The 57,671-nt window shown below is 40.3% G+C and carries 45 protein-coding genes, 3 tRNA genes and 5 pseudogenes (1 of these 53 only partly in view); 37 read left to right on the plus strand and 16 right to left on the minus strand.

The window, feature by feature from the left end:
- The 11 genes from ACG9ZB_RS07845 to ACG9ZB_RS07895 all read left to right on the plus strand — a co-directional run.
- Window positions 1-884: the 3' portion of an O-antigen translocase gene (locus tag ACG9ZB_RS07845; protein WP_419325252.1), read on the plus strand. It extends 385 nt beyond the left edge of the window; 884 of the gene's 1,269 nt are visible here — the last part of the coding sequence; its start codon lies beyond the left edge, outside the window; it ends in the stop codon at window positions 882-884.
- Complete coding sequence (locus ACG9ZB_RS07850) at window positions 874-1,773, plus strand: glycosyltransferase (RefSeq protein WP_419325253.1); 900 nt, start codon at window positions 874-876, stop codon at window positions 1,771-1,773. Before ACG9ZB_RS07845 ends, ACG9ZB_RS07850 begins: the two co-directional genes overlap by 11 nt.
- Entirely contained in the window at window positions 1,770-2,852 is a 1,083-nt protein-coding gene (locus ACG9ZB_RS07855; protein ID WP_419325254.1) for a glycosyltransferase, read from the plus strand. The genes ACG9ZB_RS07850 and ACG9ZB_RS07855 overlap by 4 nt, the downstream gene beginning before the upstream one ends.
- Window positions 2,842-4,074, plus strand: a complete 1,233-nt coding sequence (locus ACG9ZB_RS07860) for an O-antigen polymerase (protein WP_419325255.1) — start codon at window positions 2,842-2,844, stop codon at window positions 4,072-4,074. Before ACG9ZB_RS07855 ends, ACG9ZB_RS07860 begins: the two co-directional genes overlap by 11 nt.
- Complete coding sequence (locus ACG9ZB_RS07865; protein ID WP_419325256.1) at window positions 4,071-4,901, plus strand: glycosyltransferase; 831 nt, start codon at window positions 4,071-4,073, stop codon at window positions 4,899-4,901. The genes ACG9ZB_RS07860 and ACG9ZB_RS07865 overlap by 4 nt, the downstream gene beginning before the upstream one ends.
- 17 nt (window positions 4,902-4,918) lie before the next feature.
- A complete protein-coding gene (locus tag ACG9ZB_RS07870) occupies window positions 4,919-5,539 on the plus strand; it encodes a sugar transferase (protein WP_419325257.1) in 621 nt (206 codons plus the stop codon).
- A 24-nt stretch (window positions 5,540-5,563) separates the two neighbouring features.
- Window positions 5,564-6,439, plus strand: coding sequence for a UTP--glucose-1-phosphate uridylyltransferase GalU (gene galU, locus ACG9ZB_RS07875; RefSeq protein WP_419325258.1), 876 nt, complete (start codon window positions 5,564-5,566; stop codon window positions 6,437-6,439).
- Window positions 6,440-6,451: 12 nt separating this feature from the next.
- On the plus strand, window positions 6,452-7,705 hold the full coding sequence (locus ACG9ZB_RS07880) for a nucleotide sugar dehydrogenase (RefSeq protein ID WP_419325259.1): 1,254 nt from the start codon (window positions 6,452-6,454) through the stop codon (window positions 7,703-7,705).
- Window positions 7,705-9,378 carry a glucose-6-phosphate isomerase gene (gene pgi, locus ACG9ZB_RS07885; RefSeq protein ID WP_419325260.1) on the plus strand — a complete coding sequence of 558 codons (1,674 nt, stop codon included), beginning with the start codon at window positions 7,705-7,707 and terminating at the stop codon, window positions 9,376-9,378. Before ACG9ZB_RS07880 ends, pgi begins: the two co-directional genes overlap by 1 nt.
- Entirely contained in the window at window positions 9,371-10,393 is a 1,023-nt protein-coding gene (gene galE / locus ACG9ZB_RS07890) for a UDP-glucose 4-epimerase GalE (protein ID WP_419325261.1), read from the plus strand. Before pgi ends, galE begins: the two co-directional genes overlap by 8 nt.
- A gap of 182 nt (window positions 10,394-10,575) precedes the next feature.
- Window positions 10,576-12,018 carry a capsule assembly Wzi family protein gene (locus ACG9ZB_RS07895; RefSeq protein WP_419325262.1) on the plus strand — a complete coding sequence of 481 codons (1,443 nt, stop codon included), beginning with the start codon at window positions 10,576-10,578 and terminating at the stop codon, window positions 12,016-12,018.
- A 104-nt stretch (window positions 12,019-12,122) separates the two neighbouring features.
- Here the strand turns inward: ACG9ZB_RS07895 and ACG9ZB_RS07900 are convergent, their stop codons facing one another.
- The 8 genes from ACG9ZB_RS07900 to ribBA are packed head-to-tail and all read right to left on the minus strand — an operon-like array spanning window position 12,123 to window position 20,282.
- Complete coding sequence (locus ACG9ZB_RS07900; RefSeq protein WP_419325263.1) at window positions 12,123-13,493, minus strand: phosphomannomutase CpsG; 1,371 nt, start codon at window positions 13,491-13,493, stop codon at window positions 12,123-12,125.
- A 59-nt stretch (window positions 13,494-13,552) separates the two neighbouring features.
- Window positions 13,553-15,391 carry a glutamine--fructose-6-phosphate transaminase (isomerizing) gene (gene glmS, locus ACG9ZB_RS07905; protein WP_419325264.1) on the minus strand — a complete coding sequence of 613 codons (1,839 nt, stop codon included), beginning with the start codon at window positions 15,389-15,391 and terminating at the stop codon, window positions 13,553-13,555.
- Window positions 15,392-15,403: 12 nt separating this feature from the next.
- The gene (gene glmU, locus ACG9ZB_RS07910; protein WP_419325265.1) at window positions 15,404-16,768 is read right to left on the minus strand and encodes a bifunctional UDP-N-acetylglucosamine diphosphorylase/glucosamine-1-phosphate N-acetyltransferase GlmU; all 1,365 of its coding nucleotides are present in this window, start codon (window positions 16,766-16,768) and stop codon (window positions 15,404-15,406) included.
- A 20-nt stretch (window positions 16,769-16,788) separates the two neighbouring features.
- Window positions 16,789-17,310 (minus strand): phosphatidylglycerophosphatase A, encoded by a 522-nt coding sequence (locus tag ACG9ZB_RS07915; RefSeq protein ID WP_419325305.1) that lies wholly within the window; start codon window positions 17,308-17,310, stop codon window positions 16,789-16,791.
- Window positions 17,288-18,205, minus strand: a complete 918-nt coding sequence (gene thiL, locus ACG9ZB_RS07920; RefSeq protein WP_419325266.1) for a thiamine-phosphate kinase — start codon at window positions 18,203-18,205, stop codon at window positions 17,288-17,290. Before thiL ends, ACG9ZB_RS07915 begins: the two co-directional genes overlap by 23 nt.
- 12 nt (window positions 18,206-18,217) lie before the next feature.
- Window positions 18,218-18,673 (minus strand): transcription antitermination factor NusB, encoded by a 456-nt coding sequence (nusB, locus tag ACG9ZB_RS07925; RefSeq protein ID WP_058952409.1) that lies wholly within the window; start codon window positions 18,671-18,673, stop codon window positions 18,218-18,220.
- A gap of 4 nt (window positions 18,674-18,677) precedes the next feature.
- A complete protein-coding gene (gene ribE / locus ACG9ZB_RS07930; RefSeq protein ID WP_419325267.1) occupies window positions 18,678-19,148 on the minus strand; it encodes a 6,7-dimethyl-8-ribityllumazine synthase in 471 nt (156 codons plus the stop codon).
- Window positions 19,149-19,166: 18 nt separating this feature from the next.
- Window positions 19,167-20,282 carry a bifunctional 3,4-dihydroxy-2-butanone-4-phosphate synthase/GTP cyclohydrolase II gene (gene ribBA / locus ACG9ZB_RS07935; protein WP_419325268.1) on the minus strand — a complete coding sequence of 372 codons (1,116 nt, stop codon included), beginning with the start codon at window positions 20,280-20,282 and terminating at the stop codon, window positions 19,167-19,169.
- 522 nt (window positions 20,283-20,804) lie between these two features.
- Here ribBA and ACG9ZB_RS07940 point away from each other — a divergent pair.
- Entirely contained in the window at window positions 20,805-22,199 is a 1,395-nt protein-coding gene (locus ACG9ZB_RS07940; protein WP_419325269.1) for a methylenetetrahydrofolate reductase C-terminal domain-containing protein, read from the plus strand.
- Window positions 22,200-22,201: 2 nt separating this feature from the next.
- On the opposite strand, the gene ACG9ZB_RS07945 is transcribed toward ACG9ZB_RS07940, so the two are convergent.
- Complete coding sequence (locus tag ACG9ZB_RS07945) at window positions 22,202-22,867, minus strand: epoxyqueuosine reductase QueH (protein ID WP_419325270.1); 666 nt, start codon at window positions 22,865-22,867, stop codon at window positions 22,202-22,204.
- A gap of 376 nt (window positions 22,868-23,243) precedes the next feature.
- On the opposite strand from ACG9ZB_RS07945, the gene ACG9ZB_RS07950 reads away from it, so the two are divergent.
- The 7 genes and pseudogenes from ACG9ZB_RS07950 (at window position 23,244) to ACG9ZB_RS07980 (ending at window position 34,356) form a co-directional block, all read left to right on the plus strand.
- Window positions 23,244-23,366 carry a hypothetical protein gene (locus tag ACG9ZB_RS07950; protein WP_004684300.1) on the plus strand — a complete coding sequence of 41 codons (123 nt, stop codon included), beginning with the start codon at window positions 23,244-23,246 and terminating at the stop codon, window positions 23,364-23,366.
- A gap of 690 nt (window positions 23,367-24,056) precedes the next feature.
- Window positions 24,057-24,974 (plus strand): LysR family transcriptional regulator, encoded by a 918-nt coding sequence (locus tag ACG9ZB_RS07955; RefSeq protein ID WP_058952405.1) that lies wholly within the window; start codon window positions 24,057-24,059, stop codon window positions 24,972-24,974.
- Between the two features lie 270 nt (window positions 24,975-25,244).
- A pseudogene (locus tag ACG9ZB_RS07960) lies at window positions 25,245-25,571 on the plus strand (PTS sugar transporter subunit IIA); the annotation flags it as partial.
- Window positions 25,572-25,832: 261 nt separating this feature from the next.
- Window positions 25,833-28,079 (plus strand): annotated as a pseudogene (gene ptsP / locus ACG9ZB_RS07965) (phosphoenolpyruvate--protein phosphotransferase); the annotation flags it as partial.
- Window positions 28,080-28,085: 6 nt separating this feature from the next.
- Complete coding sequence (pfkB, locus tag ACG9ZB_RS07970) at window positions 28,086-29,018, plus strand: 1-phosphofructokinase (protein ID WP_004780569.1); 933 nt, start codon at window positions 28,086-28,088, stop codon at window positions 29,016-29,018.
- A gap of 4 nt (window positions 29,019-29,022) precedes the next feature.
- Window positions 29,023-30,705, plus strand: a complete 1,683-nt coding sequence (locus ACG9ZB_RS07975; RefSeq protein ID WP_419325271.1) for a fructose-specific PTS transporter subunit EIIC — start codon at window positions 29,023-29,025, stop codon at window positions 30,703-30,705.
- 303 nt (window positions 30,706-31,008) lie between these two features.
- Window positions 31,009-34,356, plus strand: coding sequence for an SNF2-related protein (locus tag ACG9ZB_RS07980; protein ID WP_419325272.1), 3,348 nt, complete (start codon window positions 31,009-31,011; stop codon window positions 34,354-34,356).
- Between the two features lie 257 nt (window positions 34,357-34,613).
- On the opposite strand, the gene ACG9ZB_RS07985 is transcribed toward ACG9ZB_RS07980, so the two are convergent.
- From ACG9ZB_RS07985 to ACG9ZB_RS07995, 3 genes are all read right to left on the minus strand, one after another.
- A tRNA-Gly gene (locus ACG9ZB_RS07985) sits at window positions 34,614-34,689 on the minus strand.
- A gap of 37 nt (window positions 34,690-34,726) precedes the next feature.
- Window positions 34,727-34,802 (minus strand) — tRNA-Gly (locus ACG9ZB_RS07990).
- Between the two features lie 41 nt (window positions 34,803-34,843).
- Window positions 34,844-34,919: transfer RNA gene (locus ACG9ZB_RS07995), tRNA-Gly, on the minus strand.
- A 220-nt stretch (window positions 34,920-35,139) separates the two neighbouring features.
- Between ACG9ZB_RS07995 and ACG9ZB_RS08000 the strand changes: the two genes are divergently transcribed.
- The 5 genes from ACG9ZB_RS08000 (at window position 35,140) to ACG9ZB_RS08020 (ending at window position 37,989) form a co-directional block, all read left to right on the plus strand.
- Complete coding sequence (locus ACG9ZB_RS08000; RefSeq protein WP_125274333.1) at window positions 35,140-35,448, plus strand: BolA family protein; 309 nt, start codon at window positions 35,140-35,142, stop codon at window positions 35,446-35,448.
- A gap of 14 nt (window positions 35,449-35,462) precedes the next feature.
- Window positions 35,463-35,855 (plus strand): SirB2 family protein, encoded by a 393-nt coding sequence (locus ACG9ZB_RS08005; RefSeq protein WP_125280589.1) that lies wholly within the window; start codon window positions 35,463-35,465, stop codon window positions 35,853-35,855.
- An 85-nt stretch (window positions 35,856-35,940) separates the two neighbouring features.
- Entirely contained in the window at window positions 35,941-36,795 is an 855-nt protein-coding gene (locus tag ACG9ZB_RS08010) for a ParA family protein (RefSeq protein WP_419325273.1), read from the plus strand.
- On the plus strand, window positions 36,792-37,181 hold the full coding sequence (locus ACG9ZB_RS08015) for a hypothetical protein (protein ID WP_201953173.1): 390 nt from the start codon (window positions 36,792-36,794) through the stop codon (window positions 37,179-37,181). The genes ACG9ZB_RS08010 and ACG9ZB_RS08015 overlap by 4 nt, the downstream gene beginning before the upstream one ends.
- Window positions 37,182-37,395: 214 nt before the next feature.
- Window positions 37,396-37,989: a LysE family translocator gene (locus tag ACG9ZB_RS08020; RefSeq protein ID WP_419325274.1), complete on the plus strand. Its 594-nt coding sequence runs from the start codon at window positions 37,396-37,398 to the stop codon at window positions 37,987-37,989.
- Here the strand turns inward: ACG9ZB_RS08020 and ACG9ZB_RS08025 are convergent.
- On the minus strand, window positions 37,986-38,630 hold the full coding sequence (locus tag ACG9ZB_RS08025; RefSeq protein WP_058952395.1) for a DedA family protein: 645 nt from the start codon (window positions 38,628-38,630) through the stop codon (window positions 37,986-37,988). The genes ACG9ZB_RS08020 and ACG9ZB_RS08025 overlap by 4 nt on opposite strands.
- A gap of 194 nt (window positions 38,631-38,824) precedes the next feature.
- Between ACG9ZB_RS08025 and ACG9ZB_RS08030 the strand changes: the two are divergent.
- The 7 genes and pseudogenes from ACG9ZB_RS08030 to ACG9ZB_RS08060 all read left to right on the plus strand — a co-directional run bounded on the left by ACG9ZB_RS08030 (window position 38,825) and on the right by ACG9ZB_RS08060 (window position 44,793).
- Window positions 38,825-39,239, plus strand: a pseudogene (locus ACG9ZB_RS08030) (DoxX family protein).
- 90 nt (window positions 39,240-39,329) lie between these two features.
- On the plus strand, window positions 39,330-39,677 hold the full coding sequence (locus ACG9ZB_RS08035) for a NirD/YgiW/YdeI family stress tolerance protein (protein ID WP_419325306.1): 348 nt from the start codon (window positions 39,330-39,332) through the stop codon (window positions 39,675-39,677).
- Window positions 39,678-39,824: 147 nt separating this feature from the next.
- Window positions 39,825-41,393: a glutamine-hydrolyzing GMP synthase gene (gene guaA, locus ACG9ZB_RS08040; RefSeq protein ID WP_419325275.1), complete on the plus strand. Its 1,569-nt coding sequence runs from the start codon at window positions 39,825-39,827 to the stop codon at window positions 41,391-41,393.
- A gap of 565 nt (window positions 41,394-41,958) precedes the next feature.
- Complete coding sequence (locus ACG9ZB_RS08045; protein WP_419325276.1) at window positions 41,959-42,906, plus strand: pirin family protein; 948 nt, start codon at window positions 41,959-41,961, stop codon at window positions 42,904-42,906.
- Between the two features lie 102 nt (window positions 42,907-43,008).
- On the plus strand, window positions 43,009-43,407 hold the full coding sequence (locus ACG9ZB_RS08050; RefSeq protein ID WP_126038794.1) for an OsmC family protein: 399 nt from the start codon (window positions 43,009-43,011) through the stop codon (window positions 43,405-43,407).
- A 129-nt stretch (window positions 43,408-43,536) separates the two neighbouring features.
- Window positions 43,537-44,178: a glutathione S-transferase family protein gene (locus ACG9ZB_RS08055; RefSeq protein ID WP_419325277.1), complete on the plus strand. Its 642-nt coding sequence runs from the start codon at window positions 43,537-43,539 to the stop codon at window positions 44,176-44,178.
- Window positions 44,179-44,192: 14 nt separating this feature from the next.
- Window positions 44,193-44,793 (plus strand): annotated as a pseudogene (locus ACG9ZB_RS08060) (alpha/beta fold hydrolase).
- A gap of 30 nt (window positions 44,794-44,823) precedes the next feature.
- Here the strand turns inward: ACG9ZB_RS08060 and ACG9ZB_RS08065 are convergent.
- Window positions 44,824-45,426, minus strand: a complete 603-nt coding sequence (locus tag ACG9ZB_RS08065) for an SPOR domain-containing protein (protein WP_234963205.1) — start codon at window positions 45,424-45,426, stop codon at window positions 44,824-44,826.
- Window positions 45,427-45,771: 345 nt separating this feature from the next.
- Window positions 45,772-47,577, minus strand: a complete 1,806-nt coding sequence (gene argS / locus ACG9ZB_RS08070) for an arginine--tRNA ligase (protein ID WP_419325278.1) — start codon at window positions 47,575-47,577, stop codon at window positions 45,772-45,774.
- Between the two features lie 177 nt (window positions 47,578-47,754).
- Between argS and ACG9ZB_RS08075 the strand changes: the two genes are divergently transcribed.
- On the plus strand, window positions 47,755-48,039 hold the full coding sequence (locus ACG9ZB_RS08075; protein WP_419325279.1) for a DUF2798 domain-containing protein: 285 nt from the start codon (window positions 47,755-47,757) through the stop codon (window positions 48,037-48,039).
- A gap of 8 nt (window positions 48,040-48,047) precedes the next feature.
- Here ACG9ZB_RS08075 and ACG9ZB_RS08080 read toward each other — a convergent pair whose 3' ends face one another.
- Window positions 48,048-48,647, minus strand: coding sequence for a hypothetical protein (locus ACG9ZB_RS08080; protein WP_419325280.1), 600 nt, complete (start codon window positions 48,645-48,647; stop codon window positions 48,048-48,050).
- A gap of 273 nt (window positions 48,648-48,920) precedes the next feature.
- Here ACG9ZB_RS08080 and ACG9ZB_RS08085 point away from each other — a divergent pair, with 273 nt between their 5' ends.
- From ACG9ZB_RS08085 to ACG9ZB_RS08105, 5 genes and pseudogenes are all read left to right on the plus strand, one after another.
- Window positions 48,921-50,621 carry an NAD-dependent malic enzyme gene (locus tag ACG9ZB_RS08085; RefSeq protein ID WP_419325281.1) on the plus strand — a complete coding sequence of 567 codons (1,701 nt, stop codon included), beginning with the start codon at window positions 48,921-48,923 and terminating at the stop codon, window positions 50,619-50,621.
- 151 nt (window positions 50,622-50,772) lie between these two features.
- On the plus strand, window positions 50,773-54,168 hold the full coding sequence (locus ACG9ZB_RS08090) for a type VI secretion system Vgr family protein (protein WP_419325282.1): 3,396 nt from the start codon (window positions 50,773-50,775) through the stop codon (window positions 54,166-54,168).
- 6 nt (window positions 54,169-54,174) lie between these two features.
- Entirely contained in the window at window positions 54,175-54,708 is a 534-nt protein-coding gene (locus ACG9ZB_RS08095; RefSeq protein WP_419325283.1) for a hypothetical protein, read from the plus strand.
- Window positions 54,708-57,127 (plus strand): annotated as a pseudogene (locus ACG9ZB_RS08100) (hypothetical protein). The gene ACG9ZB_RS08095 and the pseudogene ACG9ZB_RS08100 overlap by 1 nt, the downstream one beginning before the upstream one ends.
- On the plus strand, window positions 57,127-57,651 hold the full coding sequence (locus tag ACG9ZB_RS08105; protein ID WP_419325284.1) for a hypothetical protein: 525 nt from the start codon (window positions 57,127-57,129) through the stop codon (window positions 57,649-57,651). Before ACG9ZB_RS08100 ends, ACG9ZB_RS08105 begins: the two are co-directional and overlap by 1 nt.
- The last annotated feature ends 20 nt before the right edge of the window (window positions 57,652-57,671 follow it).

Raw genomic sequence — 57,671 nt, forward strand, 5'->3', positions numbered from 1 at the left:
TTAATTTAAATGCGCTTTTGTTAGCGATCCTGAACGGTAAAAAAGAAATACTCAAGCTGGTTGTTGCCAATATTGCCGGCAGCTTATTTTCTTTGGTGATCACAGGACTGCTTGCAGTAAATTTTGGATTATATGGCGCACTGGTTGCGCTAAGCATCTACCAGTCTCTTAACTTTATTGTAACTTTGTTTTTGAGTTGTAGATCTGAATGGTTTAATTTTTCATACATATGGGGGAGAATTGATCCTGAAATTGCAAAAAAAATTGCTGCATTCGCTGCAATGGCCTTAGTCAGCGCCATTTGTGTACCTTTATCCCAAATTGTCATCCGTGGCTATCTCGTTCACGAATATAATGCTGTGTATGCTGGTTATTGGGAAGCAATGATCCGCTTAAGTGCTGCATATCTGATGCTAGTCACTACAACATTAAGTGTTTACTATTTACCAAGGTTGTCTGAGCTGACAAATATTCAGGAAATAAAGAAAGAAGTTTATTTGGGCTATAAATTTATTTTCCCCTTAGCTGCACTTGGCGGTACTGCAGTATATCTGCTAAAGGATTGGATTATCCCACTGCTTTTTAGTGCTGCATTTTTGCCAATGCGAGAGCTGTTTTTATGGCAGATGATTGGCGATTCACTTAAGATTGGCAGTTGGATTTTAGCTTACCTGATGCTGGGTAAAGCAATGACAAAGTTATTTATAAGCACTGAAATTATTTTTGCAGGCAGTTCTGTTGCTTTAACTTATTTATGCACTCAATATTTTGGTTTTAAAGGGGTTTCCATTGCTCACCTGCTCAATTATGCATTGTACTGGAGTGTAATGGGGTATTTTGTATTTGATGTATTGAAAGACCGAGAGAATCATTTTGGAAAATAATAAGCAGCCTTTAGTTTCTGTTGTTATTGCATGTTATAACCATGAACATTTTGTGCAAGATTGCATACAAAGTGTAATAGATCAGACATATGAAAATATTGAACTGATTATTATAGATGATGGATCAAAAGATGGATCTGTAGAAAAAATACAAGAAATGATTTTTGCTTGTGAAAGAAGATTCAAACGGTTTGAGTTTCGTTATAGGCCTAACAAGGGATTAAGTAGAACTTTAAATGAAGCGTTAGTATGGTGTGAGGGGGAATATTACAGCCCATTTGCTTCAGATGATATAATGTGTGCTAATAAAATAGAAATACAGGCTAATTTTTTAATTCAGAATTCTGATTCTAGCATTGCAGGGGTTTTTGGCGGGTACTATTTAATAGATGAAAGTAATAAAACTATAAAGACTATCGTAAAAAAAGAAAAAAAATATCATTTTGATGAAATATTTTTACATAATTTTTCCTTGCCTGCACCTACAGCTTTATTAATATTGGAAAATGTACGTTCTATTGGAGGATATAAAGAAAACCTAAAAATTGAAGATTGGTATATGTGGTTGAAACTTACAGAAAATCATAAAAGTCTAGTTTATCTTAATACGGTTTTAGTGAAATATCGCAGTCATGATATTAATTTTTCTAAAAATTTTAAAATTATGAATGAAGAGAGGAAAAAGGTTATTGATTGTTTTTCACACTCAAATAAATATAATATGGCTCGATTAAAAGTAGAGTGGTTGAAAGCTACGGATTATTTATATGTAGATAAAACTCAATCTATAGTATATTTGTTGAAATTGTTAAAATGTGATATTAAACAAATAGTTACAATGAGTTTTGTAAAGTACTTTTTTCATGCCTTTAAGAGTTTTATTAAATGATGAAGATTAATTTTGTTGTGCATTCACTAGATAAAAGTAATATAGGTGGAGTTGTAAAAGTTGTAACTGACCTAGCCAATATTTTTGTGGAAAATGGGCTGGATGTAACAATATACAGCATTGGAGAAATTAATAACCTATGCTTTGATATCTCTCATAAAGTGAAAATAGTTTCATTAGAATTTAAAAAACATAGTACAAATCAATATGAAAGCTTTAAAAAAATAAATTGGTTTATTGATAGTTTTAATATTTTTTCAAAAATTTTAAAAGAAAAGAATAATGAGATATGGATGCCAACATCTCCGCCATTGAATTTACTATTTGCTGGTTTAAAAATAAAAAATTCTAAAACAAAAATCATCGGTTGTGACCATACTTCAACAGTATACAGTAAAGGTTATTTTGTTGATAAATTTAAATATATTCTCCTAAAAAAAATTGATTATATGATAGCTCTGACTGTTCAGGATCAAAAGAAATACCAAGATAAAGGGCTGAGTTCTATTTATATTCCTAATTTCATTGATTTATCAACTATAAAATCCGAAGAAAATAGGAAAAAATATATAATTTTTGTTGGTAGGTTTAGTGAAGAAAAGCAACCGCTTGAAGCTTTAAAGATTTATAATTTATCCAAATTATGGGAAAAAGATATAAAATTCAGAATATTTGGTTATGGAAATTTGCATGCTGATATTTTAAATTTTATATCAACTAATAGTTTAGAATCATATGTTGAAGTAATTACAGATGAAATTGATCCTGAAAATATTTACAAAGACGCTTATGCATTATTAATGACCTCAAAGGTTGAAGGTTTTGGTATGGTTTTATTAGAATCAATTTCCCGTAATATCCCCTGTATTGCTTATAATGTGCCATATGGTCCTGAAAATATTATAGTTAATGGTGTGAACGGCTATTTGTTGAGCTTTGGAGATTTGCATGGTGGTGCTGAATTATTAAAAAATCATAGTTTAATAAAAATGCATGACTGTAATATTAAATCCACATTGACTTCGTTTTCTAAGGAAATAATTGTCCAGAAATGGCTTAAGGTGTTGAATGATGTATAATTTGTTTTTAAAAAAACTATTTACTTATCCTATTGCTATTCTTTCTTTGGTTATTTATATATATTTTTTAAAAATTAATTTCTTACCATTTTATTTGATAATTCCTTATTTTCTTCTTGGTAGTGTGGTCTTTTTTTATGAGGTATTAGATAAAAAAATAGTGAAAAAGTATTTTTATTACTTTATTTTTGTTTTATTATCTTTTATTTGGGCTTTATTTTCTTATGTGTATAATTCTTATTCTGATTTATATTACATAAAGGAAACTTTGTTAATAGGCCTTATCTATTTTTTTTCTGCATTTGGGATTAAAAAAATATTTAATTTTTTAGACTTGGATTTTAACTTTGAGGGGGTTCTTAAGTTTTCTATTCTTGCAGTTTTATTTCAGCTACTAATTTCATTGTTTGCAAACTTATTTCCAACTATTTTAAGTTTTTTTATTTCTATTTTTAATATTGATGGATTAAGTTTAGAGGCTATGAATTCATTTATGGAGGCTAGGTTTGTTGGGATTGGTGCTTCTTTTTTTGGTTCAGGTGTTATAACTTCATTTTTTTTAATTTTATTATCTTTTTTTATAAATCAATACTGTAAAGGGCGCCGCTATTTATTATATTTTTTTATATATATGTTTTTTGTGGTTGTTGGTTTGTTGTTTTCCAGAACAACAATTATTGGTGTGCTATTATCATTTATATTTTTTTTAAATTCTAAAAATATTGTTAAATGCGTAATTATTATATTTCCAATGTTGTTTTTATCTTTTTTTGTAATTAAAGGCTTGTTTTCTATAAATGAGAAGTTTTCTTTTGGATTTGATTTTTTATTTAATTTTAAAAATTCTCAAGCCTCATCTTCAGTTGGTGATTTAGCAGAAATGTATAAGGTTACACCTGAAAATATAGAGACTTGGTTCTTTGGTGACTCAAAATATAAAAATTTTTCAAATGGTGACTTTATTGGATATTATAAAGATACTGATATTGGTTATTTTAGGATAATTTTTTCAAATGGTATTGTAGGATTGTTTATTTTTATATTATTGAATATATATTTATTATTTAAATCCTTTCCAAATAAATTTTTATTTTTATTATTATTTTTATGTCTGTTGATATTGAATGTTAAAGGGGTTGCTCATGTATATTTCTTTAGTTTTCTTTTTTTTGTAATCAATAATCCAAACCAATTAAATTTTAGAGAACGGAAGCCTATATGAATTTTTCAGTTTTAATTTCCATTTATTCTAAAGAGCAAGCTGAGCATTTTAATGCTTGTATGGAAAGTATTTGGGATAATCAAACACTAAAACCTTCAGAAATTATTGTGATAGAGGATGGTCCTTTGACACCTGAGCTAAATAAAGTAATAGCGTACTGGAAAGAAAAAATAGAAGATATTTTAAAAGTGACTGAACTTGCTGAAAATGTCGGTACTGGAAAAGCGAAAAATATTGGTTTACAGCAATGTAGTAATGAAATTGTGTGCATTGTAGATACCGATGATATATGTGTACCTGAAAGGTTTAAAAAACAAATTGATTTTTTGCAAGAAAATCTTGATATATCAATTATAGGTGGGCAGATTCTTGAATTTGTAGAAGATATTCATACTCCTAAAGGGATGCGAAAAGTTCCTTTATCAAATGAAGAATTAAAAGAGTATGCGAAGAAGCAAAGTCCTTTTAACAATATGACGATTACATATCGAAAATCACATATTCTTGAAGTAGGAGGATATCAGCACCATTTATGGATGGAGGATTACAATCTCTTTTTAAGAGTAATTGCTAAAGGCTATAAAATTCAAAACTTAGGTGATGTCTTGGTATATGCAAGAATTGATAACGGTATGCATGGTCGCCGTAAAGGTTTAGAATATATTAAAAGTGAAAAACAATTACTAAATTTAAAAAAAGAACTCAAAATTCAGAACCCAATACATGCTAATATTATCTTCCTAATAAGATCTACTTTTAGGCTGATGCCTAGTTCATTGCTAGGTAAAATTTATAATACTTTTCTACGAAAAAAAGTTCATAAATAAGAGTGGTAATTTTAGTTATGAAACGTTTAGTTGATGTTGTTATCTCACTAATAGCACTAATCCTCTTATCACCAATTTTTTGCTTAGTTGCATTTAAGGTTCGTAAAAACTTAGGTTCTCCAATATTTTTTCTGCAAGAACGCCCAGGAAAGGACGGTAAGCTTTTTAAAATGATTAAGTTCCGGTCGATGAAAGATGCAGTGGATAAAGAAGGCAATCCATTACCAGATGAACAGCGTATTACGTCTTTTGGACAAAAATTGCGTTCTACAAGTTTAGATGAAATGCCACAACTCATAAACGTCTTAAAAGGGGATATGAGTATTGTTGGACCACGTCCTATGCTTAAAGACTTTGTAGCATTATATTCACCAGAACAAGCTCGTCGTCTGGAAGTTAAACCCGGTATGACTGGCCTAGCTCAGGTGAGTGGTCGAAATGAACTTGATTATGAAGAACGTTTTAAATGCGACGTATGGTATGTAGATAACCATAATACTTTGGTTGACTTTAAAATCATGTTCAAAACAGTCGGTGTGATGACCAAACGAGAAGGTATTAATGCACCGGGTCATGTTGGCCCTTCTTTATTTCAAGGAAATGATCCTGAAAAAATTAAAGATGAAATCAAGTCATAATTTTTTATTAGTGAACTATTTGTAATGATCAAAAAAGCCATTCTCCCAGTCGCAGGCCTTGGTACACGTTTTTTACCTGCGAGCAAGTCTATTCCCAAAGAAATGGTCACAGTGGTTGACCGTCCAGCCATTGAATATGTTGTAAAAGAAGCAGTTGCTGCTGGCATTGAACAGATTATTCTTGTTACCCATTCTTCAAAAGCTTCGATTGAAAACTACTTTGATCGAAATTTTGAGCTGGAAACCACTCTAGAAAATAAAAAGAAATTTGATTTACTCAAAGAAATCACTGAAATTTTACCGCCACATGTGAGTGTAATCAGCGTGCGTCAACCACAGCCACTTGGTTTAGGTCATGCTGTAATGTGTGCAAAAGCCATAGTAGGTGATGATGATTTTGCTGTGCTATTGCCAGATGTTTTAGTGAAAGATCCATCAGACCAGAACGATTTAAGTTTAATGATTCAACGTTTTGAGCAGGTTCAAGCAGCACAAATTATGGTGGAAGCTGTACCAGATCACATGGTCGATCAATATGGCATTGTCGATGTTGCTTCTATACCTGCCGAGGGGCATAGTATTCAAATGCAAGGTATCGTGGAAAAACCTACTGTCGACGCTGCACCATCAAATTTATCGGTAGTGGGTCGCTATATTTTACCTGCCAAAATTATGCAATTACTTGAGAACACGCCTAGAGGGGCAGGGAATGAGATTCAGTTGACCGATGCAATTGCAGCTTTGCAAGCGACCGATACGGTGGAAGCTTATCGGATGAAAGGTCAAACTTTTGATTGCGGTAGTAAATTGGGCTATCTCAAAGCGGTTTTACATTATGGCGTAGACCATCCAAAATTAGGTGAAGAATTTAAAGCACTGATCAAAGAACTAAAACTATAAAAAGAGATTGATATGAAGGTTGCAGTATTTGGACAAACACTCTTTTCAGGTGTATTTGCTGCTTTGCTAGCAGAATGCGGTCATCACGTTTTTTGGTATGAACCACTGAAAACGTATGAAAGCGAACATGTGTATATGCAAGATGAAGCTGTAAAAAATCTACTCAACAAACAACAAAGTAGTTTCTTAAAATACTGCGATTTGAATGATATTCCAATAGATGCAGATGCCTATTTCTTCAGTTTTAACCCAACTGAAGAAACTCAAGCGATTGAGATATTAAAAAAATTAAAGTCTCGTCCCATTATTCACCCTAAACTGATGATCAATGCTTCTACTTTAGGACTGCATGGGACAGAAAAATTTGTAAAAATTTTGCATGAAGATGAGTGGGTCTACTTACCCGACATGATTCAGGAAGGAAACGCTTTACAAAGCTTTGCCCAAGCCAAACAGCTGATTGTTGGGTCTGCATCAGATGCTGCTCAAATTAAAATTAAGGAACTCTTACGTCCTTTATTTCCACGTCAGCAGCAATATTTATTTATGCCCATTGTAGATGCCGAATTTACCAAGTTGAGTATCTCCGGCATGTTGGCGACACGAATTAGTTATATCAATGACTTGGCAGTGGTTGCTGAGAAATTAGGCATTGATATTGAGTCAGTTCGTCAGGGGATGGCTGCGGATAATCGTATTGGGGGATCTTATCTCTATCCGGGGGCAGGCTTTGGTGGAGAAAACTTTTCACATGATATTCAGACCCTAACGCAGACGGTGTCAGGTGTGGGTGCAAATAGTCAACTCCTTGCTCAAGTTTGGGACATTAATGAGCAGCAAAAAGAAGTTTTATTCCGTAAATTATGGAATTATTATCATGGTGATTTAAAAGGGAAAACTGTTGCGATATGGGGCGCTGCATTTAAAGAAAAAACCTCCAGTACGCGACAATCTCCTATTCATGCCATGTTGGCAGCACTATGGGCTCAAGGTGTAAAAGTTAAATTACACGACCCTCAAGCCCTGGATGAAATTAAAAAAATATATGGTGAGCGACCTGATCTTATATATTGCATAGAGCAATATGAGGCAGTGCAAGATGCACATGCTTTGTGTTTATTGACCGCATGGAAACAATATTGGAGTCCAGATTATACAGAATTGCTTAAAACCATGCAGCATCCGCTTATTTTGGATGGGCGCAATATTTATGATCCAGCGTATGTGAAATCTCAAGGTTTTGCATATATGGGGGTAGGACGCTAATGTCTATGAAAACTCAACCCTATACGGTAGAACATGTAGATTCAGTTGTAGGCGGACTTCATGGTTTAAAAGCTGAATTTGAAAATAGGCATTTAACAGAACTCTTTGCTGAAGATCCTCAGCGATTCGAAAAATTCTCTGTGACTTTAGAGCCGGTGGTTTTTGATTTTAGTAAACATAGAGTCAATCAGCCCGTTGTCAAAAATCTAGTCCAGTGGGCACAGACACAAGATTTAACGTCGTGGATAAAGCGTTTATTTTCTACTGAAGAAATTAACTATACCGAACAGCGTGCAGCCATGCATTGGGCGCTACGGTTACCTAAAGATGATCAGTCTCATCCTGAATTAGCAAAACAAGTGCATACACAACTTGAGCGTATGTATGCTTTGGTAGAAAAAATTCATGCGGGTCAGTGCCGCGGCGCAACGGGTGAAGTCATTCAAGATGTGGTGAATATTGGTGTCGGAGGGTCAGATTTAGGACCACTGATGGTGAGTCATGCCTTATCTGATTTCAAAAAATCCACATATAAGCCACTCAATGTACATTTTGTTTCGACTATTGATGGTAGTCAGCTTTCAGATTTATTGCATCAACTTCGCCCCGAAACCACGCTGTTTATTATATCTTCAAAATCGTTCGGGACCATTGATACCTTATCTAATGCGCAAACAGTGCGTTTATGGCTTGAAAAAGCACTTGGGCAAGAATCACAAATTTTAAAGCATCATTTTATTGGCGTATCTACCAAAGCAGATAAAATGACAGAATGGGGTATTGCAGCTGAAAACCAATTTTTGCTCTGGGATTGGGTTGGCGGTCGCTATTCACTTTGGTCATGTATCGGTTTACCGATTGCACTGACAATTGGAGTTGATGGCTTTAAACAACTGTTAGTTGGCGCATATGCAATAGACCAGCATTTTCAGACGGCACCTTTCGAACAAAATATTCCTGTATTAATGGGCTTATTGGGTGCGTGGAATAATAATTTCCTTGATATTCATACTCATGCAGTACTGCCCTATGATGGACGATTGAAATATTTCGCCTCTTATTTGCAGCAGTTAGAAATGGAATCCAATGGTAAATCGATTCAGCGTAATGGTCAAAAAGTTGGCTGGAATACTTGCCCGATTATATGGGGAGAAGTGGGACCAAATGCGCAGCATGCTTTTTATCAATTACTGCATCAAGGCAGTCAAGCAGTGAGTTGTGATTTTATTGCGCCAGTGCAGCGCTATCAGGCCCAACAATTTACCTATGTCGATAATGCAGAGGCGCTGGTGGAACAGCATCATTTGGCCTTATCCAATTGTTTGGCTCAATCGCGCTTACTGGCATTTGGTAATCAAGCTTTAAATCAACAAGAAGTACAAGATTTGCCAGAATATAAACAATATGAAGGGAATCAACCAAGTTCAACCATTTTATTGCAAGAGCTCGATCCATATAGTTTGGGCATGTTGATCGCAATGTATGAACATAAAGTTTTTGTACAGTCGGTGCTTTGGAACATTAACCCGTTTGATCAATGGGGGGTAGAAAAAGGCAAAGAAATTGCCAATCAGCTACTTCCAATATTAAGTGGTGATCGAAAGGATATTTCGGATTTAGATGGTTCAACGCAAGGCTTACTAAACATATTATTAGGAAAAACCAATGGCTAAAATTTTAGTAACAGGTGGTGCAGGTTATATTGGTTCACATACTTGTATTCAAATTTTGAGCGCAGGGCATGACGTTGTTGTACTGGATAATTTGTCCAACAGTTCTGTCGAAGCTTTAGCACGGGTTCAAACGTTGGCAGCTAAAAAATTAGATTTTGTTGAAGGTGATATTCTCGATCAGCAAATTTTAGATCAAATTTTTCAGCATCATTCTATTGATGCAGTGATTCACTTTGCAGGTTTAAAAGCTGTGGGTGAAAGCCAAAAAGAGCCTCTAAAATATTTTGAAAATAATATCTCAGGTTCTATTAGCTTAGTTAAAGCGATGGAGCGTGCTCAAGTTTTTAAGTTGGTCTTTAGTTCATCTGCAACAGTCTATGATGAAGCCAATATTTCACCATTGAATGAAACCATGCCTACAGGTATGCCAAGTAATAACTATGGCTATACCAAACTGATTGTTGAGCAGCTGCTAGAAAAATTATCAGCTGCAGATAAGCGTTGGTCAATCGCTTTGCTGCGTTATTTTAACCCTGTAGGCGCACATCAAAGTGGTCAAATTGGTGAAGACCCACAAGGGATACCCAATAATTTGATGCCTTATGTCACACAGGTGGCAGTCGGCCGTCGTGATAAGTTGTCAATTTTTGGCAATGATTATGAGACGGTAGATGGTACAGGTGTTCGTGATTATATTCATGTGGTTGATTTGGCCAATGCACATTTATGCGCATTGAATCATCGTTTAAAAACGCAAGGATGCCGCGCTTGGAATATTGGTACAGGCAATGGGATTTCAGTAAAACAAATTCGAGATACTTTTGAGAGGGTAAATGGTATTGAGATACCTTTTGAATATGTACCTCGTCGAGAAGGTGATGTTGCAACCTCATTTGCTGATAATGCCCGTGCTGTCGCAGAGTTAGATTGGCAGCCTCAATATGGTTTAGAAGATATGTTGAAAGATAGCTGGAACTGGCAAAAACAAAACCCGAATGGTTTTACTAAAGATTAACACTTTACTTAACAATAAGTTAGGTTGGGATGTGACATCGATTTCGAGAAGTATAAAGATAGCGCTGTTTAAAACGATGAGTGAATAATGTAGTGATTATGCAAACCAGCATATGCATATTCTGAAATTGTAGATAAAACTCGCTATGATGTTGTTAAAACAAGCTAAATTGAAGAATAGTTATGAAATATCAAAGCATTAACGTTTTGTCATTTGCCATTTTATCTGCTTTAGCACTGCCTGTAGCAGCTCAGGGGATTGTCTTAAATAATGAAGATTTACGCACGGATTTAAATTGGTTAAACCAACAAGGCGTGATTCAAATTAGCACTTCGACTTGGCCATTGAGTGGTGAAGAAATTCAGCGTGCATTATCTACTGCAAAAATTGAAAATAATGCTCAGCAGAAAGTTGTCAATTCGGTTATGGCAAATTTAGAAGCAGAAAATACCTCTATTAAGCTCGCTTTATTTGCTGAAACAGATCCACAAAACATCCCGCAAAAATTTGCAGATGAGCAAAAATCGCAATATCAAGCGGCGTTTGAACTAAATGCAAGTGGAAAGCAGTGGGATGCACGACTTCGTGTAAATGCTGAAAAAGATCCAATTATTGATAACGGTCATGATGTCAATGTAGAAGGTTCATATTTAGCTGGAAAATTGTGGAATCAATGGTTGATTGCAGGGCAGATTCCGACCTATTGGGGGCCTGGACATGAGGGTAGCTTAATTCGTGGTGATGCAAGCCGTCCAGTATATGGATTGACCATGCAGCGTGCTGAACAACAAGCATTTGAAACAAAGTGGCTGTCATGGATTGGTCCTTGGCAATATCAAGCCTTTGCAGGTCAATTAGATGATTACCATGCAATTCCAGACGCCAAACTATTAGGATTTCGTTTAACTGCACAGCCATTGCCGTACTTGGAGCTTGGTGCTTCTCGAATTCTTCAATGGGGAGGTGAAGGGCGGTCAGAAAGTTTTGACTCATTATGGAATGCGATTAAAGGTAATGACAACTTTGATGATGGTGCTCTAGATAAGTCTAATCAAATCGCAGGTTTTGATGCACGCCTTAATTTAAACCGCTGGAGTGGTGTGCCGATTAGCCTTTATGGGCAATATGTAGGTGAAGATGAAGCTGGGCTTCTTCCTTCAAAAAAAATGTATTTAGCAGGTGTCGATTATTCTTCACAATTCAATAATATGCCATTTCAATTATATACGGAATGGGCAGATACTCGAACCAATCGTGATGCGCTTGGTATTTCTTATGAACATCGTAACTATAAGGATGGTTATTACCAACACGGCTTCTCGTTAGGGCATGCCATGGGCGGGGATGGTCAAATGCTAAGTCTGGGTGGAGATATTCGCTTTGATGTTATGAATCGCTTAAATGGGCGAGTAATGGTGGCAAAAGTTAATCAATCAAACTCGATAAATAATCATGCATTTACTCAAAAAGATGAAATTAAAGCTTTAGATCTTACTTGGACACATTACTTAAAACAAAATGCGCCATTGAAGCTGAATGGATGGGTGAGTGATTCAGATGTCTATGGTCAAGATGCGGGAGTATCTATTGGAGTCGAAATTCCATTGGAGCGTTCATTATTTTAATACGCTGTCAGTTTTTAGAGAATCCCTCGGGAATTCAGCTAAAAAATAAAACCATTCAACCTATATGATAAGTTGAATGGTTTTTTATTAACATGCAGAAAAATTTACCCTTGAATCAACTGCGTTAATTCATCGACATAATCTTGCATTGGTTTTGGATTTTGGTCTTTACGGCTTTCAATGTTGAGACGTAATAAAGGTTCAGTATTGGAAGCACGTACATTTAGACGCCATGCACCAAAATTTAGGCTGACACCATCCGTTTCATCAATCGCAGGATTTTGATCGGCAAAGTGATCAAAAATCTTTTGAATGGTGGCTTGAGTATCCGCAACTTTAAAATTGATTTCACCCGAACAAGGGAACTTTTCAATCATACTTTCAACCAGTGAAGACAGGGTTTGTTGGGTTTCTGAGAGTACGGAAATTGCCAATAACCAAGGAATCATACCACTGTCACAGTAAGCAAAATCACGGAAGTAATGATGGGCTGACATTTCACCGCCATACACTGCATTGTGCTCACGCATTTTTTCTTTAATGTATGAATGCCCTGATTTTGATTGAATAGCTTCACCTTGGTACTGTTCAATGACATCAAAGGTGTTCCAAACAAGACGAGGGTCATGCACAATTTTCTCACCAGATTGTTTCAGTAAGAATGCTTGCGCCAATAGACCGACGATGTAATAACCTTCAATAAATTGGCCTTTTTCATCAAATAAGAAGCAGCGGTCAAAGTCACCATCCCAAGCGATACCCATATCTGCATGATGTTCAATCACAGCATTACGGGTACTGTCACGGTTTTCAACTAAAATCGGGTTGGGAATACCATTCGGGAAAGTACCATCAGCATCATTATGAATTTTAATCAATTCTACTGGAAGGTTAAGTTGTTTGAACTTTGCTTCAATGGCATCAACCACATGACCAGCAGCGCCATTGCCCGCATTCATGACTAATTTGAGTGGGCGAATTTTTGCAGGATCAATATATGACATTAAATGATCAATATATTCAGGCAGAATATTGTATTTTTCAGTTTTGCCTTTAGTGATAACTTCATTAAAGTTGCCTGATTCAGCCAATAAGCGAATTTCTTTTAACCCTGAATCCGCTCCAATCGGACGTGCATTTTCGCGGACCAATTTCATGCCGTTGTAGTCCATTGGATTATGACTTGCGGTAATTTCGATGCCACCTTGTACATCGAGATGGAAGGCACCGAAATAGACTTCTTCAGTCCCCGTCATACCTAAATCTAAAACATCAACACCCGCATCATTCAGACCTTTGATGGTAGCTTGTTTTAAATCTTCACTGCTGAGACGGATGTCGCAGCCCACCACAATTTTTTTTGGTTGATAAATTTGCCCATAAGCACGACCGATTTTATAAGCAATTTCTTCATTGAGTTCTGTATCGAGTTTGCCGCGGATATCATAGGCTTTAAAACAAGTAAGTTGTGACATATGCAATTCTCTATTTAGATAAAGAATAAAGGCTGGATACCCAGCCTTTATTTAAATAATTATTCTACAGTGACCGATTTAGCGAGGTTTCGAGGTTGGTCGACATCCGTGCCACGAAGGACTGCAACATGATAAGACAGCAGTTGTACAGGTACGCTATAAACAATGGGAGCCAGTATTGGGCTAATGCTTGGTACATAAACCACATGCTGACGGTCTTTGGCTTTAATGCCGCTATTTTCATCGGCAAAGACAAAGAGTTCACCACCACGGGCTTGAACCTCTTCCATATTGGATTTGAGTTTATCGAGCATGTCATCTTTCGGTGCGAGAATGACCACAGGCATGTCATTGTCGACTAAAGCGAGCGGACCATGTTTAAGTTCACCTGCGGCATAGCCTTCAGCATGGATATACGAAATCTCTTTGAGTTTCAATGCCCCTTCAAGTGCGATCGGGAAATTCGTGCCACGACCTAAGAATAAGCAGTGCTGCTTCTCTACGAAAAGTTCAGATAAACGTAAAATTTCAGGGTCATTACGTAAGGTATCTAAAATCACTTTAGGGGTATGCCAAAGTTCAGCCGTAATCTCAGCCACCTGTTGTGTAGAGATACGATTTTTAATCGTACCTATTTTGAGTACCAATAACATAAGCGCTGCAAGCTGCGTGGTAAATGCTTTGGTGGATGCAACACCAATTTCAGGACCTGCCAGAGTTAATAAGCTATGGTTGGTTTCACGTACCATGGAAGATGTTGCGACATTGCAAATGGTCATCGTAATGATGTCTAAGCCTTTTGCTGTAGCACGCTTTTGAGTATCGCGCAGGGCAGCTAAAGTATCTGCTGTTTCACCGGACTGAGAAATACAGACATATAGGGTATTATTGACAATCACTGGTGTACGATAGCGAAATTCACTCGCAATTTCCACTTGGCAAGGCAGATCAATGAGCTGTTCAAACCAATATTTTGCAATCATACCCGCATGGTAACTGGTACCACAGGCAATGATTTGGATTTGCTGAATTTGAGATAAATCTGCAACAGCATTCGCAAGGAAATCTTCACGTAGGGCATTGCCATTTAAGGCTTGTGAAATGGTTTGTTGAATCGCTTCAGGTTGCTCATAAATTTCTTTGAGCATGTAGTGTTTATATTCGCCTTTTGATGCATTGCTGACGGTCGCATCTAACTCTTTTACTGGGCGATGAACCAATTGACCATCAACAAAGATTTCAATGCTATTACGAGTGAGACGCGCAATATCACCTTCTTCGAGATAAATAAATCGGTTGGTAATCGGAAGCAGCGCCAATTGGTCTGAGCTGATAAAGTTTTCACCAATACCTACGCCAATGACCAAAGGTGAACCTTCACGCACGGTAATCAGTTCATCTGGATAATCAGTATGTACGATACCGAGAGCATAAGCTCCTTTAAGCTGTGGCACAACTTGTTTGACTGCTTCAAGTAAACTTGGCGTTGACTTCAATGCATCATGAATCAGGTGGGCAACCACTTCGGTATCGGTCTGTGAGGTAAATACATAGCCTAAAGCTTCAAGATCATCTTTAAGTTCTTGATAGTTTTCAATAATGCCATTATGGACTACAGCAACATCACCTGAAATGTGCGGATGTGCATTATCTTCAGTGGGTTTACCATGGGTTGCCCAACGGGTATGCGCAATACCCAGAGAACCGAGAATACCCGATTGATTAACGGCTTCTTCTAAATTGGAAACTTTACCGACACGTCTTTCACGTAAAACTTGGCCTTGATTGACCAGCGCTAAACCCGCAGAGTCATAGCCGCGATATTCAAGGCGCTTTAAACCTTCAATTAAAATATTGGTAATACTACGTTCTGCAACGCCACCGACAATACCGCACATAATCTAATCCTCTTATTTCTTCATCTTTTGTGGACGTTGATAGTTTTCTTTTTCAACTTGCTTAGAGCGTTCTACCGCTAAACTATTCTCTGCAACATCACGGGTAATGGTTGAACCTGCACCGACGGTTGCGCCGTTGCCAATGGTGACAGGTGCAACCAATGAGCTGTTGGAACCAATAAATGCAGCATCACCAATGATGGTTTTAAATTTATTTGCACCATCATAATTACAGGTAATGGTCCCAGCACCAATGTTCGAGCCTGCACCAATTTCAGCATCACCTAAATAGGTAAAGTGGTTGGCTTTTGAACCGAAGCCAATACTGGTGTTTTTGACTTCAACGAAGTTACCAATATGCACTTCAGCAGCCAGTTTGGCACCTGGGCGTAAACGGGCAAAAGGACCAATCTGCGCATCTTCACCGACCATAGCATTATCAAAGATGCTATACGGCTGAACTTTTGTACCTGCCGCGATCTTGGTATTTTTGATGATACAACCTGCACCAATTTCTACATGGTCGCCGAATTCACATTCGCCTTCAATAATCACATTGATATCGATGCGGACGTCTTGCCCCACTTTTAAATTGCCACGTAGGTCAAAGCGACTAGGATCAATTAAATGCACCCCTTGTTGCATCAGCTTTTTGGCTTGATCAATTTGGAATTGACGTTCTAATGCGGCGAGCTGAACACGATCATTCACTCCTTCAACTTCGAAGGCTTGTTCAGGCTCAACCGATGCGACTTGCATCCCATCGGCTAAGGCCATTGCTACAATATCAGTCAGGTAATATTCACCTTGCGCATTATTATTGCTTAAGAGTGGTAACCACTCATGCAATTTGGCATTGCTGACACAGTAAATACCCGTATTAATTTCTTTAATCTGGTGCTGCTCTGTGGTCGCATCCTTATGTTCAACAATCGCCTGAATTTGACCATTCTCACGCACTATACGCCCATAACCTGTTGCATCGGCTAAAGTTAAAGTCACTAGACCAATGCCTGTCTCGGCAGTTGCATTGAGTAATTTTTGTAGCGTGTTTTGAGAGATGCAAGGTACATCACCTGATAAAATCAGTGAGCTGCCTTCCTGCGGAAGGACTGGGAGTGTCATTTGCACTGCATGACCTGTTCCGAGTTGCTCAGCTTGTTCCACCCATTCAATCTTTTCATGAGTAAACGTTTCTTGAACTCGTGCACCGCCGTGCCCATAAATGGTAATAATATTGGCTGCATTTAATTTTTTTGCAGTGTCGATGACATGACCAAGTAAAGGACGTCCTGCAAGTGGTTGTAGTACTTTGGGTAAAGAAGAACGCATACGTGTTCCTTTACCTGCAGCAAGAATAATAACAGTCGTTGACATGTTCTAATCCTAAAAATGGCCTAAGCCACAGTGAAATAAAAATAAATCCAAATACAAAGTGCAGCCCATAGTCCTGCAATCAGGTCGTCGAGCATAATACCAAAGCCACCTTCGACTTTTTGGTCAATGACACGAATTGGCCACGGTTTCCACACATCAAAAAGACGAAATAAAATAAAACCCAGCAACAGCCACAGCCAATTCATTTGCCCTAAATACAGGACAGGCAAAAAGGTGATGGACTGGCCAGCAAACTCATCCCATACGATACGTCCATCATCATGTACGCCCATGACTTTGGCGGTATGCCCACAGACATAAATGCCGATCAGAGACATGAAGATGATGGCAATAATGGTGTTCGATAAGCCAATTGCAAGCCAGATTGGGACGAACAGCAGTGCAAAGGCTGAACCAAATGTTCCTGGTGCTTTGGGTGCTAGTCCTGAGCCAAAACCTACCCCGCAAAACACGATGAAACGGTCATACCCAGACATCTGACGAAAGAGGATAGGAGGCTTATGCAAAGTGTTGATATCCAGTAAATTGCAATGAATGGTCTAAGCCATTTTGTTGAAAACGTAGACCGCTTTGAGCGTCAACTTTTCCAATCACGTTGATCTTAGTATGGTTTTGTTGTTGCAAAAGTTTTTCATAATTCTGCGGACTTATTGTAAAGCATAATTCATAGTCATCGCCACCCGCCAAAGCATATTGCCATTGTTTGTCTCGTGTTAAATCTTGTAGAGCGGTGTTGATGGGCAGTTGATCAAGTTGTAGGGTCGCGCCCACATTGGATGCTTTTAAGATATGACTTAAGTCTTGTGCTAAGCCATCTGACACATCAATCATACTATGCGCCAAACCTTTGAGTGCTTGACCCAGTTCACAGCGTGGGGTGGGGTAGTCTAAACGTTGTTGCAGAGGGTGACCCAAGTGTTGCAGTGCGAAGGCGGCATCACCAACAGTACCACTAACACAAATTAAATCACCCACTTGAGCGGCGGAGCGGGTGATGGCTTGGCCGATATTGACCCAACCCAGTGCGGTGACGGAAATGGTCAGATGTGGGCTTTGGGTAGTGTCTCCACCAATTAAACTCACGCCAAATTGATCGCAACAATCATATAAACCCTGACTAAAGCCTTTAAGCCAGTCATGATCAATTTGGGGTAAGCTCAAGGCCAGTAAAATACTCTGAGGTTTCGCGCCCATTGCAGCGATATCAGATAAATTGACCGCGACAGATTTCCAGCCAATCGCATGGGGACTGGTATCAAGTGGGAAGTGACGTCCAGCAACGAGAGTATCGGCACAGATGACCAATTGTTGCTGTGGAGGAGGGGTGAGCAAGGCTGAGTCGTCACCGACGCCTAAATCGACAGAATAAGGACTCTTACGATTAAAATAGCTATCAATGATCGAAAACTCAGCCATACAACAAATCTACTACTGTGAGTTCGCTTGTTGCTTTTCTGCTGCACGTAAAGTTGTTGCTAAACGATCTAATACACCATTGATGTATTTATGGCTGTCTGCACCACCAAAGTGTTTAGCAAGCTCGATTGCTTCGTCTAAAACCACACGATATGGAATTTCAAGATGTTCCTTGAGTTCATACGCGCCTAAACGAAGGGTCGCAAGTTCAACGCCGTCAAGCGCAGAAACGTCGCGATCAAGCACAGGGATTAAGAGCGCATCCAATGCTTCATGATTGGCAACCACTTGAGTTAACAATTCATGATAATAGCTCAGATCCACTTTGTGCATGGCATTTTCCACACGTGTACGTGCTTCAATCTCATGGACTGGATTGTGGCTCATCTGCCATTCGTAAATTCCTTGTACAGCAAAGCGACGTGCTTTACGTTTTGCTGCATAAGTTGCTTGCAATGTTTGCGACATAGCGTTAAATAGCCTTTAACAAGTTAACCATTTCAATTGCAGTAAGGGCAGCTTCGCCGCCTTTATTACCTGCTTTTGTACCCGAGCGTTCAATCGCTTGTTCGATACTATCCGTAGTCAATATACCATTAATCACTGGAAGACCAGATTCTAGGCCAACCACGCCTAAACCTTTGGCACATTCACCTGCAACAAAGTCGAAGTGAGGTGTGCTACCACGAATCACAGCACCAAGTGCAATGATGGCATCAAAGCGTTCAGACGCCACTAATTTTTTAGCCACGACTGGAAGTTCCCACGCGCCTGGTGCATGAACAACAGTGATATTATCCTCTGATACACCATGACGTTTCAATGTATCAATTGCACCTTCTAATAGATGTTCGACAACAAAACTATTAAAACGACCCACTAAAATCGCATAACGGCCTTCGCTAGCGAGATGTAACATACCTTCAATACGGCGAATTGCCATAGCAACCTCGATGATTTTTTAAGTTGTTTGATGTGCGGTGACATATTCCACCACTTCTAAATTAAACCCAGAGAGTGCATTAAAGCGTAAAGGTGAACTCAAAAGCTTCATCTTTTCTACGCCTAAATCACGTAAAATTTGGGCGCCAACCCCAATGGTTTGGTACTGCTGAGATAAAGCAGCATTAGATTTGGTCGGTTTTGGTGTTGTAAGGCTGTCTAGCGCTGGACCTAGGTCTTGTAAGTGACGTTGACCAATCCAAACCAAAACACCACGATCGCTACTTGCGATTTCTTGCAGCGCTTTGTCGAGATTCCATGCTGGCTCGCCGTCTTTTTTATTGAACTTAAGCAAGTCACGAACAGGGTTGAAACCATGAACACGAACGGTGGTTACCCCTTCTTTTGGTTCACCTTTCACCAAAGCCAAGTGAATATCTGGATTGCCTAATTCGCGGTAACGGTATAAGTCAAACGTGCCATATTCGGTATCAATGCTTTGCTGATCAATCCGTTCAACCGTTTGTTCATTGGTCATACGGTAGTGAATCAGATCCGCAATGGTGCCAATTTTTAAACCATGCTTTTCAGCAAAAATTTCAAGATCGGCACGACGCGCCATTGTGCCATCTTCATTGATGATTTCACAGATGACTGATGCAGGCTCTAAACCCGCTAGACGAGATAAATCACAACCTGCTTCGGTATGACCTGCGCGGTGTAGAACACCACCAGGCTGCGCCATCAATGGAAAAATATGACCTGGTTGAACGATGTCTGATGGTTTGGCATGTGCTGCTACTGCCGTTTGAATGGTATGCGCACGTTCCGCAGGTGAAATCCCTGTAGAAATCCCTTCTGCCGCTTCAATTGAAAGCGTGAAGTTGGTGCCATGTTGTGCGCCATTGGCATCGACCATCAAAGGAAGATTCAATTGTTTACAGCGATCACGGCTGAGCGTTAAGCACACCAAACCACGGGCATGGGTGATCATAAAGTTGATGTCTTCTGGGCGAACATGGGTCGCTGCAATAACTAAGTCACCTTCATTTTCACGATCTTCGTCATCCATCAGGATAACCATTTTACCTGCACGGATATCTGCAACTAGCTCTTCAACGGTATTGAGCGGCATCAACCTTCACCTTCATCGTTGTCGCCATAGACGACATATCATTTGTTTTCATTGGCACATAGTTTAAGCTTTTTTCAGGCTTTTGCCTATGTGCGAATTATTTCCTTGAGTCGTTCATTGTTATACACAGTCAGTCCCAGCTTGAAAAGATGCCTTTATTTTAAAAAACAGAAATGTGCCTAGTCTTTAAGCGATTGAAAAGCATAAAAAAGAACAATCTTATCGAAAATAAATCAATCAGCGCAGTAAATAAGGGGTCTAGACAAATGTTGTGCTATGGGCGGCGTGTGGTTGAGTGTTGGAGTGTGTTCTTTTTTTGAATTTGACCATCAGGTTCATTTTGAGCAGGGTGCTGCACCTAATGAATCAGATCGGGGTGGATATTTGAGTTCACTCATCAGGTAGAGGATGAGCTAAAAAAATATTGAATATGTCATAGCGAAAAACCAGATGATTCGTCATCTATTTTTGATTTGTACTATAATTCTTCTTTTTTTAATCCTCTGGATTATTTCTCCTGTGATGTCCTTACTTGCTCAATATTTTGCACAGCAACAATTTTGCGTATTGGTTGAATACTTAAGCGCACGCCAAGCCCAGTGGTCTGTCAAAACTGAATTTGCAGGCTTTCCTGTGGCTATGACGCTGGCCGATCGGGTGCATGCAGATGACGATGAAGCGCCTTTGCAAGTCGCCAAACAGTATCCACAAGAGATTGAAAAAGTCATTCACTTTTCGGGGAAGGCTCGCGATATACAAGACTTTGAGCAGTTTTTGCAAGATGCAAAAACACAGGGTCAAAAGAACCTGTTGCTCTTAACAGGCGATAAATTAAAACAGCACCACTACAGCCATGACTTAGAGCCACGGACACGTTATTTGGAGTCTGTGAATGCTGTCATGGAAGCCAAACGCCAAGGTGGTTTTCATATTGGTGTCGCGTTTAACCCGTTTAAATATGCGGAAGCGGAAAAAGAGGCGCAATATCTGAAACTGCATAAAAAGATGAAAGCAGGGGCTGATTATGTGATTACCCAATTGGGCTATGACATAGCTGCTTTACAGGATGCGCATGCATTTTTAGTGCAACATCAGTATGCGCAGAAAATCTTAGCCTGCGTCATGCCACTGACCTTGGCACGGGCCAAGTTTATGCTGAAACATAAAGTGGCCGGCATTGTGATCACGCCGCATATATTGAAGGTGTTGCAGCAGGAAAAAGAACAGGGTTTAAGTGATCGTGTTTATGTGCGCTGCGCATTACAGATTCTCATGTGTCGACATTTGGGTTTTGCGGGGGTGCATTTATCGGCTTGCCATCAGCCCGAAGAGCAAGTATTGCTAGAAGGCTATATTGAAGAATATCAACACTTGAGTTTTGCTGAGTGTGAACGACTTTGGAATTCGCTTTGGCAGGTGCAAACCGGTACAGAGTTTCATCCAAAGCTGGCTTATTATTCACGGCCTGCGACCTCAAGTCAGATTATTAAGTACCAACATCTGCATTTGATGCATGATGCTTTATTTGAATCTAAATTGGCCAAAGGAGTGGGGCGGTTTATTTTTAACTTCAATGTTTGGGAGCGAACGAAAGCCAATAATGCATTACTGAAAATAGAACATTTGAGTAAACGTGCGGTGGTGGGCTGTGAGAGTTGTGGTCAATGCCGTTTAGGCGAGACCCTGTATATTTGCCCTGAAACTTGCCCCAAAGGCTTGGCCAATGGGCCCTGTGGTGGAACCAGCTTAGACCGCTGTGAATTTGGTGACCGTGAATGCATTCACTCAGTCAAAGTACGCTTAGCCAAAGCCGTTGGACAAACCAATATATTAAAAGAAAAGCTGATTCCGACCGTGTCGATTGCGGTGCGTGGAACCAGCTCTTGGAAAAATTGGTATGTGGAGGCTGCTGGCTGAAATCAGCTGTCCTGATCCATGGCATTGGAATAGAACTTTTGTCCGAGTTTGATCCGTTCACGGCCTTGGCTCATGCGCCAGCGGTTGCTATCCCGCAGTGAATACACGCAGCCACAGTACTCTTGTTGATAAAACTCTTCACGTTTGCTGATGTCCAGCATGCGTACCGCACCGCCATGCTTGCGCCAGTTGTAGTCCCAGTACTGAATGCCTGCATAATGTGAAGCAGAACGGTGCCCGCACTCATTGATCTGCTGCATATTCTTCCAACGGGAAATACCAAGAGAGCTGCTGATCAGGCTAAAGCCATGTTCTGCTGCATATAACGCCGTCCGTTCAAAACGCATATCAAAACACATGGTGCAACGGATACCTTTTTCTGGCTCATTTTCCATGCCTTTAGCACGTGCAAACCAGTTGTCTGTGTCGTAATCACAGTCAATAAATGGAATATGATGTTTTTCTGCAAAGCGAATATTTTCTTCTTTGCGAATCAGATATTCCTTTACAGGGTGAATGTTGGGGTTATAGAAAAAGATAGAAAAATCGATACCTGATTCAATCAGGGTTTCCATGACTTCACCTGAGCAAGGTGCACAGCAGGAATGCAAGAGCAGTTTGTCATGACCTGTGGGGAGGCTAAGTTTCTGACGTTCGAGCTTCGACATATTGAATGGTTTTTATCTATTTAAACCAGACAGTTTAAAACGTCTAACGAGCGGATCAACGGCGATTGGATGAAGAATTCTCAGGATGAGCTGATGAATTTTCATGATTAAAATCGACTTTGGCAGATGATGAGGACCTGTATTGAACGCTGAAGATGAGTAGAGAGAGAACATTTGAGAGGCCCAAACTTGCATAATGGGGCGAGATTCGTCATCATTTACCCAAAGGGTGTTTAACAGTTGTGTTAGATAGGTATTCGTTGAAGGCGGGCCACTTCAACAGCAAGAAAGAGAGTATCTAGCTGTGCTTCATTTTTTTACTACGCCTTCCAATAAGGAATTGGAGTGTCGTCATAACTTTCAGTATGAGACCGATATGCGTTTGATCCAACGCTGTAAATTTCTTGAAGATCAAGATGAGAAAAAAGCCATTCAACATCTTTTAAAAGAACGGGGTTATACCAAAGCTGAGATTTTAAAGCTCACGATTGATGGTTAAATCTAAGATCTAAAAAAAGCTTCCTAGTCGGAAGCTTTTTTGTTTTTGTAGGCTCTGTTTTGCATCTCATCAGTTTGAGAGCCAAGCGACTTTGATTCGATGTTTACATAATGCTTCACGTGGAACATAAAAAGCCCGCAGACTAGGGCTATACGAAGTTTTACTCGCAGTGCTTTATATTTTTTCAGCGCTTAGTCCCTCAATTTCGATGAAAGATCAGAATTATCAGTTCTCAATATTTGAACTGAATTTAACTCAGCTATTAGAGCATACTGCTTGCGGTCGATTGACTTCGTTGTATCAAAGTAGAGATATCACAAGAGTTCGATGCATAGCCACGAGTTAAATAGGACAGTTGGTGGGCTGGATTCGGTCGTTGTACATCTCAAAAACTGAAGGAATCACGCTTCAACCTGGGAATGACCAATAGATAGTTTTAAAAGTCATCCACAGTTATAAAAAAGCCTTACTTCCATTGGTGCTCATGCACGGATCATGAAGATTATGAATTTAAATGCTTAAATTTTTCATTCTCTTTAAGTGGGGCGAATATTTTCGTTGTAGATCATAAATATTAAAGTGAAATAAATTAATTAATTTTAAATTAAGTTGAGAAATTATAATTAAATGTGGCTTTTATAGGTTAAGCTATACCGTATTCATTAAGATTAAAAAATTGGGCCGCGCCAGATGTTAGAACTTCGCCATTTAAAAACCTTAACCGCTTTAAGAGAACATGGCTCATTGGTGGCTGCTGCGGGAGACCTATGCTTAACCCCTTCAGCACTATCGCACCAGTTGCGTGAGCTTGATCAATGGTTTGGCGTGGAGGTGGTGAATCGTCGCAGTCGTCCTGTCAGTTTTTCGAATGTTGGACAGCGTCTATTAAAGCTAGCGGATGAGGTGCTGCCACAGGTACAAATTGCACAAAGCGACATTACCCGTATCGTACATGGGCAAACAGGACGCATTACCTTTTCTTCTGAGTGTCATAGTTGCTTTGATTGGTTAATGCCGTTGTTAAATCAATATCGTCAGCAATACCCTGATGTTGATTTGGACTTTGCTTCAGGTTTTGAGGCGAACCCGCATGAATTATTACAGACGGGCGAATTTGACCTATTGATTACAGCCGATCCGATTGCATTAAAAGGGGTAGAATATTTCCCAATTTTTGAGTACGAGTCACGTTTGGTCTTATCCAATACCCATCCTTTGGTTCGCGCTAAAGAGATTACTGTACAAGAGCTTGCCGAAGAGACTCTAATTACTTATCCAGTTGATAAACATCGTTTGGATATTATGTCGCGTCTGTTTATTCCAGCCAATATTCTGCCAAAACAAATCCGTACCACCGATCTGACTCAAATGTTGATCCAGTTGGTGGCAAGTGGTCGTGGTATTGGTGCGTTGCCAGACTGGGTAGTGAATGAATATGAACAAAAAGGCTGGGTGACTTCACGTCGTTTGGACTGTGTAGCACCTGAAGGTTTGCGTCGTACTCTCTACGCTGGATATCGTACTGAAGAAAAAGAAAAAGACTATTTTGAAGGCTTTTTAAAGCAGCTCGATAAATTTGCCAAAAAAAGAGCGCAATACTATATCTAGTTGAAAAATAAAAAGAGGAGGAACATATTTCCTTCTCTTTTTTTAACTATTCTTAACTATTTATAATTTATGAAAATTTTTCTTCATAAAATATTAAATCTTTATTCACGATAACAATCATTTAAATGATTGACTAAAATATACAGATTTTCGGGTAAATCCTGAGTAGAATTCGACTTTTATTTTTTCTCCAGTAAAAAATGCATGGCTTCTCACTATGCTGCTTTGCAAGGACGTTTTATGCTCGCGCTAGATATACAACATGTTCGAATGAAACAACACGCCACTGATAAGGCACAAGCGTTGCAATGTCTAGTCGATATCTTGGTCGAAGACCAGTTGGTTACACCTGATTATATTCATGGGTTGACCGGGCGCGAACAACAAAGTGCAACGTATTTAGGGCAAGGAATTGCCATTCCGCATGGGACGCCTCAGTCTCGCCAATGTATTTTAAAAACTGGGATTCGTCTGGCGCACTTTCCTGAAGGAGTTGTTTGGGACGGTGAAAATAAAATTTATTTAGCAGTGGTGATTGCTGCGAAATCAGATGAGCATTTGCAAGTCTTACAAATTTTGACGCGAGCTTTAATTAATGATGTCGCTGATCAAGTGAAACAGGCTCAATCCGCAGAGCAAATTATTGCATTATTACAAGCCCAACCCGCATCTTTGGCATTGCATGAAAATTTAATCGCCACTCAAGTTCCCGCACTTGATGTAGAAGATTTAATTTGGCAGGCAACACAGTTGCTGAAACGGCAAAAAATGGTGGAGTGTGGTTTTCTGTCGGGTTTAAATCTAAACAGCATGATTCATTTAGGGGAGGGGGTCTGGTCGATCACTTCTAACCAGCATGTTTTGAGCCCAGCTGTAAGCTTGGTAAAAGCGGAACAGGTTTTAAGCCATCAGCAGGAAATGCTCAAGACTTTGGTGTGTATTGCCAGTAATGAGCAACTGGATATGCAGCGGTTTCAACGGTTAATGGATATTTTGTTTGATACTGAACAAGTTCATACCCTCAACCAAGAGCAAGATAGTCACCAGTTGGCGCAGTTAATTGGTGCTGAACTGATTCCTGATTGGCCATCTCGTCGTATTGTCTTAGCTAACGCTCATGGTCTACATGCGCGTCCCGCGACACACTTGGTCAATATGACTAAGAAATTTGCAGGGGATATTCTCGTTGCTGTAGATGAGGGGGCTTACGTTTCGGCAAAAAGCTTAACCAAATTATTAGCCATGGGATGTCGTCGTGGTCAAACTCTGACTTTTATTGCACAACCTGATACCGATGCTGTAGCTGGCTTAGAACAGATTATTGATGCAGTTCAACAGGGCTTAGGAGAAGAGGTTGAAGCTGTTGACCTTGTATCTCATCAGCATAGCAGTAGTGACCCAGTCGTAAATACTTTTGAATTAATGCCTTTTGAATCACAGGGCGACACGAGTAGCTGCGGTATTGCGGCATCAACTGGCCTTGCTTTTGGTCCTGCACATGTGGTGAAGCCACGTGAATTTAGTTATGAACGTCGCGGACAGAGTTTTAAAGCTGAGAATGAAAAGCTTGAAATTGCGCTTCATCAGGTGAAAAATAGCTTACGTCAATTCATTGCACATACTGAGTCTACTGCCATTAAGCAGATCTTCATGGCACATTTGGAAATGCTGGATGACCCAGACCTCATCCAAAGTGTGCAACGCGGTTTAAAACAGGGGTTGTCTGCTGCGGCGGCTTGGCATGATCATATTGAAGTGGCTGCTACCGCACAGGCTGCACTTAGCGATCGTTTACTTGCAGAGCGTGCGGCTGATTTAAGGGATATTGGTGAGCGTGTTTTGGCTGCTTTGTGTGGTGTGGCCGATGTCACAGAACCCGAGCAACCTTATATCTTAATTATGCATGATGTTGGTCCGAGTGATGTAGCGCGTCTGAATAAAGATCGTGTTGCAGGCATTTTGACCGCGGTTGGTGGAGCGAGTGCCCATAGTGCTATTGTGGCACGTGCTTTGGCTATTCCAGCAGTCGCAGGTGCGGGTGTAGCTGTTTTAAATATTGAGAACCATGCCACAGTGCTGATTAATGGGGATACTGGTGAGTATGTGGTCTCACCCGAGCAAAGTCAGATTGATCATGCCATTGCAGAGCGCCAACGCCAGCGTGAGTTACGAGAACAAGCGGAACAGCATTGTTTAGAACCTGCCATCACATTGGATCAACATCAAGTTGAAATCGCAGCCAATATTGGCAAAGTGGGCGCTACGATACAGGCTGTGGCCGATGGGGCAGAAGCCATTGGTTTGCTACGCACAGAATTGGTCTTTATGTCACACAGCAGTGCGCCTGATGAGGCTACACAAGAATCTGATTATCGGGTGGTGTTAGATGCTTTGGCGGGTCGTCCATTGGTGGTACGTACACTTGATGTGGGCGGGGACAAACCTTTGCCGTATTTGCCTATTGAAAAGGAAGAAAATCCATTCTTGGGCTTACGTGGTATTCGTCTGACTTTACGTAAGCCAGAGTTGTTACGTCAGCAATTGGTTGCTTTACTTAAAGCAGCGGATAATCGCCCATTAAGAATTATGTTTCCGATGATTGGGCGGGTTGAAGAATGGCGAGCAGCAAAAGCAATTTTGGATGAGGTTCGCATACAGCATCCATGTGAAAACTTACAAGTCGGGATTATGATTGAGGTTCCTGCTGCAGCATTGTTGGCTCCAATTCTTGCTCAAGAAGTTGATTTCTTTAGTATTGGAACCAATGACTTGACTCAATATACTCTGGCGATTGACCGTGGTCATCCACTGTTGTCTGCTGAAGCTGATGGCTTACATCCGAGTATTTTGTTATTGATTGATCAAACTGTTCGGGCAGCACATCAGCATGGTAAATGGGTGGGCATTTGTGGTGAATTAGCTGCTGATCCAAAAGCTGTGCCTGTATTGATAGGCTTGGGCGTGGATGAGTTGAGTATGTCGAGTACCAGTATTCCATTGGTGAAGGCGCAAATTCGTGGTTTGAACTATATAAATTGCCAACAGGTCGCACAGCAAGCCTTAAGTTGTGACAGTGCGTCTGCCGTACGTGCATTGGTGGAGTAATTACGAATGGCTAAGATATTAAGTATTACTCTGAATCCTGCAATTGACCTCACCGTGCAGTTGGATCAACTAAAAGTTGGCGAGGTCAATCGTCAGTTAACGGCCCAAAGCCATGCAGCAGGTAAAGGCTTAAACGTGGCACAGGTCCTTAAGGATTTGGGACATGAACTGATTGTGAGTGGCTTTTTGGGGCAAGAAAACCGTCAAATTTTTGACCATCATATCCAGCAAGAGCAATTTGATAACCAATTTATTTATGTTGCAGGTGAAACACGACAAAACATTAAAGTTGCAGAAGCCTCTGGTCAGATGACTGACATCAATGGCAAGGGCTTTTTTGTAGATACCTCAGCAAAACAACAACTACGTGAACGCCTATCTCAACTGATTTTAGAGGTTGATGTGATTGTGATTGCAGGCAGTTTGCCACAAGGTTTTTCTGCAGCAGAGCTTTCAACACTGATTCTATGGTTACAGTCTGCGGGTAAAAAAGTCGCAGTAGATACCAGTGGTGTTGCGTTGAAAGCAGCAATTGCTGCCCATCCTTGGTTGATTAAGCCTAATACAGATGAGTTGACGGAAACCTACCATTTGCCAGCAGAAACGTTTGCAGAACAGCAGCATCTTTTTGCCAGTTTAAATAGTCAGATCGAACATATTGTGGTCTCGATGGGTGAAAACGGGGTGAACTGGCTTCACCGCACTCAATCCCTGCATGCTACTGCGCCGAAGGTCACCGTCCAAAGTACGGTGGGTGCGGGAGATTCCTTGCTGGCAGGTATGATTCATGGCTTGTTGAGTTCAACTTCCCCAGAAGAAACATTGAAAACAGCAACCGCAATTGCGAGCAATGCTGTGACCCAAATTGGGTTTGCCCTTCCAGACTTTGCTGTTATTGAAGATTTGAAATCGCAAATCTCAGTCCAATCATTGAGTTAATACGATGCAAGAGATAAAACATATTTTATTTGTGCCACATAGTCCCGAGCAGCCGATTAACGCAGTGATTTTGGCCAAAAAACTCTCCAAAGCAGCAACAGCACTTGGCATTTCCAATGATGTGGCGACATCAGTCGAGCATCTCGATTTATCAAATGTTATTGATACGGTTGTTTTTGTTGGACAGAAGTCGGCAGATGCAGATCAACTGCGTGACAAGGTTGTGAAAGTCATTGGTTTGAATAATGCACAACACGATGCGATCATGCTTTTGCAACAAGTTCTTGAGCATTCAGATGCTTTAGATGAAACTATTGCAGCCAATGTAGGGGTTGCACGGTTTGTCGCCATTACAGCATGTCCAACTGGTGTTGCGCATACGTTTATGGCGGCCGAAGCCTTACAGCAAGGTGCAGTAAAGCACGGTTATCAGATTGATGTTGAAACCCAAGGATCGGTTGGGGCTAAAAATGTTTTATCGGCAGAAAGTATTGCCAAAGCAGATGTGGTGATCTTAGCAACGGATATTGAGGTCAATACAGATCGCTTTGTAGGCAAACGTGTATATCGCTGCAGTACAGGATTTGCCCTTAAGCAAACGGATAAGACTTTTGCAAATGCAATTGCTGAGGCCAAAGTGCTTGAAACGGGTAAGCAAACAGCCACTAAGACAGAAAATGAAAACAAAGAAAAAACTGGAATTTATAAACACCTTTTAACAGGGGTGTCTTTCATGCTGCCGATGGTGGTGGCGGGCGGTTTGATCATTGCTATCTCGTTTATATTTGGTCTCAATCCTGTTGAAGGAAGCTTTGCCGCATCCTTAAAGCAAATAGGTGCTGCAGCATTTACTCTTATGGTACCTATGCTGGCAGGTTACATTGCTTATTCTATTGCGGATCGTCCGGGTTTAACTCCAGGTTTGATTGGCGGTTTACTTGCAACACAATTAGAGACAGGCTTTCTCGGTGGATTAGTTGCAGGTTTTATTGCAGGTTATATTGCGTTATTTTTATCGAAACAGCTTAAACTCCCAAGTAGCCTAGAAGCATTAAAACCAATTTTGATTATTCCACTATTAGCCAGTTTAGCTGTTGGTTTAATCATGATTTATGTGGTTGGACAGCCTGTTGCACAATTGTTTGAATTACTCACACACTTCCTTGCCAATATGGGGACGACCAATGCCATGATCATGGGGATTATCCTTGGGAGTATGATGTGTATTGATGTTGGGGGGCCAATTAATAAAGCAGCTTATGCCTTTACGGTAGGTTTACTAACGTCACAAACATACGGACCGATGGCGATTACCATGGCTGCGGGTATGGTGCCGCCATTGGGTATGGCAATTGCAACTTTTCTAGCAAAGCATAAATTTGCCAAACCTGAGCAAGATGCAGGGAAGGCTGCTGTAGTTCTGGGCCTATGTTTCATCTCGGAAGGGGCTATTCCGTTTGCTGCCAAAGACCCGATTCGAGTGCTTCCATGCGCGATCGCAGGTGGTGCTGTAACGGGGGCTTTGGTTGCATTATTTAAATGTGAACTAGTCACTCCTCATGGCGGTGTAATGGTACTGATCATTCCGAATGCGATGAATTATCCATTAAAATATTTATTGGCGATTGCGATTGGAAGTGTGGTGACTGGTGTAGCTTATGCCGTGATAAAACAACGGTTAGAATAAGCCCTTCATAGAAGCTTTGTGAAAGCTATTTAATTGCAATAAATGAATAGTATACCCAATCCTATTTTGGATCATTTGGAGAGTCTCTACTTGAATTTGTCCATGTAATAGATCATGAGCGATGTTGCTGAATAGGATTGCAACCTTACAAATCGAGCCAATATTCACCCCATCCATTGTAGTAAACATTAAGTTTTTTTGAGCATGGATTTATTTCCTTTTGATACGTTGGTGAGCACTACTGTTCTGAAATGACTACTTTGCCCGGTATTATTGTATAAACATTTTTGGTATCTGGTAATTATGTCCTCATTGATCAACTTTCTATCTCGCTTTAGTAATGCAACTCTTCATCGCAGTCTGAGCTATGCTAAACACATTGATAGGGAAACAATTGAGTTCTTTGAGGAAAATGATGATGTCACGATGTATGCTCAAATTGAAGGGACAGATTATTACGATACCGCGATTACCTATAATCTTAAAAAAGACCGTTTAATCGATGATGACTGCTCTTGTCCAGTTGGATATAACTGTAAACATGCTGCTGCTTTAGCGCGGTTATTCTTTCAGGAATATCGCCAGGAATTTCAGCAGCGTTATGCTGACTCTCAATCCCCGCAGGGAATCACAAAACGTCAACAGGAGGATGATCAGGCGCAGCGCTGGTTGAATGATTTTAAATGGTATTTACAACAGACTGAACCAGAGCAATCTGTCAAAACAAACAATTATTTAATTTACCTGCTAGATCAGTCGGTCAGCTTAAAGAAATTGACAGTTGACGTTCAGAAGGCCAGACGCAATAAAAACGGCTCAATTGCGGGGGAAAGTTATTATACCCAATATGAAAATATCACCAGAAAGCATCTGACTTTACCTGAACAAAAACGACAATTATTTAACCAGATTTATTATTATGCCAAAATAAACAGTGACGAACGCTTTTATCAAAGCAATCTTGATATCTCCAGAATTTTATTGGAGCATTTCAAATCTTTTATTCAAAGTGGCGATGTGTACTGGCAAAAAAAGAGCCATACTGCACTTCAATGGTCAGAACAAGGCTATCACATCGAACTGATCTGGCAACAAGGTGTAAACAAACAGACAGAGCATTTAAACATTGAATTGGTCAATGATGATATTCGACTCGATTTGAAATCAAATCCACATATTCAGATTCTCGCGAGCCATCCACCATGTTATGTGGATATTCAACAGAACACGGTGGGCCAGTTATATGGTGAATATACGGCAAATCTTCTGTACCATTTTTTACAGATGCCTGATCTTCCATCTATGCTCTTGCCAGAGTTTGAGAAACTGACTCATCAATATTCAGACGTGAAAAATCTGCCTCGGCCCGAGTCTATTCAGCATATTGATGTCCTTGAGGGAAGTCCCCAGCCAATTTTACGCTTCGGTGTTTTAGATAAATTTGATTGGAAATTAGAGGAATCTGTTTGTGCTGAAATTGAATTTTCCTATGCTGGTGGGCGAATAAAAGCAGGTACATCAGGTGACAGTTTTATTGGTGAGCAGCATGGGAAAATGGTGCGACAGCTTCGGGATTTAGTTCAGGAACAACAGTCAATCCAGCGTTTACAGCTGTTGGTCGAATCACTGAAGTGGGTGAAAGATCTTAATTATTACCAGCAATTAAAACTAGATAAACAACATCTTGATTCTATGGTTTTTGCGTTCTATGGAGACTGGATCAAACAGCTGATGCCCATCAATCAAATTGAATTGATGGGATGGCAGATAGAGCATCTGGAACACAGTCCATTTAAGCTGCAATATGTTGAAAATTTAAATATTTCTATCACTGAATCTGAAGGCCAGCAGGACTGGTTCAATATCGGGGCGACCGTTCAGGACAGTGCAGGCAATAGCTATGATTTACTCGATGCACTTGTGGCTTTGGTGAAAGAACATCCTGATTTACTTGATCCACGGATTTTTAGTCATCTGAATGACAGTCAAATTTTCACCCTGAAAACTGCAGCGGATCAACCCGATTTGGCTTTATCCGCAAAGGACATTAAGCCGGTATTGTTGCATCTGCAGAGCATTTTACAGCAAGAAGAGCGTAGCATAGATCGCTATGATGCGAGTCAACTATTAGAATTACAGCATCATCTGGGGATGGTGTGGCAGGTCAGTAATCGCCTGCAGCAATTTGCGCAGAAATTCAAACAAGGCTATCAGCAACAACTGCCGACACCACAAGGTTTTCAGGGGGAATTGCGTCCATACCAGCAGCAGGGCCTTGGCTGGTTACAGTTTTTAAGGGAAACCCAGCATGGCGGGATTCTGGCGGATGATATGGGCTTGGGTAAAACAGCACAAACTTTAGCCCACTTACTCATGGAAAAGCAGGCTGGTCATTTGCAGGACAGCCCCGCCTTAATTGTTGCACCCACATCGCTGATGCATAACTGGTTCAAAGAAGCGGAAAAATTTACCCCTGAGCTCAAGGTACTGCTGCTACAAGGCCCCGACCGCCATCAGTATTTTGAGCAGATTTCAGACCATGACATTGTGTTAACCACCTACCCGCTCTTGGCGAGAGATGAAGAGCAACTGAAGCAATATGAATATCATCAACTCATTTTGGATGAGGCGCAGAATATCAAAAATCCGCGTGCCAAAGCTGCACAGGTAGTACGCCAATTAAAAGCACGACATCGTCTATGTCTAACCGGTACACCTATGGAAAATCATTTGGGTGAGCTGTGGGCACTATTTTATTTCCTGATGCCAGGATTTTTATATTCACAAGAAATCTTTAATAAAAAGTACCGCTATCCTATTGAAAAACGCGGTGATCAGCAGGTAAGGCAAAAGTTGGTAAACCGCATTAAACCCTTTATTTTACGTCGCTTGAAAACTGACGTTGCCAAGGAATTGCCTGAAAAAACCACGATTGAAGTCAATATTGATATGAATGACCAGCAATCCAAGCTATACGAGGCTGTTCGCGCCACGATGCAGGCAAATATTCAGAAAATTGTGGCAGAAAAAGGCTTTAAGCGTAGTCAAATCCAAATTTTAGATGCCTTGCTGACGCTGCGTCAGGTCTGTTGTCATCCTAGCTTGCTGAAACTGGATTCAGTTAAAACCGGGCAGGCGTATTCTGCCAAACTTGAACAGTTGATGGATATGGTTGTTCCAATGGTGGAAGAGGGACGAAAAATTATTATTTTCTCTCAATTTACCTCAATGTTGGAACTGATTGAGCAACAGCTCCATCACGCAGAAATTGGCTATGTGAAGCTGACTGGGCAGACCAAAAAGCGAGATGAAGTCATTACAGCATTTCAGTCTGGACAAGTGCCGGTATTTTTAATCAGTCTGAAAGCAGGAGGGGTTGGTCTGAATCTAACTGCCGCAGATACGGTCATTCACTATGATCCATGGTGGAACCCTGCTGCTGAAGATCAAGCTTCAGATCGTGCATGGCGGATTGGACAGGATAAGCCGGTATTTGTGTATAAGCTGATTACCAATAAAAGCATAGAAGAAAAAATTCTTGCCTTACAGCAAAATAAAGCAGAACTAGCACAGTCTATTCTAAGTACCGATTATGAGGGCGAAGCGAAACTGACGGAAAATGACGTGATGAACTTGTTTGAGAAATTTTAGTTTGGTTTCAGATTAGCCTCATCATCTATAAGTATTTGAAAGTTAGATGCAATTTTTTCCAATGTGCTCTTAATTTTTCTTTATGAGCAAGAATCATAGCTAAGTCTAGTTAGCACTGGCTATACTAACTGTGCTTTGTCCGGCAATACCCCCCATTTTTAATTGAATCGAATAGCGAAAGAAGAAGAGCTTTCAAAAAATATAGTAAAATCAATAACAAAAAAAGCCCCAATCTTTCGATCAGGGCTTTTTGAATCTGGAGCGGGAAACGAGACTCGAACTCGCGACCCCAACCTTGGCAAGGTTGTGCTCTACCAACTGAGCTATTCCCGCGTATTGAGCAGTTTTTATAAAAACTTACACTAAAAAATGGAGCGGGAAACGAGACTCGAACTCGCGACCCCAACCTTGGCAAGGTTGTGCTCTACCAACTGAGCTATTCCCGCGTATTGAGCAGTTTTTATAAAAACTTACACTGAAAAAAATTTGGAGCGGGAAACGAGACTCGAACTCGCGACCCCAACCTTGGCAAGGTTGTGCTCTACCAACTGAGCTATTCCCGCATAGCGCTGTATGATACAGCAAGCAAGTTCAGGGTCAATAGCTTTATGAAAAAGCTGAGTTTAATTGCATAAAATAAAGCCAGTTTTAGATGATGTCTTGAGATTTTTTTAAATTTTTCTCGTGAAAAGTTGTGCCTCATGCTACTGAAAGGGTTTTACGCATTCAACATCCTGAAGGAACAGGTATACTCTGAACGAATCATTATTTTTGGAGACAGGTATGAGCTTGGAGCAGCAACTGATTGATCGCTTACAACAGCTTTCCCCATCACATTTGGAAGTCGTGAATGAATCTTCTGGTCATGGCGGCTATTTCCCAGGGAAAGAATCACATTTTAAAGTGATCGTGGTGAGTGATATTTTTGCGGGATTACGTTTAGTTCAGCGTCATCAAAAAATTTATGCAGTAGCAGGAGACTTACTCAGTCCTGGTAAAATTCATGCTTTGGCTATACATGCCTTTTTACCCGCAGAATGGCAAGGACAAGACACTTCTAGTCCAAATTGCGCACATGCCCCGAAAAGCTAAGCAGAGATTCAGTCATGGAAACACAATTATTGATTAAGATCGTGCATATGAGTGCGGTCAGCTTGGCATGTGTCGTGATTTTGGCGCGTGCCATGACGCTATTTAAAGGCATCCAAGGCAATCAGCCCAATCCAGCAGGTCGAACAGCTTTTATAGCCCTTCAGCACTTAAGTATGCTGGTGATTGTACTGACCGGGATTGCCCTTTTAGTGATGAAAAACTTTGATGTGCAAACATGGTTTTATGCCAAAGTGGTTTTATTTTTAGTGATGTTGTCCTCTTTATCGAAAGCTTATAAAAAAGAAGACAGCATTTTACTTACACAGCGCCGAGCGGGGTTATTCTTGGCGGTGGTTGCGATGATATCCATTTTAGGTTTAGTCATGATTAAACCAAACTTTGGCTAATTGTTAGACATAATCATCGGCACAGCGATTGTTCTGCGCTACACTGCTATCTATAGCGGAAAAATAACAAGAAGGAGGGGATTTCATGCATACACGTGTGGTATTTAATCAAAAAGGTGGTGTCGGTAAATCCAGTATTGCAGTGAATTTGGCAGCAATTAGTGCACATCAAGGCTTAAAAACCTTACTGATTGATCTAGATCCGCAAGCGAATTCGAGTCAGTATGTATTGGGCGATGACGCAACATACTCGGCAGACAAACCAGCTTTAGAACCCAATATTGAAAACTATTTTGAAGAAGTGCTTGGAACGACTCAAAATAAAAGTCTATTGGGCAGCGCCATTGGTTCGATCCTCAAAGGGCGAGCTAAAGGTTTAGAAAGTTATGTACATCAATCCCCTTTTAAAAATTTGGATGTGATTCCAGCAAGCCCAAGCCTCGGGGCATTGGCATATGCTTTAGAGTCAAAACATAAAATTTATAAACTACGTGATGCGTTACAACAACTTGCTGGAAAATATGATCGTGTCTATATCGATACACCGCCAGCTTTTAACTTCTTTACTTTGTCGGCACTGATCGCAGCCAATAAAGTCCTGATTCCGTTTGATTGTGATGTCTTTTCTAAACGTGCATTGCAAACTTTGATCGAAAATGTACTCGAAACTCAAGACGATCATAATGATCATTTGGAAATTGAAGGCATTGTGGTGAATCAGTTCCAAGCGCAAGCCAAACTTCCGCGTGAAGTGGTGCAACAGCTGAAGGATGAAGGTCTTCCTGTATTAGAAAGTATGTTGCCTCCATCAGTGCTGATGAAAGAATCGCACCACAAAAATTTACCCTTAATTCATTTTGCACACGATCATAAATTGACGCAGGCCTATCAATCATTGTTCAATGAGATTGAGAATAATAAATTGCGAGATTCAGCATGAAAAAGATCACAATTGCTTTTTTAATGGGCTGTACGCTGTTATTGAGCGCCTGTGCCACAACGGTTAAACCGACTTATGTCTCTCCTACACAGTATCAAGCTTTGAACTGCCAACAGTTACAAGCAGAATATAATCGGATTCAGCAACATTTAGATGAAGGTGTACCTACTGCGAAACGCACGGGTGTTGGCGTAGGTCTAGGTCTGGGTGGTGGATGGAGTCATGGTGGCGGTTGGGGCTTTGGTCCAAGCGTTTCAGTGAATATGGGACAATCATCGAATACCAAAAAAACTGAAATTTCACGACTTTTGGGTCAGCAAGAGGCGATTGTACAAGCTGCAAAATTTAAAGGTTGTGCGATTACCGTGCAAAATAAGACGAATTAATGTCGCATTTATTCATCCTGCTGAAGGGTTTAATCTTTCAGCAGTCATTAAAATCTTAGCAAAATGTTTCAAAAATAATTTCAATAAAACAATGAATTATCGTTTTAACACGCACTTTTTTACCTCATGGGTCCTGTGTTTTTTCCGCTTTGACTTGAGGAAGCCACTCTTTTTCGGCTAAATTGCGCATCTTTAATCCTGTTGTTGGATGTCTATGATTGAGAGTTGGCTGTTTGTATTGGCAATGATTGCTGTCTTGATGATTCCGGGACCGACCAATGCTTTACTCGCAAGCTCTGCACATCAGCAAGGTCTGGCGAAGACCAGCTTACTTGTACCCGCAGAACTGTTTGGGTATTTCTATGCCATCAATTTATGGGCACTCCTGATTCATCTCACTACACCGACTTGGCCTTATTTGATTGATCTTTTACATGCACTCAGTGCAGTTTATGTATTTTGGTTGGCTTTTCATTTGTGGAAAAGCTCGCACTTAGAAAAACATAATCAACGTTTTACCTCGATTCGACCTAAACAATTATTTTTTTCTACTTTGAAAAATCCGAAAGCGGTCTTATTTGCTGCAGGTATTTTTCCCTATGAAGCTTGGGATAATCCCACCAATTTCTTTTTGGTGTTTGCGGTGTTTAGTCTGGTGTTATTGCCAACGGCACTGTTCTGGATGGCTTTTGGCCGTGCCATTTTATCGGGTGAGTCCAAACAAATAAAAGCCGATCTCTTATATAAAGGATCGGCCATGTTGTTGTTGGTGTGTATGTTCCCCGTGATTCTACGTTTTTTTGCTTAAGCTTCAGTGGTTGATTTTTTCTTTAATTTGGCACGAATAAAACCAATGATTCCCGGCAAGATGCTAATAATAATAATGCCGAAAATCAGATGCGTGAAATTGTCTTTGACCACAGGCACATTACCAAAAATATAGCCTAAAGTAATGAATGAACCAATCCAGCAGAATGCGCCAATTAGGTTATAAGACAGGAAAAATTTGTAATCCATTTTTCCTGCACCTGCTACAAAAGGTGCAAAAGTCCGCGCAAAAGGAATAAAACGCGCAAAAATAATAGTTTTACCACCATGTTTTTCAAAGAATTTTTGTGTATTAATCAGATGTTGTTTATTGATGAAACGGGATTCGATTTCAAAAACGCGCGGTCCAATATAACGACCAATGTGATAATTCAGCGTATCGCCCAGTACGGCCGCGATAAAAAGTAAAACACCAAGAGTCCACGGATTCATTGCACCTGTGGATGCTGCTAAGGCACCTGCGGCAAACAATAAGCTGTCGCCGGGTAGGAACGGCATGACCACCAAACCTGTTTCCACAAAGATGATGAGAAACAAAATTGCATAAATCCAAACCCCATAGTTGGTGATAAACTCAAGCAGATGGTCATCGACATGTAATATAAAATCAATCAGTTCCATGGGGCACAAATAAGCAAAAGAGTGCGGAAATCCTAGCAGTCTCGTTATCAGAAGTCAGTATTAAAACGTAAATAAATTTAGCTATCAGTGTTCTTATCTTAAAACGATGTGTGATGAAAATTGATATTTATTCTAAAAATAGAGAACATTAAGATAGCTACAACTTCAAATAAAACCTATTTAAAGGTGTAAAAATATTTAATCGAAATGTTGTGGCCAAAAATATTGTCAATCAACCCAATACAGATGTAGTTTTAGCTTTAATTCCCCGTGTACTGATGGCTTATATTTTCCTTGTTGCAATCTAGGGAAAAATTTCAGCTTATAGCGTAACTTTAGGGTATATGGAGTCTATGGGGGCTTGGAGCGCTATTACCTTTAACCATTTTAGTTGAGTTTGGTGGTGGCTTAGCGCTGTTATTTGGTTTTCAAGCCCGCTTTGCTGCGTTTGGCTTAGACCTATTTAGTGTTATTACGGCGTTTATTTTTCACGATGGCGCACAAGCCAGCATTAATTTTATGGAAAATTTTGCCATGGCAGGTGGTCTATTTTTTCTAATGCTGCATGGTGCAGGAAAAATGAGTCTAGATCATTTGATTGAAAAATAATTCAAAATAAAAAAGTACGGTGTGGACGTTATTTTTTTTGATCAAGATCAATAAAACATGAGGAAAATAAGATGAAAAAATCTTTTTAAAATAGGGTTATGTATTACAAGTTTAAGTCTTGCCACTGGTGCATGGGCCAAAGATGATCATATCATTTTACAAGAAGCAGCAAAGAATCATGTCTCTGTGTCAGCCATTGCAAAGCTCAAAGATGAAACGGCGGTCACTTTAAAAGGGACACTGCTTAAATATCTCAATGAAGACTACTACGAGTTCAGCGATGGTACAGGGGTTATTTTGCTCGATATTGATGACGATTTATGGAAAGCATCTAATATTAAAGCAGGTGATAAAGTGCAGGTTGTGGGAGAGGTGGATACACATCGTTATAAACCGACCGATATTGAAGTCGTTAAAATAGAAAAAGTTTTGAAATAAACATCAGGCACGCGAAAGCGTGCTTTTTGATATAAAAACCATTGGGTTTTAAGCGTTGTATAAAGCTTGTCCGAATTATGTGCGTTATGCGCGGAAAAATGCTAGAATACGGCGCTTATATTCGTTTGCCTTTCATAGTTGTTTGTCATGACTACCAATACTCAAATTACTGAAGATCGTATCCTTATTTTGGATTTCGGTTCTCAATATAGCCAGCTTATTGCACGCCGCGTACGTGAAGCTGGCGTATATTCTGAAATGTATGCCTATGACATGTCTGAAGAAGACATTCGTGCATTTAATCCAAACGGTATCATCTTATCAGGTGGTCCTGAGAGCGTACACGAAGAAGGCAGCCCACGTGCGCCAGAAGTTGTGTTCAACTTAGGTGTACCAGTTTTGGGTATTTGCTATGGCTTACAAACCATGTCTGCACAGCTTGGCGGTAAAGTTGAGCCGGGTACTGTACATGAGTTCGGTTATGCCGAAGTAAACATCCAAGTTCGTGACAAGTTGATTGGTGATCTTGAAGACACCAAAGACCAACTTAAAGTCTGGATGAGTCATGGTGACAAAGTGACAGCGATTCCTGAAGGTTTCCAAATCACTGCAAGCACACCAAGCTGTCCAGTGGCGATGGTTTCTGATGAAACACGTCGCTTCTACGGTATTCAGTTCCACCCAGAAGTAACACACACTGCAAAAGGTGCAGAGTTATTATCTAACTTTGTACACAGCATTTGTGGCTGTCGTAGCTTGTGGAACTCTGAAAACATCATCGACTTACGTGTTGAACAATTACGTGAGCAAATTGGTGATCAGAAAGTTCTATTAGGTCTTTCTGGTGGTGTGGATTCTTCGGTTGTTGCTGCGCTTTTACACCGTGCGATTGGTGATCGATTGACTTGCGTATTTGTAGACAATGGTCTGCTTCGTTTGAACGAAGGTGAGCAAGTGATGGACATGTTTGCGAAAAACATGGGTATCCGTGTGATTCGTGCCGATGCTGAAGAGCGTTTCTTGACTGCACTTGCGGGTGAAGTTGATCCTGAGAAAAAACGTAAAATCATTGGTCGTGAGTTCATCGAAGTTTTTGCTGAAGAAGCGCGTAAGCTTGATGGCGTAAACTTCCTTGCTCAAGGGACGATTTACCCAGACGTGATCGAATCTGCGGCAACTAAAAATGGTAAAGCACATGTGATTAAATCTCACCACAATGTGGGCGGTTTACCAGATGACTTAGCTTTTGAATTAGTTGAACCAATCCGTGATTTGTTTAAAGATGAAGTACGTCGTTTAGGTACAACTTTAGGCTTACCGCATGAAATGCTATATCGTCATCCATTCCCAGGTCCAGGTTTGGGCGTGCGCATTTTGGGTGAAGTGAAGAAAGAATATGCAGACATTTTACGTCTTGCAGATGACATCTTCATGCAAGAGCTTCGTGCTAGCGGTTGGTATGATAAAACTGCACAAGCCTTTGCTGTATTCCAACCTGTGAAATCTGTTGGCGTCGTCGGTGATGGCCGTCGTTATGCATGGGTGATTGCACTTCGTGCGGTTGAAACCGTTGACTTTATGACAGCACGTTTCGCACATCTTCCTTATGATCTTGTCGATAAAATTTCGACTCGTATCATGAACGAAATTAAAGATGTTTCTCGTGTTGTTTATGACGTATCGTCTAAGCCACCAGCAACGATTGAATGGGAGTAAAACTGGGCTTTCATGAAGCAACACTGCATGCCAGTTTTACGCCAAAGGCTACGCCTGCGGCAGAAAGGCTTTCAAGAAGCGAAGCTTCTTGCCTAAATTACGCTAAGAGCTGTGCTCGCGGCAGGAAGGGCTTTCATGAAGCAACGCTTCATGCCAGTTTTACGCCAAAGGCTACGCCTGCGGCAGAAAGGCTTTTAAGAAGCGAATTTTCTTGCCTAAATTACGCCAAGAGCTATGCTCGCGGCAGTTGACGAAAATTATCTTAAAAAAAGAGCGCTTAGGCGCTCTTTTTTAATGGTGTTTGATTATTTGGATGAAGTGAGTCATTCGGAATCGTAATATCTATACTTTCTAATAAAGTTTGAGTAGATGCGTATGAACTCCTAAGGCATATAGGGAGAAAGATGTAACAACATTTTTACATCCACTCATTGTCTTGTAGTTAGGTTTTGAAAACACAAGATATTGTCCCAAGTTTAAGAATCAGCATTCTATTTTTGGGGATGTGCAGTTGGGAATCTGCTTGTTATGATCTAGGACATATGGATCTGTAATGAGTAAGCACATGACGAATAATAATTATACTGAACTTTCACATTCGGATGACTGTGAAAAATACGTAAATCAATTCATTCAAGAGTTTCCACTGAGAAGTGCTGAAATAGGCCAAGGGACGGTCATCAAACGCGCGCTGCCAAGTCGTCATAAAAGAATGATTGGTGCATGGTGTTTCTTAGATCACGCGGGCCCTGTAACCTTCCCACAAGGGGATGGTTTAGATGTTGGCCCACATCCACATATCGGTTTGCAAACCTTTACATGGATGATTGAAGGCACCATGATGCACACCGATAGTTTGGGTAGCAAGCAGCTGATTCGTCCAAAACAGGTCAATTTAATGACCGCAGGACACGGGATTTCCCATACGGAAGTCGCACCAGATACAGAAACCAAAATGCATGCAGCACAATTGTGGATTGCATTGCCCGATGCAGAAATTGCTGTTGAACCACGTTTCGATCACTATCCAGAACTGCCAGTGGTGGAAAAAGATGGGGTAGCATTTACCATTTTGGTCGGAGAGTTTTTAAATACCACTTCACCTGTGAGTGTCTATACCGAGCTATTAGGGGTGGACTTAAGCGCAGCAGAAAGTACCAAAACCCGTTTAACGCTCAATCCTAACTTTGAATATGGCTTTATGGCTTTAGAAGGAACGGCCACGGTTAATGGGAATGAACTGACAGAAGACAATATGGTGGTACTCGAGCAGGGTGTTAGTGCGATTGAAATTGAAATTCATGCGGGTAGCCGCTTGTTACTGTTAGGTGGTGAGCCGTTTGAAAGTCCAATTTTACTGTGGTGGAATTTTGTTGGTCGTACTCAAGAAGAATTGAAAATTGCACGTGATCAGTGGATTGCACAAGATGAACGTTTTGGTTCGATTCCTGACTATGAAGGTCCGCGCTTAGAAGCTCCAGCATTTCCAGACCAAATGCGCGCTTCAAAATAAAGGGAATACTGCGACACGTCGTTCAACAACAGAATAGGTGGACAGTTTAAATACTTGAAATCTATTCAAAATAATATCAATGAAAAATAGGATAATAAAAAAATGGCAATCATTGCGAATGCGGAAGTCAAAACATGCGTCGAAGCATGGTCTGGTAAAGTAAGCAGTGGGCGACATCAATTCATTACCGATAAACCAGCGTCTTTTGGCGGTCAGGACAAAGGCCCTGCACCTTATGACTTTATTTGTACAGGTTTGATTTCCTGCACCATGATTACCCTACGTATGTATGCGCAGCACAAAGGTATTGAATTGGGGACTTTTAGTGTCGAAGCAGATTTTAATGCCAATAAAGAAGGCCGAGAATGGATCAGCCGTCGTTTGTCGTTTGAGCAAACATTGACAGAAGAAGCACGCCAAAAAATCTTAGACATCTGTCAAAAAACACCAGTCACTAAAACTTTATTACGTTCCGTCGAGATTGAAACCTCAATTGTCTAACTCGCTTGACGGTTTTTTTATAGGCGGTAAAGGATTTTGTGCGACTGGATATTCATGTGTATCGAGAGGTGCAAAATCCAAATTTTAGCGTAAAGTGGGTGCTAGATTTCAATTAAAAAAGGTAAAACAATGATCACCCTGCACCATTTGGAACATTCACGCTCTTTACGCATTTTATGGGCTTTGGAAGAGTTAGGGCTGGAGTATGAGGTGAAGTTTTATAAACGCCTACCGACCTATGCTGCGCCACCTGAGTTAAAAAACATTCATCCCTTAGGCAAAGCCCCTGTTTTGACCGATGGTGATTTGGTCATAGCAGAATCTGCGGTGATTTTAGAATACTTGCAAGCCACCTACGATACAGAACACAAGTTTAAACCGAAAAATCCAAAGGACTTAATGCAATACAACTACTGGATGCATTATGCCGAAGGCTCGTTGATGCCATATTTGGTTATGACCTTGGTGATGAGTCATGTACCGAAGCATGTTCCATTTCTAATTAAACCGCTTGCCAATAAAATTTGTGATGGGGTGAAAGGTAGCTTTATTAATCCACGCTTGAAAGAACACAGTGCATATTTGGAAGATTATTTGTCTCAACATGACTATTTTGCAGGTGATTTTTCCTTTGCTGATATTCAAATGAGCTTTCCTGTGGTGGCGATGCAAGAGCGGGTAAAAGCCCATAACCCTCAAATGGTGGCTTATGCACAGCGTATTCAGCAGCGTCCAGCATTTAAAAAAGCCAAAGAGCTCAGTGGGTTCTAATGGGTGGTGATGGTTTGAACTTGATTTTCTTACTCGGTGCATCGGGCAATACGACATTCTGGCAACCTGTCATACAGCACCTTCCTTAGGACGATTCAAGCATAGTCGTCGCTTATCCGAGCTTTGGTGGTTATCCTGATGATGTGGATGTGCAAAGTTTTGAGAGCTTACAAGACGATGTATTGAATCAAATTCAACAGCCTTCTGTGGTCATTGCACAATCTATGGGTGGTATTTTTGCAGTACAAGCTGCCCTACAAAAACCTGAACAGGTGCGGGCCTTGGTGCTCTTGGCAACCTCAGGCGGGATTGATTTAAGTCCTTTTCAACTGGCGGATTGGAGAGAGGATTATCAACAGAGTTTTACGGTTCCTGATTGGTTTATTCAGTATCAGTCTGATTTGACGGACAGTTTAGAGCATATCCAGTGTCCAGTTCTGCTGATTTGGGGCGATGCAGATCCGATTAGTCCTGTTGCGGGGGCAGGCATTACACCGTCAAATATCACATACAGAATTGCACATCGTGTCACAGGGACAACATGACTTGGCTTATGTGTATGCAGAGCATGTTACGCAATTGATTCAAAATTTTCTCGTCAAGCTCAGAGTATAAAAAAGGATGCCGAGGCATCCTTTTTTTATTTTAGCGTTTGACCACAATCGAATCAATCCCGCTATGTTGTAGGGTTTGCTGTGCAATCACTGCAGCTTCTTGCGAGTCGTATGGCCCTGAAATCACGCGATACCATGTTTGGCCGCCTTCAACGGTTTTGACGACATCGGCAGAGAGACCATTTAAGATAATTTCTGCACGACGTGCATCGGCACTGTCAGGATCAGGGTAGCTACGCACTTGCAAAATAAAGCTTGGTGCTTGTGGTGTCGGTGCTGCTTCGGTTAAACCTGGTTCAGTAGGGGTACTTTCTTCGGCAGCAGGTGCTTCAACAATCACCACGGTGCTTGGATTATCTTTTGTTTCAGGAATGGCTTGATCAGGAATCGGCGTCACTTGCTGCTGTGGCAGTAAGTCGTAGAAACGGTAGTCTTTATTTGTTTCTTCTTGATAATGCTCCGAAGTGATTTGACCTTTCGGCTTCACTGGCGCCCAAGGCTTCCACAGTAACAGTGCTACAGCAAAACAGAGCACGATTAAAATGACCACAAGTGTACCGAGCCAAGCTGGAATCAGTGGCTTTTTGGGTTTGTTCGGTCTTTCAGATACACCGCGCTGCGTTTTTCCAAACACGTGGAAACCTCTTTTCTTCTAATCAATATGAGGGACTGACCCATTCTTTTCTTTATTTTAATACTTCGCCTCAAGGGATTAAAAGAGGCATCATCGTAAAATAAAGAATCGCTTTGCAAAATTCAAGTTTCACAAAGCGAGCAATACATCAGGGTTGATATGGCTACTTCGGGCAAAGCCCTTCATCTTGCGACGATGTGCAAAAGCGTTGCTTTTTTTACATCGTTACCTCAAGCATAGCTTTCGGTCTTGCAGCCATGTGTGAAGCTTTGCTTCACTTATTACATAGTTACTTCGGGCATAGCCCTTCGTCTTGCGACAATGTGCAAAGCGTTGCTTTGCTATTTACATCGTCTCAGGTGCAGACACACCTAGTAACTCTAAACCATTACGCAAAACTTGTTGTACGTTTATTGAAAGTAATAAACGGGCTTGCGAAAGGGGAATATTCTGTTCGTCGATAATTCTTGTATTATCCAAGTTATACCAACCATGGAATAACGCCGCGAGCTCTTTCAAATAGTTACCCACTTGGTGTGGTTCATAGCTATTTGCTGCACGAAGCACAATTTCAGGATAGGCCGCAAGTTTGGCAAGAATTTCAGTTTCAGCGTCAAGAGTTAATAAGGTCGCATCGTAATCAGCTGCTTTGCTACGATCAAAACTAATGCCTTTTTCAGGTGCTTTCACATCGACCATACGATTGACACGTGCATGCGCGTATTGGATGTAGTACACCGCATTGTCTTTGCTTTGTGAAACTGCAAGGTCTAAGTCAAAGTCAATGTGTTGTTCAGACTTACGCATCACGTAGTAGAAACGCGCAGCATCGTTGCCCACTTCTTTACGTAGGTCACGCAAAGTCACGAATTGACCAGAACGAGATGACATTTGTACCATCTCACCACCACGCCATAGGCTGACGAACTGAACCAATAGAACAGTGAGTTTCTTCGAGTCATACCCCAAGGCATCAATCGCGGCTTTGACCCGTGAAATATAGCCATGGTGGTCTGAGCCCCAGATATCAATGATATCGGTATAGCCACGTTGTAATTTGTTCAGGTGATAAGCAATGTCAGAAGCAAAGTAAGTGGTTTGTCCATTACGACGCTTCACAACACGGTCTTTTTCATCGCCAAATTCAGTTGATTTGAACCAAATATTGCCGTCTTTTTCGTACAAGAAACCACGTTGTTCTAAAGTTTCTAAAGCTTCATCAATTTTGTCTGTCAATGAGGCTTCGCTGAACCATTGGTTAAAGGTTACACCAAACTCGCCCAAGTCATCCTTGATGTCATCTAAGATCGCATTCAGCGCTGCTTGGTGGAATACGCGGTAAGCTTCACCGATTAAGGTTTGTGAATTATGAATTAAACCATCGATGTGCTTTTCTTTGTCGCCTGAAAGGACAACTTTATTGCCTTCAGCATCGAGTTCTTCTGCATATTGCACATCTTCAGGGACATCTTTATAGACGTCTGCCACGGGGCGGACATATGCATCGCCATCAGCATCAATAATGCTTTGCGCGATTTCTTTAACATAATCGCCTTGATAGGCATTTTTAGGGAAAACCAGTTCTTGGCCTGTTAATTCGAGGTAGCGTAAATAGGTAGATGTTGCAAGGATATCCATTTGACGGCCTGCATCATTTACATAATATTCACGGTCTACCGATGCACCTGTTGCCTCAAGCAAGGTTGCAACGGTCATCCCATAGGCTGCGCCACGACCATGACCAACGTGCAAGCTAGACGTTGGGTTGGCAGAAACGAATTCCACTTGGATTTTTTTCGCAGCATTGGCTTGAGTGCGACCAAATTGCTTGCCTTGCGCTTGAATTTGATCGAGCACGGCAAAACGTTGGTCAGCATTTAAGAAGAAGTTAATAAAGCCAGGACCTGCGATTTCTGCTTTGCTGATGTCCGCCACTTCAGGCAGTGCAGCAAGAATTTTTTCGGCTAAATCACGTGGCTTCATACCTGCAGCTTTAGAGGCAATCATCGCGATATTGGACGCGAAGTCACCATGGCTTCGGTCTTTGGTACGCGTCAAATTACTGCTGTTATTCCAGTCTGCTGGAAGGACGCCTTCAGCTTGAAGGTTTTGCACTGCGTGCTCGAGAGCTGCTTGGATTGCCGTGTTCATATTCAGTCGAAAATTTAATGTCGCAGAAAAACGCTAAATATAGCAAATTTCGGCGTCTTTAGGTGAATCCATTTTTTTAGAATAAAAAATGTGCATTAACTGCTAACGATTGCGCTGCAACAAAGATGAAAAGTGCAGTATGATCAGAACCAAAATTCATGTTTTTAAGGATGAAACGTGTCTGAACAGCGATCGATGATCATTGGGAATATTCCCAAGTTGCCAGCAAAATATGCCATGTTTATTTTGCCGTTTTTTATCTCATTTTTTATGAGTGGCATTATCTCGATGATCAATCTTTGGCGCAATTTGTGTTGGATGGAAAGTTTCCTACAGGTTTGGCTGTCCGCATGGATGATGTCTTGGGTGGTGGCTTATCCTGTCGTGCTCATTGTACTGCCGATTGTGCGCCGTTTGACTGGTGTGTTTGTCGATATATCACATTTGAACCCACCCAAATAAGCCCCATTTTAGCTATTTTCACGGCATGAAACAGGTTTGCTCAGGAGTTCCGCATTTTGGTTTTGAAAACGATACAGTTTGCCTGTGTGAAAGAGCTTAATCACTTTGGCACTGGCAAGCTGTTGTTGAAAATGACTCAGGGTTTGGCGTTGAAATGGATCAAAGGGATTGCCATAGTTTTTGTTGTCGAGTAAAAACTGAATCTGTCCTGCTTCTTTATCATAGCCGTATAAGATACGTTTGCCTTGCACATCTTGAAGCTCAAACGTAGGCGGATGACTGCTGCTTTTACAATTCAGACGCAGTGAGAGTACAAAGCCTTCGGTCGATTTGTTTTGTAGCTGATAAGTCCCTTGTTTTTCATTTTCCAAATAGACCCATTGGTTCAAGGGTAAATTTGCACTGAGTTGCTCATATTGCTCGATGGTGGCTTTACTCATATCGACAATGCCTTTGGGGTCGATTTCAGGTAGTTTTTTGTTATGACCAAATAGCCCTGTAATTTTATCACTCACTGTAGTTTGCGCCGTAGAAATGGATTGGCATGCTGTCATTTGTGTGAGGTAAAGACATGCAAGGCTCAACAACATCAATTTTTTTATTGTCATTTTTTGCGGATAGAGAACTACGAAAGGCGCTAGCTTAGCTTGTGTAATGGTGAAGTTCAATTTTATCCATTTTGAATTTTGCGAAAAGTCTGTTTCAGTCCTTATTTTTAGTTGTATGACTCAGTATTTTTATTTTCAGACTAAATCGCTTTGATAATTGCATCACGTTTATAAATATCAAAAGACGCGCAAATGGCGCTAAGCTAGTAGCCGAATTAGATGCATAGATTCTCCCCATAGGTTCATCTCAATCTATGTACAACGAGATAGGTAATGACGACAGAATATTTAAAGACAAAACAACCCTTATACATCCCTTATGCTGGCAATACCTTGCTTGAGTTGCCGCTGTTAAATAAAGGATCGGCATTTACGGAAGAAGAGCGCACTCGCTTCAACTTGCATGGTTTAATTCCGCATGTTGAAGAAAGCATTGAAGAACAAAGTCAGCGTTCTTATCAACAATATTGTGCTTTTAATGATGCGATCAATAAGCACATTTACTTGCGTAATATTCAAGACACCAACGAAACTTTGTTCTATCACCTCATTGAAAACCATTTAAGTGAGATGATGCCAATTATCTATACTCCAACGGTGGGTGAGGCCTGTCAGCGTTTCTCGGATATTTATCGTCGCCATCGTGGTACATTTATTTCCTATCCAGACCGTGCGCATATTGATGACATCTTGCATAACATCAACAAGAAAAATGTCAAAGTTATTGTGATTACCGACGGCGAGCGTATTTTAGGCTTGGGCGACCAAGGTATTGGCGGGATGGGTATTCCGATTGGAAAATTATCGCTCTATACCGCGTGTGGTGGTATTAGCCCAGCTTACACCTTACCAATTACTCTCGATGTCGGGACAAATAATCAGCAGTTACTGAATGACCCAATTTATATGGGATGGAATCAACCACGTATCAGTGGTGATGAGTACTATGCTTTTGTTGATGAAGTGATTGCTGCGATCAAGCGTCGTTGGCCGAAAGCCTTAATTCAATTTGAAGATTTTGCGCAAAATAATGCCATGCCGTTATTGAATAAGTACCGTGATGAAATCTGTTGTTTTAATGATGATATTCAAGGTACCGCAGCCGTTTCTGTGGGCAGTTTGATTGCTGCATCACGTGCGGCAGGTAAACAGCTCAAAAATCAAACCGTTGCCTTCTTAGGTGCGGGTTCAGCAGGTTGTGGGATTGCTGAGCAAATTGTTGCGCAGATGAAAGTTGAAGGTTTAACTGATGCCGAAGCGCGTGCACGCGTGTATATGGTCGATCGTTTTGGTTTAATCACTGAAAATCAGCCTAATCTACTCGATTTCCAACGTAAGTTGGCGCAAAAGCCAGACGTGATAGCGCAATGGGGCAATGCTGAAGAGGTGATTTCACTGCTTGATGTCGTGAAAAATGCCAAACCTACTGTGTTGATTGGAGTATCGGGTCAGCCGGGCTTATTCACTGAAGAAGTAATTCGCACTTTGGCTTCGAACTGTGATCGTCCGATTGTGTTGCCACTGTCTAATCCCACTTCGCGTGTCGAAGCCGTGCCAGCAGATATTATTCACTGGACGGATGGCAAAGCTTTGATTGCGACAGGCAGTCCTTTTGCCCCTGTCAATTATCAAGGCAAAATTTATAATATTTCGCAGTGCAATAACTCATATATCTTCCCGGGCATTGGGTTAGGCGTGATTGCCGCTAATGCAACCCGTGTGACCGATTCGATGTTAATTGCATCGAGCAATGCTTTGGCAGATTGCTCACCGATGTTGACCAATCCTACAGCAGATTTATTGCCTGAGATTGATGAAATTCAGAAAGTCTCTAAGCTGATAGCCTTTAAAGTGGCTAAAGCAGCAATCGATGCAGGTGTAGCTCCGATTATTAGTGATGAACAATTGCAATACGCGATTGAGAAAAACTTCTGGAAGCCAGAGTATCGTCACTATAAACGTGTCGCCTTCTAAAGCTGAAAATGAGATTGAACAAAAAGGAGCGTAATGCTCCTTTTTGTTTTTTAAGAGCTATGTCTTCATTAACATTATTTTACTAGATTAAAAAAAAGACATTTTGTACACTCCGCGCACAAGTATAAAAACCAATAAGTTAACAATGATCATGTTCAATTCTATTTATAAAATGCTGGAATCCTTTGGATTCGGCTCACAAAAACGTGCTTTGCATATTCATTTTTCTAATTCGGCTTTGAACACACAGGTGTTTATTCAGCGCATTGAGGGTGAACATCGCATTAATCAGGGCCTAAAAGCTGAAATCCTATGTTTATCGACCAATGCTTATTTACCTTTAAAACAGTTCATTGGTGGGCGAGTCGCGGTTGATCAGGTCACTGATGTGGGGCAGCTGTCGCGTCTGACGGGGGTGATTACTAGTGCCAGTCAGGGTCAAAGTGATGGTGCGCTAACCGTTTATAAACTCACGATTGAAGATGCAACAGCGCTGTGGCATAAGCGTAGAAATAGTCGCGTGTTTATGAGTAAAAGTGTTCGTGAAATCACTGAAACTCTGTTTAGTGAATGGCAAAGTCACAGTACATTATTTGCAGCTAGCTTAAGCCTGAACTTAGACGGTTTGAGCCGTGATTATGATGTACGACCCTTTGTCATGCAGTCTAATGAAACCGACGCTGAGTTTCTCACTCGACTATGGCGGAGTGAAGGTATTAATTGGTTGATCGATGAACAAGCTCCGACGGTGCTCAGTTCGTCGGAACCGATTCAGGCACAGCAACTTCGTTTGATGGATGATAATCAAGCTTTTACAGCACTGGGCCGCCGAAAGATTCGTTTCCACCGCAGCCATGCCACTGAGCCTTTTGATAGCATCACCAGTTTTATTGCTGAACGTCACTTACAATCCACCACGGTACAGACGCAGCGTTGGCAAGCGCAACATTTAGCTCAAGATCAGAGTCAGGCTGTATTGAGTGCACATCAGCACAGTGATCAACAAGACAATGAAAGCTTGGGTCTGGAACAAGTCTGGTGTGTCAGTCCAGCATGGACGGCTGATCTACAAGGTGAAGATCAGGCCACGTCTGCCAATAGCAGTCAACTAGATCGCCTCAACCAACAACTGAACCAATATCATGAGCTTCAGGCCAAATATTTCACAGCAAAAAGTAGCGTTCGAGATGCGCAAGTCGGCTATTGGTTTGAAATGGTGGATCATCCTGAAATAGACCAGCATGTGTCCGCAGAGCGTGAATTTCTCATTTTATGCAAATTTTTTTATAACCAAAATAATTTACCCAAAGAGTTATTACAGCAAATCAATCTGTTATTAAAAGGAAGTCGCTGGCAGGGTCTGAGTGAGGAACGGCAAGCCAATGAACTCTTTGTCGTACGCCGTGAGGTCAAAATTGTTCCTGAATATCAAGCGTGGATACACCGTCCAGCAGCTTATCCTTTACGCGCCAAAGTCGTTGGGCCTGAAGGGGAAGAAATTTATGTGGATGCATGGGGACGGATTAAAGTTCGCTTCATGTTTACGCGTAGCGATGACCATGCTCATGATGGTGGTGCGGGTGCAAATGACAATGACACGGACTCGGCTTGGGTCGATGTATTGACCCCATGGGCGGGGGAGGGGTATGGCGCACGTTTTCATCCACGTGTCGGAGAAATTGTGGTCATCGACTTCTTTGAGGGGGATGTCGATCGACCCTTTGTAGTAGGACGCATTCATGAGGCCGAGCGCCACCAAACCATGTTTGATGTGAAAGGGACATTGCCTGCGACGAAAAAACTCAGCGGGATTCGTTCACAAGAGGTTGCAGGGCAAGGCTTTAACCAACTGCGTTTTGATGATACGACAGGGCAAATTAGTGTGCAGCTACACAGCAGTCATGGAGCGAGTCAGCTCAATCTCGGTAACCTCAGTCATCCAAAAGAAACTGAGAACAGTGATGGGCGTGGTGAGGGGTTTGAGCTAAGAACGGATCAATGGGGAGCCATGCGTGCAGGCAAAGGCCTCTTGATTAGTACCTATGCACAGGATCAAGCGGTCGCAGATCATTTGGCTGCATCCGAAGCCCAGTCCATCTTACAGCAAGGTCATGACAGTATGCACATGCTGAGTACTTTGGCTGTTAAACAACAGACTGATGCACTGAATGTGATCAATCGTCTGCCTAAATTGATTCAGTCTGTAGAGCTAAAAGGGGCCAATCAAGCCCTCCAAGCAACTGTTGGTTTATTTAAAACTGCAGTCAGTCAGGATCCGATTTCGGCATTAAAAACGTGTGGTGGTTTTATTGAGGATATTCAAAAATTTGGTCAAGACACAGACAATTTGATCAATGAATTTAAAGATTATTTTCAGGATGCAGAGGCTTCAATAGAAAATTTAAAAGCCTTTATTGATAACCTCGAAGAACATGGTACAGATGCTTTAAAAAGTCAGTTGCAAGGCGTGAAAGACAAATTGAATGCGGATCCACTCGGCGCTTTAAAAGATGTTGGTAAAGTGATTGCGAATGTTGATATGAAAGACTTTGATCTGACCAGTGCTTGCGGAAGCTTTAATAAAGGCAGCAAACTGAATGTTCATCCCATGCAGGCATTGGGCTCCATGCAAGATTTTATGGAGACATATGCTCAAGAGGCAGAGCAAACGCAGGATACCCAGAAACAAGCTCAAGCGAAGATCTTTCGTCAGGCTTTAATGCTGTTGGCTTCCCCCAATGGTATTGCCTTAACAACGCCTGAAGATATTGTATTACAAGCTACTCAAGACATCGCTGAAAGCGCACAGGGGTCCATTAACTTAAGTGCTCAGAAGAATATTATTGCGCATGCACAGGATAAAGTGAGCTTATTTGCTGCACAAAAAGGGCTAAAAGCATTTGCTGCAAAAGGAAAAGTCGAATTACAGGCACAAGATGATGCAATAGAGGCGATTGCACGTAAGGTGATTAAGCTAATTTCAACAGAAGATAAAATAGAAATAACCAGTCCGAAAGAAATTGTACTCACTGCTGGTGGTTCACAGCTCAAAATCAATGGGGATGGAATTTTTACGACAACAGGTGGAAAGTTTGAAAGTAAGGCGGGGCAGCATAGTTTTGTGGGGGGGGCTACAGTAAATGCTGAATTACCTAAAATGCCTGAAAGTGGAATCTTTAGTCGACGCTTTGATTTCAGTGAGTTGATTAATAATGATCTGTTGAAAGACGGGTTCAAATATAAAGTTATTAATCATGCAAAGAAAACAGAATACATCGGTTTTCTTGATCAGTTTGCAAGGACAGAAAGGATCTTTAGTGATAATGCGGATAACGTTGAAATTCTTCTACTTGGTAAGAGTAATAATAGCTCCGATAAATTACAGCTTATAGAGGAGAAAATTACAGAAGACCAAAGTAAGTTTCCGGATGAAACCTGTTGTGGCGGTGATGATGAACATGGTTATAACAATAGGCAGATTGCTGAAGAGTTAAATGAAGATGATGATTTGAAATTAGATTTTGAAAATTTTGGGCTCAAGGATTAAGTTAAAATGAAGACGTTAAAGATAGTGCTAGGTTCATATATTCTATTTAATAGTATGAATTTATATGCGGAAAACGTTAACGAGTGTATGAAATATTGGAGTGAGCCAGCTGTACAAATACGTGTTCTACCAGATGTGCAATGTTTCGATATCTGGGAAGAAGGTTTTAGTAATGAGAATAAAAAAATAGCAAGAAAAATTGGTTTTAATCTCAAAGATAAAAATTGGATGTCTACAGGGATATGTAATCATATCCAATATAAAAATAAAGATTACTATGTTTACTGGGCTGATATGAAGGATGATAGAACTGATCTTATTATGATTTATAATGAGGATAATTCATTTGCTTATTCAAGGAAGATAGACCAAAAATATATTAAAAATGGATTTAGAAAAGAAGTTCAGGTTGATGTGAATTTATCTTGCGGAAAAATAGGTGATGATATAAAAATTGCATCAGTTCTAAACGGTTATATATTTAAAGAAACATCTATTAGTAATATTTTTAAATATAAAATGTATGATAGGTTTAAGTGATGAATAAAATAATAAAATTTAAAGATGGTACGCTGCAAGATTTCAATTTGGATAGAAATGGTTTTATACAAGCTGTTAGTTATAAAGAGTCTAGTGCTGATTTAAAGTTAAGCCCAAATCATAAGATAAATATAATAGCTTCAGCTAAAAAAAGTGCAGGGGGGCACCGTGGATTTTTCCAGATGGGTGAGTCTGCTTTATTTGAAACAGGATATTACTTGGGAGATCTAGGTGTAGATTTTAGAAAGTTAAACCCAGAAAAAGAGCGGGGGAAAATAAATACTATTAGATCAACTTTTGGTAAAAATGACTGGAAAGGAGAGTGGTCTGGTAAAAATGGAATCTATTCACTTAATGATTTTCTTACAAAACCTGAATTACAATTAATGGCAGTAAATGATTGGATTAATCATTTGTGCAAACGCATGAGGATATTAAACTTTAACCAATATTATGGACAAATTATTAATGGGGTTGAAGTAACAGAGTCAGGAGCAATTGCTGGTGCACACTTGATGGGGGAGGGGGGTTAGCTACTTTTCTTGGTTCACCTCAATTTAAGCAAAAATCTGCTATATCTGATGCAAATGGTACGCATATTTCCTCATATATATCGATGTTTGGAGATTTTGACTTAGAAACTTGTTGCAAAAGAAAAATCTATATTACTTTAAAAGATAGCTCTGGTTTAGAGTTGAAAGATAAAGAAGTAATAATCATTTCTAAAAATAATGGAAAATATATTTCAGGAGAAACAAGAGTTAAGGTTAAGAGTGATGAGAATGGTAACCTTCCTGTTATTGTTAGAAATCCAAATACTGAAATAAAAATTGTTGCTAACGGAAAAGAGTCAAATAGCATCATTCAAAAAGCAAATGAGAAGCAAAAGGCAGTTTTAAGTGATTTTAAAGTTTCTAGCTACCCTGCTGTTCTAGAAGCAAATAATACCCCTAATCCAAGGCATCAGACTAATAAAACACCTCAAGAAGTAAGAAATGAACAAGCACAGTCTACTACATCTAAAGATGAAACTGATAAAAATTTAGTACAAAAAGATGTTAGTTTTAATATCCAAATTGTCGAAGGTGACTCTGCTAAACCAATTTCAAATATGAATTTTTATCTCACTTATAAGGGTAATATTAAAAAGCATACAGCTGATGGTACTGGCATTAAACAAGGTATTATTGCAGAAGAAGGACAGGATATTGAGGTTTCTGTTGAAGGAAGCGGGCAAAAACAGGTCATACATCACTTTAGGGTCAGTGCTGCATTAAAAAATCAAACGATTAAAGTAAAATTGCCCGTACATACTTTTAAGGTTTCAGTGATACATGATGGTAATGTTATTCCAAATACACTTTTCAGTATTTTTTATAGGGGGCGTGAAATTCATAAACGAACAAATAGCCTTGGCATTATCAATGTTCGAATGTTAATAGGTTTTGTTTTTGGTTTTGGAGTTAAAGGGAAAAGTCTAGTTTTAAGCCGGGTTGAAAAAGCAATTAAGATACAGAATTTTATAGTTAATAATAATGCTATACAAGCATCAAAAATGTATGAAACTGCGGATGCAAAATACAGGCAAATAGAAGATTTGAAAAACCAGCAAAAACAAAAAGAAGCTCAAGAAAATAAAGCGAAAGAAAAAGCAGAAAGTGCTAAGAGTGAGACTGATAAGAAGAATCAAGCAAAGCAAAACGATACGTATACTGAAAATGGAGGAAAGCCATTAACTGAAGTAAGCAGTCAATCGTCAGTAACAAGTGATACTACTCGATATCATATTTATTATAGTGGAGTCATCAAAAGGGAGAATAAAGCAGCAACAGGCTTTGCTGAATTTATTTATTATGATCAGAATGGTGGAATTCATAATTTAGGAAAATCAAACTTTAATGTAGCTAATAGATGGAACTCTAAAAAAGTTAAAGGGGTTGGTTCGGTATATTTGATCGATCAAAGAAAACATAAACAGTATAAAAATGGAAATATAGGCTATTTATGGAGAATAGATAGTGAAGATGGAAGGTATTATCTTTCAGGAGTTGCTCTTTCTGCTGTATTAGGTGCTATGTGCAGCCTTGGGTATGCTGAATATACAGGTTCAGGTTTTAGCTGTAAAGATGGATCACCAGGAGATAGTGTCTCTCACTTAAATGGTGAAAATGGAGATTTTAGGTATATTGCTATTAATAATAGACATATGAATGAACTAACTTATACAAGCCATAAACATTTTGATTGGGATAAAAATGTTGATTTCTTAAATGCATTATATAAATTTGGATATAAACTATTTGGTTCTAATCCTGTTAAAATTAAAGAAAATAAATTGTTACCATATTCCAAAAGTTGGAGTGGGCATAATAACCATGTTCACCTGCATGATTTTAACCCGAATTTAGAGGATATATAATGTTTTTAATGAGATATATAAAAGAAGATAGATTTTTAAAAATGGTGTGTTTCTGTTTTTTATTATCGGCATGTAATACTTTTGATAAAAATGGGAGTTCTTTCAGTAGTTTTAGTGAAGATGGATTTGAGAGTTTTAAAATTGGAGACAATAGTCAAAATTTGAAGGAGGTTGATGGTAGTCGTGTAGGTGACTGTTTTATTGCAAAGGATAATAAGAACGCGGATATAGAATTTCAAATTATGAATAATAGAATTTCAATTATTTCCTCTATAGACAGTAATAGGAGATCCTATAATGGCATAAAGGTAGGTGCGCCAGAAGCAGAGATAAATAAAAAATATACAGCTAAAAATTTAGATAAGAGAACAAATCCCTATGGTGATCCTAAAAAAGACTATTCGCTTATTTATTGGAATGATAGCGCTAAAAAATTAGGAACACGTTATGATATTGAAAATGGTGTTGTTGTCGGTATTAAGGTTGGAAATAGTAACTTAACTTTAATGGAAGGTTGTGCTTAGCTAACGTATCTAAAACTTAA

The organism is Acinetobacter johnsonii (assembly GCF_048551975.1).
Taxonomy (GTDB): domain Bacteria; phylum Pseudomonadota; class Gammaproteobacteria; order Pseudomonadales; family Moraxellaceae; genus Acinetobacter; species Acinetobacter johnsonii_A.

What these genes read in the sequence shown, in the direction of transcription:
- nusB (WP_058952409.1), bottom strand. Translation starts at nt 18,673, where the DNA reads ATGTCGCAAACATTGCAAGCAACTTATGCAGCAAAACGTAAAGCACGT.
- ACG9ZB_RS08015 (WP_201953173.1), top strand. Translation starts at nt 36,792, where the DNA reads ATGAAAAAGATCACAATTGCTTTTTTAATGGGCTGTACGCTGTTATTG.
- ACG9ZB_RS07895 (WP_419325262.1), top strand. Translation starts at nt 10,576, where the DNA reads ATGAAATATCAAAGCATTAACGTTTTGTCATTTGCCATTTTATCTGCT.
- galE (WP_419325261.1), top strand. Translation starts at nt 9,371, where the DNA reads ATGGCTAAAATTTTAGTAACAGGTGGTGCAGGTTATATTGGTTCACAT.
- guaA (WP_419325275.1), top strand. Translation starts at nt 39,825, where the DNA reads ATGACTACCAATACTCAAATTACTGAAGATCGTATCCTTATTTTGGAT.
- argS (WP_419325278.1), bottom strand. Translation starts at nt 47,577, where the DNA reads ATGAACACGGCAATCCAAGCAGCTCTCGAGCACGCAGTGCAAAACCTT.
- ACG9ZB_RS08010 (WP_419325273.1), top strand. Translation starts at nt 35,941, where the DNA reads ATGCATACACGTGTGGTATTTAATCAAAAAGGTGGTGTCGGTAAATCC.
- ACG9ZB_RS07860 (WP_419325255.1), top strand. Translation starts at nt 2,842, where the DNA reads ATGATGTATAATTTGTTTTTAAAAAAACTATTTACTTATCCTATTGCT.
- ribBA (WP_419325268.1), bottom strand. Translation starts at nt 20,282, where the DNA reads ATGCCGCTCAATACCGTTGAAGAGCTAGTTGCAGATATCCGTGCAGGT.
- ACG9ZB_RS08020 (WP_419325274.1), top strand. Translation starts at nt 37,396, where the DNA reads ATGATTGAGAGTTGGCTGTTTGTATTGGCAATGATTGCTGTCTTGATG.
- glmS (WP_419325264.1), bottom strand. Translation starts at nt 15,391, where the DNA reads ATGTGCGGTATTGTCGGTGGCGTTGCAGAACGTAGTATTACCAATATT.
- pgi (WP_419325260.1), top strand. Translation starts at nt 7,705, where the DNA reads ATGTCTATGAAAACTCAACCCTATACGGTAGAACATGTAGATTCAGTT.
- ACG9ZB_RS07855 (WP_419325254.1), top strand. Translation starts at nt 1,770, where the DNA reads ATGATGAAGATTAATTTTGTTGTGCATTCACTAGATAAAAGTAATATA.
- pfkB (WP_004780569.1), top strand. Translation starts at nt 28,086, where the DNA reads ATGGCTAAGATATTAAGTATTACTCTGAATCCTGCAATTGACCTCACC.
- ACG9ZB_RS08025 (WP_058952395.1), bottom strand. Translation starts at nt 38,630, where the DNA reads ATGGAACTGATTGATTTTATATTACATGTCGATGACCATCTGCTTGAG.
- ACG9ZB_RS08080 (WP_419325280.1), bottom strand. Translation starts at nt 48,647, where the DNA reads ATGACAATAAAAAAATTGATGTTGTTGAGCCTTGCATGTCTTTACCTC.
- ACG9ZB_RS08055 (WP_419325277.1), top strand. Translation starts at nt 43,537, where the DNA reads ATGATCACCCTGCACCATTTGGAACATTCACGCTCTTTACGCATTTTA.
- ACG9ZB_RS08105 (WP_419325284.1), top strand. Translation starts at nt 57,127, where the DNA reads ATGTTTTTAATGAGATATATAAAAGAAGATAGATTTTTAAAAATGGTG.
- ACG9ZB_RS08005 (WP_125280589.1), top strand. Translation starts at nt 35,463, where the DNA reads ATGGAAACACAATTATTGATTAAGATCGTGCATATGAGTGCGGTCAGC.
- ACG9ZB_RS07980 (WP_419325272.1), top strand. Translation starts at nt 31,009, where the DNA reads ATGTCCTCATTGATCAACTTTCTATCTCGCTTTAGTAATGCAACTCTT.
- ACG9ZB_RS07880 (WP_419325259.1), top strand. Translation starts at nt 6,452, where the DNA reads ATGAAGGTTGCAGTATTTGGACAAACACTCTTTTCAGGTGTATTTGCT.
- ACG9ZB_RS08045 (WP_419325276.1), top strand. Translation starts at nt 41,959, where the DNA reads ATGACGAATAATAATTATACTGAACTTTCACATTCGGATGACTGTGAA.
- ACG9ZB_RS08050 (WP_126038794.1), top strand. Translation starts at nt 43,009, where the DNA reads ATGGCAATCATTGCGAATGCGGAAGTCAAAACATGCGTCGAAGCATGG.
- thiL (WP_419325266.1), bottom strand. Translation starts at nt 18,205, where the DNA reads ATGGCTGAGTTTTCGATCATTGATAGCTATTTTAATCGTAAGAGTCCT.
- ACG9ZB_RS07950 (WP_004684300.1), top strand. Translation starts at nt 23,244, where the DNA reads ATGCGTTTGATCCAACGCTGTAAATTTCTTGAAGATCAAGATGAGAAA.
- ACG9ZB_RS07900 (WP_419325263.1), bottom strand. Translation starts at nt 13,493, where the DNA reads ATGTCACAACTTACTTGTTTTAAAGCCTATGATATCCGCGGCAAACTC.
- ACG9ZB_RS07955 (WP_058952405.1), top strand. Translation starts at nt 24,057, where the DNA reads ATGTTAGAACTTCGCCATTTAAAAACCTTAACCGCTTTAAGAGAACAT.
- galU (WP_419325258.1), top strand. Translation starts at nt 5,564, where the DNA reads ATGATCAAAAAAGCCATTCTCCCAGTCGCAGGCCTTGGTACACGTTTT.
- ACG9ZB_RS07865 (WP_419325256.1), top strand. Translation starts at nt 4,071, where the DNA reads ATGAATTTTTCAGTTTTAATTTCCATTTATTCTAAAGAGCAAGCTGAG.
- ACG9ZB_RS08090 (WP_419325282.1), top strand. Translation starts at nt 50,773, where the DNA reads ATGTTCAATTCTATTTATAAAATGCTGGAATCCTTTGGATTCGGCTCA.
- ribE (WP_419325267.1), bottom strand. Translation starts at nt 19,148, where the DNA reads ATGGCAATTCGCCGTATTGAAGGTATGTTACATCTCGCTAGCGAAGGC.
- glmU (WP_419325265.1), bottom strand. Translation starts at nt 16,768, where the DNA reads ATGTCAACGACTGTTATTATTCTTGCTGCAGGTAAAGGAACACGTATG.
- ACG9ZB_RS08000 (WP_125274333.1), top strand. Translation starts at nt 35,140, where the DNA reads ATGAGCTTGGAGCAGCAACTGATTGATCGCTTACAACAGCTTTCCCCA.
- ACG9ZB_RS08085 (WP_419325281.1), top strand. Translation starts at nt 48,921, where the DNA reads ATGACGACAGAATATTTAAAGACAAAACAACCCTTATACATCCCTTAT.
- ACG9ZB_RS08095 (WP_419325283.1), top strand. Translation starts at nt 54,175, where the DNA reads ATGAAGACGTTAAAGATAGTGCTAGGTTCATATATTCTATTTAATAGT.
- ACG9ZB_RS07975 (WP_419325271.1), top strand. Translation starts at nt 29,023, where the DNA reads ATGCAAGAGATAAAACATATTTTATTTGTGCCACATAGTCCCGAGCAG.
- ACG9ZB_RS07945 (WP_419325270.1), bottom strand. Translation starts at nt 22,867, where the DNA reads ATGTCGAAGCTCGAACGTCAGAAACTTAGCCTCCCCACAGGTCATGAC.
- ACG9ZB_RS07870 (WP_419325257.1), top strand. Translation starts at nt 4,919, where the DNA reads ATGAAACGTTTAGTTGATGTTGTTATCTCACTAATAGCACTAATCCTC.
- ACG9ZB_RS07940 (WP_419325269.1), top strand. Translation starts at nt 20,805, where the DNA reads ATGTCCTTACTTGCTCAATATTTTGCACAGCAACAATTTTGCGTATTG.